This is a genomic window from Streptomyces iakyrus, assembly GCF_000717055.1.
Lineage (GTDB): Bacteria > Actinomycetota > Actinomycetes > Streptomycetales > Streptomycetaceae > Streptomyces > Streptomyces iakyrus.
Genome location: NZ_JNXI01000030.1, coordinates 1 through 57,671 on the forward strand (window position 1 = coordinate 1; position 57,671 = coordinate 57,671).

38 protein-coding genes and 2 pseudogenes (1 of these 40 running past the window's edge) are annotated in these 57,671 nt (G+C 68.2%); 27 read left to right on the top strand and 13 right to left on the bottom strand.

The window, feature by feature from the left end:
- The first annotated feature begins 460 nt into the window (after positions 1-460).
- Entirely contained in the window at positions 461-6,796 is a 6,336-nt protein-coding gene (locus OO68_RS36045; RefSeq protein ID WP_167345939.1) for an AAA family ATPase, read from the top strand.
- A gap of 1,337 nt (positions 6,797-8,133) precedes the next feature.
- Positions 8,134-8,643, top strand: a complete 510-nt coding sequence (locus tag OO68_RS36050; protein WP_245237302.1) for a hypothetical protein — start codon at positions 8,134-8,136, stop codon at positions 8,641-8,643.
- 343 nt (positions 8,644-8,986) lie between these two features.
- On the opposite strand, the gene OO68_RS36055 is transcribed toward OO68_RS36050, so the two are convergent.
- Together OO68_RS36055 and OO68_RS36065 are read right to left on the bottom strand one after the other, a co-directional pair.
- Complete coding sequence (locus OO68_RS36055; RefSeq protein WP_033313589.1) at positions 8,987-13,231, bottom strand: tetratricopeptide repeat protein; 4,245 nt, start codon at positions 13,229-13,231, stop codon at positions 8,987-8,989.
- 636 nt (positions 13,232-13,867) lie between these two features.
- Positions 13,868-18,373, bottom strand: a complete 4,506-nt coding sequence (locus OO68_RS36065; protein ID WP_157852794.1) for a hypothetical protein — start codon at positions 18,371-18,373, stop codon at positions 13,868-13,870.
- Positions 18,374-18,620: 247 nt separating this feature from the next.
- Between OO68_RS36065 and OO68_RS47980 the strand changes: the two are divergent.
- The 5 genes and pseudogenes from OO68_RS47980 to OO68_RS36085 form a co-directional block, all read left to right on the top strand.
- Positions 18,621-18,968 (top strand): annotated as a pseudogene (locus tag OO68_RS47980) (pentapeptide repeat-containing protein); the annotation flags it as partial.
- 33 nt (positions 18,969-19,001) lie between these two features.
- Complete coding sequence (locus OO68_RS45845; protein WP_245237349.1) at positions 19,002-20,645, top strand: pentapeptide repeat-containing protein; 1,644 nt, start codon at positions 19,002-19,004, stop codon at positions 20,643-20,645.
- A 261-nt stretch (positions 20,646-20,906) separates the two neighbouring features.
- Positions 20,907-21,494: a hypothetical protein gene (locus tag OO68_RS36075; RefSeq protein ID WP_033313594.1), complete on the top strand. Its 588-nt coding sequence runs from the start codon at positions 20,907-20,909 to the stop codon at positions 21,492-21,494.
- 17 nt (positions 21,495-21,511) lie between these two features.
- The gene (locus tag OO68_RS36080; RefSeq protein ID WP_033313595.1) at positions 21,512-22,039 is read left to right on the top strand and encodes a DUF6907 domain-containing protein; all 528 of its coding nucleotides are present in this window, start codon (positions 21,512-21,514) and stop codon (positions 22,037-22,039) included.
- Between the two features lie 1,134 nt (positions 22,040-23,173).
- Positions 23,174-24,472, top strand: a complete 1,299-nt coding sequence (locus OO68_RS36085) for a hypothetical protein (protein ID WP_157852795.1) — start codon at positions 23,174-23,176, stop codon at positions 24,470-24,472.
- A gap of 508 nt (positions 24,473-24,980) precedes the next feature.
- Here OO68_RS36085 and OO68_RS47025 read toward each other — a convergent pair.
- From OO68_RS47025 to OO68_RS36125, 11 genes and pseudogenes are all read right to left on the bottom strand, one after another.
- On the bottom strand, positions 24,981-27,743 hold the full coding sequence (locus OO68_RS47025; protein WP_051814930.1) for a ThiF family adenylyltransferase: 2,763 nt from the start codon (positions 27,741-27,743) through the stop codon (positions 24,981-24,983).
- Positions 27,744-28,722: 979 nt separating this feature from the next.
- Positions 28,723-29,919: a tyrosine-type recombinase/integrase gene (locus OO68_RS36095; protein WP_157852796.1), complete on the bottom strand. Its 1,197-nt coding sequence runs from the start codon at positions 29,917-29,919 to the stop codon at positions 28,723-28,725.
- A gap of 133 nt (positions 29,920-30,052) precedes the next feature.
- A complete protein-coding gene (locus tag OO68_RS44760; protein ID WP_078625685.1) occupies positions 30,053-30,250 on the bottom strand; it encodes a helix-turn-helix domain-containing protein in 198 nt (65 codons plus the stop codon).
- 776 nt (positions 30,251-31,026) lie between these two features.
- Positions 31,027-31,691 (bottom strand): annotated as a pseudogene (locus OO68_RS46480) (FadR/GntR family transcriptional regulator); the annotation flags it as partial.
- A 45-nt stretch (positions 31,692-31,736) separates the two neighbouring features.
- Positions 31,737-32,123, bottom strand: coding sequence for an ABC transporter permease subunit (locus OO68_RS47985; protein ID WP_078625671.1), 387 nt, complete (start codon positions 32,121-32,123; stop codon positions 31,737-31,739).
- A gap of 129 nt (positions 32,124-32,252) precedes the next feature.
- Positions 32,253-32,651 carry an ABC transporter permease gene (locus OO68_RS47990; RefSeq protein ID WP_078625672.1) on the bottom strand — a complete coding sequence of 133 codons (399 nt, stop codon included), beginning with the start codon at positions 32,649-32,651 and terminating at the stop codon, positions 32,253-32,255.
- Positions 32,645-32,776 carry a hypothetical protein gene (locus OO68_RS48380; protein ID WP_280922558.1) on the bottom strand — a complete coding sequence of 44 codons (132 nt, stop codon included), beginning with the start codon at positions 32,774-32,776 and terminating at the stop codon, positions 32,645-32,647. The genes OO68_RS47990 and OO68_RS48380 overlap by 7 nt, the downstream gene beginning before the upstream one ends.
- 114 nt (positions 32,777-32,890) lie before the next feature.
- Complete coding sequence (locus OO68_RS36110) at positions 32,891-33,604, bottom strand: 5-formyltetrahydrofolate cyclo-ligase (protein WP_033313598.1); 714 nt, start codon at positions 33,602-33,604, stop codon at positions 32,891-32,893.
- 26 nt (positions 33,605-33,630) lie between these two features.
- Positions 33,631-34,797 (bottom strand): helix-turn-helix transcriptional regulator, encoded by a 1,167-nt coding sequence (locus OO68_RS36115; RefSeq protein ID WP_033313600.1) that lies wholly within the window; start codon positions 34,795-34,797, stop codon positions 33,631-33,633.
- A 209-nt stretch (positions 34,798-35,006) separates the two neighbouring features.
- The gene (locus tag OO68_RS45865) at positions 35,007-36,200 is read right to left on the bottom strand and encodes a helix-turn-helix domain-containing protein (protein WP_106974506.1); all 1,194 of its coding nucleotides are present in this window, start codon (positions 36,198-36,200) and stop codon (positions 35,007-35,009) included.
- A gap of 6 nt (positions 36,201-36,206) precedes the next feature.
- Complete coding sequence (locus tag OO68_RS36125; RefSeq protein ID WP_033313602.1) at positions 36,207-36,674, bottom strand: NUDIX hydrolase; 468 nt, start codon at positions 36,672-36,674, stop codon at positions 36,207-36,209.
- A 168-nt stretch (positions 36,675-36,842) separates the two neighbouring features.
- Here OO68_RS36125 and OO68_RS36130 point away from each other — a divergent pair, with 168 nt between their 5' ends.
- From OO68_RS36130 to OO68_RS36225, 20 genes are all read left to right on the top strand, one after another.
- Complete coding sequence (locus OO68_RS36130) at positions 36,843-37,643, top strand: TauD/TfdA family dioxygenase (RefSeq protein WP_051814931.1); 801 nt, start codon at positions 36,843-36,845, stop codon at positions 37,641-37,643.
- 477 nt (positions 37,644-38,120) lie between these two features.
- A complete protein-coding gene (locus OO68_RS36135; RefSeq protein WP_078625674.1) occupies positions 38,121-40,061 on the top strand; it encodes a glycoside hydrolase family 15 protein in 1,941 nt (646 codons plus the stop codon).
- Positions 40,062-40,281: 220 nt separating this feature from the next.
- A complete protein-coding gene (locus OO68_RS46485; protein ID WP_157852797.1) occupies positions 40,282-40,953 on the top strand; it encodes a zinc-dependent metalloprotease in 672 nt (223 codons plus the stop codon).
- 153 nt (positions 40,954-41,106) lie between these two features.
- Entirely contained in the window at positions 41,107-42,627 is a 1,521-nt protein-coding gene (locus OO68_RS36145) for a sensor histidine kinase (protein WP_106974508.1), read from the top strand.
- Positions 42,628-42,653: 26 nt separating this feature from the next.
- Positions 42,654-43,169, top strand: coding sequence for a roadblock/LC7 domain-containing protein (locus OO68_RS36150; RefSeq protein ID WP_033313606.1), 516 nt, complete (start codon positions 42,654-42,656; stop codon positions 43,167-43,169).
- On the top strand, positions 43,166-43,579 hold the full coding sequence (locus tag OO68_RS36155) for a DUF742 domain-containing protein (protein WP_033313608.1): 414 nt from the start codon (positions 43,166-43,168) through the stop codon (positions 43,577-43,579). The genes OO68_RS36150 and OO68_RS36155 overlap by 4 nt, the downstream gene beginning before the upstream one ends.
- A gap of 52 nt (positions 43,580-43,631) precedes the next feature.
- Positions 43,632-44,219, top strand: coding sequence for a GTP-binding protein (locus tag OO68_RS36160; RefSeq protein WP_033313724.1), 588 nt, complete (start codon positions 43,632-43,634; stop codon positions 44,217-44,219).
- Positions 44,219-44,860, top strand: a complete 642-nt coding sequence (locus OO68_RS36165) for a GAF domain-containing protein (RefSeq protein WP_033313610.1) — start codon at positions 44,219-44,221, stop codon at positions 44,858-44,860. Before OO68_RS36160 ends, OO68_RS36165 begins: the two co-directional genes overlap by 1 nt.
- A gap of 87 nt (positions 44,861-44,947) precedes the next feature.
- Positions 44,948-46,201: an acyl-CoA dehydrogenase family protein gene (locus OO68_RS36170; protein WP_033313612.1), complete on the top strand. Its 1,254-nt coding sequence runs from the start codon at positions 44,948-44,950 to the stop codon at positions 46,199-46,201.
- Positions 46,202-46,341: 140 nt separating this feature from the next.
- Positions 46,342-46,821, top strand: a complete 480-nt coding sequence (locus OO68_RS36175; RefSeq protein WP_245237306.1) for a LuxR C-terminal-related transcriptional regulator — start codon at positions 46,342-46,344, stop codon at positions 46,819-46,821.
- Between the two features lie 74 nt (positions 46,822-46,895).
- Positions 46,896-47,468 carry a hypothetical protein gene (locus tag OO68_RS36180; RefSeq protein WP_033313726.1) on the top strand — a complete coding sequence of 191 codons (573 nt, stop codon included), beginning with the start codon at positions 46,896-46,898 and terminating at the stop codon, positions 47,466-47,468.
- Positions 47,465-48,040, top strand: a complete 576-nt coding sequence (locus OO68_RS36185) for a DUF6624 domain-containing protein (protein WP_033313614.1) — start codon at positions 47,465-47,467, stop codon at positions 48,038-48,040. Before OO68_RS36180 ends, OO68_RS36185 begins: the two co-directional genes overlap by 4 nt.
- A 70-nt stretch (positions 48,041-48,110) precedes the next feature.
- Positions 48,111-48,578 (top strand): DUF6082 family protein, encoded by a 468-nt coding sequence (locus OO68_RS36190; protein ID WP_033313615.1) that lies wholly within the window; start codon positions 48,111-48,113, stop codon positions 48,576-48,578.
- 129 nt (positions 48,579-48,707) lie between these two features.
- Positions 48,708-48,893, top strand: a complete 186-nt coding sequence (locus tag OO68_RS36195) for an FxLD family lanthipeptide (protein WP_033313617.1) — start codon at positions 48,708-48,710, stop codon at positions 48,891-48,893.
- A 90-nt stretch (positions 48,894-48,983) separates the two neighbouring features.
- A complete protein-coding gene (locus OO68_RS36200; RefSeq protein ID WP_245237308.1) occupies positions 48,984-51,023 on the top strand; it encodes a lantibiotic dehydratase family protein in 2,040 nt (679 codons plus the stop codon).
- A complete protein-coding gene (locus OO68_RS36205; protein WP_033313618.1) occupies positions 51,020-52,087 on the top strand; it encodes a lanthionine synthetase C family protein in 1,068 nt (355 codons plus the stop codon). The genes OO68_RS36200 and OO68_RS36205 overlap by 4 nt, the downstream gene beginning before the upstream one ends.
- A gap of 28 nt (positions 52,088-52,115) precedes the next feature.
- Complete coding sequence (gene fxlM, locus OO68_RS36210; RefSeq protein WP_033313619.1) at positions 52,116-54,161, top strand: methyltransferase, FxLD system; 2,046 nt, start codon at positions 52,116-52,118, stop codon at positions 54,159-54,161.
- A 4-nt stretch (positions 54,162-54,165) separates the two neighbouring features.
- Positions 54,166-55,278 (top strand): hypothetical protein, encoded by a 1,113-nt coding sequence (locus OO68_RS36215; RefSeq protein WP_033313621.1) that lies wholly within the window; start codon positions 54,166-54,168, stop codon positions 55,276-55,278.
- A gap of 233 nt (positions 55,279-55,511) precedes the next feature.
- Positions 55,512-57,452, top strand: a complete 1,941-nt coding sequence (locus OO68_RS36220; RefSeq protein WP_033313623.1) for an ATP-binding cassette domain-containing protein — start codon at positions 55,512-55,514, stop codon at positions 57,450-57,452.
- Positions 57,453-57,510: 58 nt separating this feature from the next.
- Positions 57,511-57,671, top strand: the start of a protein-coding gene (locus OO68_RS36225) for an NUDIX hydrolase (RefSeq protein WP_033313624.1). 967 nt of this gene lie beyond the right edge of the window; the window shows 161 of its 1,128 coding nt (coding positions 1-161); its start codon is at positions 57,511-57,513; its stop codon lies beyond the right edge, outside the window.

The window sequence follows — 57,671 nt, forward strand, 5'->3', positions numbered from 1 at the left end:
GCCCTTCTGTCATGCCTCCGCACCGGCCAACTCACCCGATCCAGCACTCCGTTCGAATCGGGCCGACCATGCGAACGGATAGAGAACAGCCAGTTAGAGCCTCAAGTTCAGTGCCTGGATGGGGCTTTACTCTTCAAGGCACCCACAGGATGCAGCCACTATGCGTGACCGCTCAGCGTTATTTCCGGACCCATTCACCATGAATCTGTGCCCGTCCCGGACCAGCCACGGACCAGCTGGGGCGCTACGTCGCGTCGCCCTCGACGGGACGAAGCATGCGAAGAAGTGCGGACGACGTTGGGTGAAGGGCGTAGTCACACAGCGGTGGGCTCTCGGAGTTACGGCAGCGCCGCAGTCCTCAGTCGCGATGACAAAGCCGGTGGACCTGATCGGGAGCCTTCGACTCGGTTTGGTCACTTCCGCGCCAGCAGGGTGCTTGGCGGTGGAAAATACTACCGACATGAGTGATCTAACTGCCGCGCACCGCGGGTACGAGTACCAGGACCTGATGGAGGCAGGCCGCGTCGTCGACCTGCTGCTCGGCGGGATCGCCAGGGTCCTTGTCGACGAGAAGCTGGTGACGGACGACCGCTTCGACGACCTCACGGTGATCAACGCGGACGGATCCCGTGAACGGACCCAGTTTAAGCACTCGGACGAGGAAGACCCCCTCGCCTACACGACGTTCACGACCGACGACCGCGGACTGAGGTTGGACCGCCTTGTGGCGGCTGCCGTCGCCGACAGGGACGGACCGGGTGCGGGCGCCACTGCCCACCGGCTGCGCATCGTGATGCGCAATGCACCTCCGGGCGACGACGCACTCAACACGGTGATGGTGCCCGCCCGCTCCTCCGACGCGCCGTTCCTGCCGGGGATGAACACCACACTCCTGCGGTTCGACGCGGAAGCCCTCTGGCGAGGTTTCGACCTGCCCGCGCGGGGCCGACGCAAGGCGGGTAACGTCTTAGGGTTCCTGACCAGCGGTGACAAGGCCGTGTCCAAGCAGGACCTGGAATGGCTGTGCGAGCACCTGGTGGTGGAAGTCGGCGCACCGGCCATGACGACGGACCTCCTGCGGCCAGGGCCGGCCGAACAGCTTCTCCTCCAGCGGGTACGCGGCGAGCTCGGCGCGGGGATCTACCCCAACGAGGGACGCTCACCGGTGGACGTCGCCGAGGCGCTGATTCGCACGATTCGCTCCGCCCGGCAGCGCGGCGTCGAGGTGACACCCCGCGAGCTACTGCGCCAGGCCCAGTTGCGCAGCGACCTCGGCGCCGTCGTGCGCGCGAACCCTGTCGACCGCGCACTGGAAGTGGCCAGGCCCGCCACGGTCGGCGTCCTGGCGGAGGCGGTCGGGACAGCGGCGGCCGAGGGGGGAGTCCTGCTAGTCACGGGCCCACCGGGACAAGGCAAGTCTTGGGCGTGCCAGCAGTTGGTCGACCAACTCACCCGTGATGGATGGCTGGTTGCCGAGCACTACTGCTACCTCGGCGATGCCGACGGCGATCAGCTGACCCGGGTGGTCACCGAAACGGTCTTCGGCAGCCTGCTGGGCCGGCTGGCCGAGGCGGAACCCGACCTCGTCCAGGAGCAGCGCCCGCGTTTCGCCGCCGATGCGCAAGCGCTGACCACGGCGGTGGACACCGCTCTGCGCAAGGACCCCACCCGGCGCGTGGCGCTCGTCGTGGACGGACTGGACCACGTCACCCGCGTACAAGGAGGACGGACCAGGAGAGCTGATCCGTCCCTTGCCCTCGCCGCGGTCCTCGGCTCTCTGCCCCTTCCGCCCGGCAGCGTCCTCCTCGTCCTCAGCCAGCCCGGAACCCACCTCGTCCCCCTCCAGGACGCCGGGGCGGCTTCCCTCGCCGTGCCGCCACTGACCGCGCAAGAGTGCCGCGCCGTAGCGGAGCGGCTCGGACTCGTCCCGGCGGCGGACAACGATCGCACGGAGGCGCTCCTGAACGACGACCGCGACGTGACCGACTTCTTGGACGCGTTGCAGGAACGCTCGGGCGGCAACGCCCTGTACGCGACGTACCTCTGCCGCGAGGTCACTCTGCGGCCGGAGACGATCACGAAGGCCGCGGTAGTGGTGCGGGCGCTCCCTGCTTACCAGGGATCGTTGGAGGGCTACTACGCCCACCTCTACGACACGCTCGGCGCGGAAGCCGATGTCGTCGCGGACATCATCGCCCTGCTCGGCATGTCCGTTACCCGCGAGGAGCTCGGGCAGATCATCCCTGACCGGGCGCACAGGATCGATGGCGCGGTGAAGGTGCTGGCCCCGGTGCTCTCCGGGACGGCCGGACCCGGCGAAATTCGCGTTTACCATGAGTCGTTCGCCCGCTACCTGCGCTTGGGCTACGACAACGATCCCGGGGCCCTGGAATCGACGCTGGCGCTGATCGCCACCTGGCTGACCGGGAAGGGACTGTTTGACGACCCGAGGGCCTTCCGTCGCCTCCTGCAGATCCTCGCCGAGGCGGGGCGCGACACAGAGGTGCTCGACCACATCGGGCGGGACTTCGTCACCCGAGCCGTCTCCACCGCCCACCCGGCCTCGGCGATCAGGGACAACCTGGCCACCGGCCTGCGCTGCGCCGCCAGGACGGCGAACTGGCCTGTCGTCGCGCGCTGCGTCGAACTCGCCAGGGCCGCGCAGACGTACGAGTTCGAGCGCTTCGACTCGGTCCTGGTGGAATTCGCCGACGTGCCGATCGCCTTGATGGGGGCTCAGACGCTGGCGGACCGGCTCCTGCACGACGGGCGGACCGTCATGCCCGCCCGGGCAGGTCTGCAGATGTGCGCCGTCCTCGACGCGGCAGGCGCCGTGGCACCCTGGCACGCGTACATGACGGCACACGACCACGAGGCCGAATCGGACAACACCTCCTACGGGACGGAGTCCGACCGGGCCGTCGAACTTGCATACCTGCGGGGCCGGCTGCGCCTGTCTGCGACCGATCTGGGGACAGGTGTGGAGCCGCGCGAGGACGGGCTCGACCGGCCGGTGTCGCTGGACCGCATCGCCGAGTGGCTCGACGAACAAGGTGACCAGGCAGCGGCCGACACCGTCGTGAAGACGCTCCTCGACACCGTCGGAATCGAGGCCGTCACCGACCTGGTGCCGCGCCTTACCGCGGGCGGGCCGGTATGCCTCGCACTCGCCGAGCAGATCGGCGCAGGCGCGGTGCACGGAGAGGTGGGCAGCGCCGCAGACTGGTCGCAGAAGGCTGCCGACCTGGGATACCCGTCGGGAACGGCGCACCGGCTGCTCGCGCTGGGGGTCGCCGCCGCCGATCTCGCAGAAGGCCTTGCGGCAGACGAGACATCGACCGCCCGCGACGCCCTGTTCGCCCTCACCCGCGACGTACAGAACGAACAGGTCCGGTGGAGCCCCGTGGCCGTGGCCAGGTGGCTTGATGCCCTGGCGATCACGGCACAGAGCGACCCCATCGCCCTGGACGCGGTACCGGCTCTCGTCCAGGGGCCCGGCTGGTACCCCTGTTGGCTGCGGTTCGCGATCGCCCTCGCCCGCGCGGAAGTCGCCGAGGCACCCACCCGGTCTGGCCTGGTGATCGAAGCCCTCGGGCTTCTAACCGCAGACCTCAGCCGGTTCACCGGCAGCCCGCGTGCGTGCGACCTCTACCCGATCCATCCGCTCATCGAAGAGTCGGTACGCCGGGCGGTCACCCTCGTGTCCGACCAGGACTGGCCTCACGCGTGGAAGACCCTCATCCACGTCAGCCGGGAAATCAGCGTCAGCCTGCGCGGCGAGATGGGCGGACCACTGCCAGCCGACACGCTCCTGACGATCGCCGTCCAGCACACCACGCCAGCGCGGCGGGACGGCGTCGACGAAGCCGTCCGCAACGAGTTCCTCCAGCAGGCCGGCGGACGCTTCTACAGCGACCTCGCCCGTTACCTCCTCATCCACGCGCGCCTCGCCCTCACCGCCGACGACCTTGGCGAGGCAGAGGAACACTGGCTGGCGGCCTGCCGCTTCCTGGTGGCCTACGGCTGGCGCAAGGACATCACCGTCTACGAGGTCCTGGATCCGCTGCCCACCCTGGTCACCGCGGACCCGGCCCGGGGACGGGCGCGGGTGGCACGCATCCAGCCACTGTGCGAACGCCTTGTCCTTCACACTGACGGCAAGGAGACCAACGCCGCCCGCCCGCGGTGGTGGAACGTCCTGGCCCGGGCGGACCCTGCGGCCCTCGCCGATCTCGCAGCCACCGGGCTGCTCAGCGACTGCAACGGTCCGAACATCACTCTCCATGGGGCCCGAGAAGACCTCTGGCGCGCGTGGAATGACACCGCGGACCCGGTCGTTGCAACCGCCCTGCGCATCACCCTGGACACTCCGCTCCTCCAAGCCGACGCCGCACTTCTGGATCGACTCGCCCGGACAATCGGCCCCTCCACGCCCGACGGCGTTCCACAACTGCTGCGCATCGCACTGAGCAGGGCCGACGAGAGGCAAGCGAACCGCGACTCCTCCAGCGACCAGACCAGGCCGACCGACGCACAGCTGGTCGCGGAACTCAACGCCGTCGCCGAACGCATCGGCGCCCCACAGCTCACCCCCCTGCCCGAACCACCGGTCACCGACGAATCTCAGCCTCGCCACAGCGCCCCCACCTCCGCGCAGCAGGCCACGGCCCCGACCTCACCTGCCACCCCGTCGCCCGCGCCCTCCGAACCGGTCGGCCTGATCCGGATACTGCGCGCATGGCACCTGAGCCCGTACGAGGCCAGCGCACCACAACACACCCTCGAACAGATGAGTGACCTCGTCGGCGATGGCCTACTCAAGCTCGTCACCCGAGGACAGACCGACGAGGCCGCACAAGTCCTGCGTGCCATCGCCGGCCCCTTCGACTTCCGGGACGGTCCCCTCCTGCTGCGCCGACTCGCGGACAAGCTCCGCCAGAATGGCCATGACGCGCTCGCTGCCGAAGCCTACGCACTGACCTGGGTACGCACCCGCGGACAAGGCGGATGGCTGAACTTCGGAGGCGAGACAGCCGTCGACGCCCTTCGTACGGCCGCGCAACTCGATCGCACCCTCACCCACCGTGTCATCACCGAAGAGGCCGAAGCAGTGGTGAGCGCCGGTCGGTACGGGACCCACGGCATCACCCAGGCACTGATCTTCGCCTTCGCCCAGCAAGCCCTCGGCCTGCCCCCGAACGATTCCCTCGACCTGGCCTTCGCCCTCTGGGACGAAGCCGCAACGGTCATCGAGAGCAGAGCACCACGCGTCCACGACAGCGACGACCCCCAGCACCCCTACCGCGCCCCGGACAACGACAACGGAACCCCCGCACCCGGCGATCTCGACCACGCCTTCGCGACCGCTGCACTGGCCGCAGTCGCACACGCGGACCGGGAAGGCAAACGCCGAGCGATGGTTGCGACGCGATCTCTGGTCACACTGCGCCCCGAAGCCACGGCACCCGCTATGGCCCTCGCACTGGAGCAACTCTCCGATCCGGCGACCCTGATGTGGCTGTTGTGTCTCCTCCAGGAACAGGGGCCGCAAGCCCAATCTGTGGTGGACCACTGCCAGGAGGCGCTCGAGATGCTGGCCCGAGGACCGCTGCTCACCGTCCGCGCCCTCGCCCGCCGGCTGCTCACCGATGCGGCCAGCGTGCCCATGGGAGCGTCGGACCCGGCCGGGCTGAACCCGCCGAGCCGCCTGTGGACCTCCGCCGCACAGGGAGACAGCCCGAGAGACCGCGTGGTGACGGGGATGGTGGCAGAGGTGGCTGGCGCGCGGCTGAACGAAGCCGAGCAACTGCAGCCCGGGCTGATCCGAGCGGTACTCGCCAGGGTTCGCCGCGAGGTTGACGCTGAGCACACCATCGAGAGGATCAAGGCCCAGTCCCGTGCCTACCTCAGCGCCGACGAGGGCGAGCTGCCGGACGCCTACCTCGCCATCGAGGAGACCATCGAAGAGGCGATCCAAACGGTGGCAGCGGGTAGCCGCGCGCATAGGCTCTCGCAAGGCTTGGGCGTAAGCGATCCGGCAGCTTGGGAGGATCAGCTGGCCACCGTACTGACAGACGACCCCCGCATTCCGCTGGCCTTCGAAGAGGCGCGCTGGCCTCGCCCCGACCTTCCTCTGCCACCCGGCCCGGACGACCCGGCCAGCCAGGACACTCCGCTGACCGGAACAGTCACCGAGACCATCTCCACACGGCCACTGTCGCAAGCCGCCGCCCTCACCGGACAGACGCTCCCGGGCTGGCGCATCCTCGCTTCAGTGGAGGAACGCAAGTTCCTGTCACCACACACCCGGAAAACCGGCCTGACCGTCGTGAGCTTCTCAGGCCCCGAAGTGACGGATTACGGGAACCAGGACAGGGACGCCATCCCTTTCTCGGACGGAGACATCGAGGAGTGGACCCGTCCGCCGGGGCAGCGCTCCGCCGCAGACGTCCCGCCGGGGATTCCGCTCCTTGGCCTCGACCGCGCCATCACCGCCGCCGCAGACGCCGCCCAAGGCCTGGGACTACCCGGCTTCGCGCTGGCACCCACCCCGTGGCTCCGGACCGCACTACGTCTGAAGCCCGGAGCCCCACTGACACTGGAGGACGACCGAGGTCCGGCCCTGCGGGTCATCTGCTGGCGCACCGAATACGAGCGGAGTGCCTACCGCCTGCCCTGGCCACGGACGACCGGCTGCGCCATCGTGTTCCGTCCCGATCTGCTGGACATCCTGTCCGAGCGGGCATCCGCACCGATCGTCACCCGAGATGTCGTCATGCGGCTGGAAGCGGACTGAAGAAGAGCAGTCGGGCACCGAGAGGGCGGAGGTCGCCCCACGAGTCCGGAACCGTCTTGTGCATCCCAAAGAGACACAAGAGCCCGTACTCGAAGCTAAGGGCGCAGTTCAGAGTGCCAGGTATAGACATGGAAGACCGTCGGATAACACCAAGATCCGGACCAACTCGCTCCGGCAGCGGGAGATTCCAACCATTGCCGCAGGTCAGCACGCTTCAACCCGCCTCCCGCCGAAGGAGTTCAACCGCTCACGACAGCCGCTCGCACGGGGAGGACCGGGCCTGCCGGTGGACGACGGCTGAAAAGTGGTCCGGTAGCGAGGAACTCAGGCGTCGGAACTGGGTCACGATTCACGCGTCGCCGACACCTGCCGACAACCAGATCCCCGCCGGGGTGGTTCGGACCCGCACAGCCTGAACAAAGTTCGCCTCAGGACGTCTAGGAGTGAGCGCGACTATGCAGCAGGCCAGCGTCGAGCACCCGTCAAACTAGCACGGTACGGGTTACTACAGGTGATAATCGGTGCCGACAAGTGCGCCGACCAAGCGAACTCCACAGCGTCCTGCACCACCAGACAGCACCAAAGTATGGGTTCACACCACATGGGGCGACGCTGCAGCAGTTCCTAGCCTGTGCAGCACCCAAAGCACCCTCGTCCCCGCCCGGAAGTGACCGATATGACCGCACCCGCAGCGGCCGCTCCAACCCTCCGCCAGATGCGGAAAGTTGTAGCAGCGAGCTTCATCGGAACAACTATCGACTGGTACGACAACTCATTCGATCGGAGCTAGGACCTGCGGGTTTCCTGATTCTGGCCCTCGAAGTCAGCACGGAACCAGCAGGAGTTGGTGGCGTGCTGACTCAGTGCTGGCAGAGCAGCTGCACGGCGCGCTCCAACGAGCTCAGCGGCGTTTGAGCGCGGTTACACAACGTTGCGAAAGGCACCGGCCTACACGCTCCACGGTGTGGCTCCGCCGGTCGTCGTCGAGGCGGCGGATATGAGCGCGATGCTGGTACGTGCCGTACTTCTCCGGCGGGTGGACCCACTGCGTTCCAGGTTCGGAACTTGGAGGCGATCGCGTCAATCACCTTCCTGTGGTCACGCCACCGGCCACCCCGCTTCGGCGTCCAAGGCGGGAGTAACGACGCCAAGGGGCGCTGGCTCCGGTGCTCTGGGCGATCAGCGAATGAGTCAGACCGTGGACCCGCGGGGCCGTTCGAAGATGCAGCACGCGCTCCTCGCCGCGGTCTCCGCGGAAAACTCTCACAATTCCTAACGTGCACACGGGCGAGTCATGAGAGGTTGACTTGTGGCGGCGGCCGCGATTGGGAGCGAACATGCAGCTTGAAGAGCTCACGGCATTGGCAACAGAAGCCGGACGGGCAGTGGTCCGCGCCGTGGGTACCGCGTTCTGGCCCGTGACGCAGCGTCAAGTCGCGGAGTTGGTCGGCCGCGGTGACGCCGAGCGCGTGAATGCGGAGTTCGTGCGGCTCGAACGCACCGCGCAAGCCCTGACACCCCCGCCGTCAGGCGACACCGGTGCGGAGCGGGCGCGGCAGGAAGGGCTGTGGGCCGGCCGATTCGAGGCCCTGCTGGACCGCCTCGAAGGGGCCGAACACTCCAGTGCGGCAGCAGAGTTGCACGCGCTCCTTGAGTCCCTCACCGCCTCCGTCGGCGACACGGCCATCGATACCGGCAACGCGACGGCCCGCGGCGGCAGCTCCGCGATCACCGGAATCCGGAACGTCAGCAGTAGCCGTCCCGGCCCGTCCAAGGTCGCGCACACCGGAAACGCGGATGCCGCCGGACCCGGTTCCAGCGCCGTCACCGGAATCGTCAACGAATAGGCTGGCCCCGGGAAGGCCAGGCGCCTCGTGTAGAGCGTTGCATGCACCGCAGACACCAAGGACTGTCGTCTTCGGCTGGGCAAACATCCGTCGAGCCCTAGGAGTGTTCGAGAAAGTCCTGGGCGAGGACCATCGCTACACGTTGTCCTCGCCCAACAAACTTACCTACGCCCACTGTCGGTGCGTGATCTGGCGCGGGCGGTCCCGCTGTCGGAGCGGCCGCTGCGGGACAGCCAGCGCGTGCGGGACAAGGAGGGATCTGGTCACTGCGAACGTCCGCACCAGATTCGCGCAGCCGCCGATCGCAACGGCCAACAAGGTTAGTCATCGACGGGCGGTCACATCACCTCCCGTCCGCCGACACCGCCCTCCCACTGCAGCAGTGCTTGAACTTTCGCCCTCGCCGCATCATGCACGGACACGGTGCATTCCTACGTGGCCGCACCACCGCGAACGGCACGGCTGCGCCAACAGCCTGCCCGAGGAGGATGGCGCGCTCAAGGTACGTCGGGTCGTCCGCCACCATCCCCGGAAGATTCCGGCCGACAATGACGATCAGTGAGCCATGGTGGGCCCGCTCGTACCAGTGAGGCAAGAAGTTGAGCGGCAGCCCCGGCAGGAGGTCGCCGTGGGGGCCACTAAGGGTGAGTTTGTTGTCGACCAGGCGGGCCTGAAGGTCCCGGCCGGGGACGGACGGCAGGTCGCCAAGGTCAAGGGGCTCGCCGCCGTTATCGGTGTACAGGGTGCGCAAGTTGGTGAAGCCCGACTCTAGGAAGAGCCGGAGGGTGACGTCCTCGATGCGGCGGCTGCCGTTGATCGCTCCCCAGCCACCGTGGCAGTCGAGGACGATTCCGGCGCGGTTGCCGCCGAAGAGGATGCATTCGGCGTCGAAGCGATCTGGGGAGGGCTCAGGGGCCGGGCCAGTGAGTTCGATCACGTCGGAGAGGTGGCAGTCGGAGTGTGCCAGCCGGAGCATCGGGTGGTGGACGTCCGGGTGGCGGAGGTAAAGGAGTTCGGCCTGGCCGGAGTCGTCGATGATCAGATTGCACATAGTGCAGTACTGCCGTGAGGTGGCGAAACGAAGCGTGAGCGACTCCAGATCGAATGCAGCCAGCGCCTGCTGCACGGTGTCGGAGATCCGCACGCTGCGCAGCCGGGGCAGGTCGGACGACGGCACCACGGCGTCGTCGACACTGTCCCGCAGGGCGCGAGCGCGGAGTGATTCGAGCACGCGCAGGTCGACCGCGCCGCCGCCCACGAGCTCCACGGGGCTGGGCGCGGTGCCGTCCGGTTCCGTCTCTTGGTGGAGTGCCCCCAGGAAAACCAGGGTCTCACCGGCCTCCGGCCAGTTGCCGAGCGCCTGGTGGAGCGCGAAGGCCTGCCGGGCACGGGAACGCGCGGCCTCCGGCGCATGGAGGGTCTTCTCGGCGCGGGCCAGGTTGAACAGGCAAGTGGCGCGCAGGGCACCATCGTCTAGACGTTCGCTGATCTGCAGGGCCGTGCGGAAGGACGCGGCCGCGGCGGGGTGGTCGCCGGCCTTGGCGTGGCAGGCGCCCAGGTTGGTGTGCAGGGACGTCAGTACGGAGTCCATGCCGAGCCTCTCGGCGAGCGGGATGTTCTTGGTCATCAGGGCGACGGCGTCGTCCCGGTCGCCGGTATGCATCATGCACGTCGCGGCCATCGCGCGGGCGGAGAGGAGGACATGGAGATCTTTGTGGTCGGCAGCAGCTCGCGCACTCTGTTCGTACTGGTCGGCTGCTTCGCCCCACCGCCCGGCCCGTGCGTGGATGTTGCCCAGTGCCATCCGGCTGTGCAGGACGCCGTCGGCGTCGTCGTGCCGCTCGCAGTCGTTGAGTGCCCTGGTGATCGCCGACAGGGCTTCGGTGTGCTGGCCACGTCGTGAGTGGAGGACGGCCAGGGCACGCGTCGCCCGGGCCCGGGTGCTGGGGGAGGCGGCGTCGCTGAAGTCGGAGACCACGGACCGCAGCATGCGAGCACCATCCTGCCACTGCCCTGCGACGACCAGGGCTTCGCCAAGGGCCGCCCGCACCTGGGCGAGTGCCCGACTCTCGTCAGTAGCGGCGAGAGACTGCTCCGCTTCGGCCAGCAGGCGAACGGCTTCTCCGATCCTCCCCTGGTGCCACAGCAACTGGGCTCGCTTCTGCAAGACATCTGCCTGAAGAACTGGGTTGCCGGACTCTTGGGCCATCTCCGACGCGACCTTGAAATGCGACTCCGCCGTGTCGTGGTGCCCGATGCCGCCGCTGTATGAGGCGAGATAGGTCAGGGAGCGGGCCGCATGCTGGTGATCGCCGACCCCGACGGCCAGCTCTGCGCACTGCGCGAGGTAGGTCGCAGCCAGGTCCAGGTCAGCGCGCTGCGCGGCAGCGTCACCGAGCCGGAACAACGCACGGATCTGGCCCTGCACGTCACCTGTCTCCTGATGGAGGGCCAGGGCGGCCTCGAGCGGCTCAGCCGGTGCCGACTCCGGCCGGGCGCTGGCCGGGACCGCCGCGAGGTCCATCAGCGCCTGTGCCTCCCACTCCCGGCTGCCGATGGCCCGTGCCCGTCCGATGTCACGGACGGACTCCTCCGCCGCCTCCGCCTCGCGGCCCGTGGCGCGCAGCAACTTGCCGATCGACCGGGTAGCGAGCATCTCGCCGAAGCCGCTGCGCCGACTTAGGTCCCGGCTGTTGCGCAGGTAGTTCTCCGCCCGGCGGGTCTGGCCGACTGCCAGGTACGCCTGGCCCAGGTTTCCCAGGGCAAGCACGAGAGCCTGATGATGCCTGACGGTCCGCCAGTAGTGCAGTCCGCTTCGCAGGTACTCGATGGCGTCGCGGGGCCGGCCCAGGTTGATCAGCAGCGTCCCCAGGCCGAGCTGCGCCATGAACAGATGCTCGGCATCGTTGGCAGCGCGTGCCGTTTCAGCACAACGGTGGTACAGATCTGCCGCATCCTGGCTCTCGCCGAGGTGCCCGGCAACCACAGCCCGGTTGTACAGCGCGGTGGCCGTCCAGTTGACGTGTCCGGCCAGCTCCCCGGCTTCCTGTACGCACTGGTAGACGCGGTCCAGTTCCTTCCAGTGGCTGGCAACCCGCAGGTGCTCGGTAAGCGCGAAGGCGAGAAGCAGTAGGTGGTCCCATGCCTCGTACTGCCGGGCCGTCTCGACGAGGGCGACTGCGCCGGGACGGTCCGCGTTCAGCGACTGCAGCGCCTCGATACTGCTCTCGGCGGGGACCGTCGCCTCCTCGTCCAGGAAACCGATCGCGTCGGTAGACGACCGCACGCGTACGGCTGTGACGAGACAGGCGTGACGAATGACATCCGCCCGTTGCGTCCCCGACCACGGCGCGGACGTCAGCCGGGCGAAGCGGTGCTGGATTTCGTGCATCACGAATCGGTCGTCGTCGAGCTGCTCGATGAGGCTGAGCTCGACCAGCGAGTCGAGGAGCGCGGCCGTGTCCGTGAGGTTGTCGTCGTCGACCTCGTCCAGGGGAGGCTGTGTAATGGCCGCTGCGACGACATCGATGGTGAACGACATGTGTGGCAGGACGCCGAGCGCGGAGAAGACCTGTGCCTGGTCGGGTTCGAGCGCGTCGAAGCTCTGCTGGAAGACAGGCTGCAGCGCGGTCTGGCCGGCGACGAGGGCCTTGACGCTGCGGTCGGGGTTGGTGATCTCGGACAGGTAGCGGTCGGCGTTCACGCGGGGCCGGCGTGCCAGGTGCGCCGCGGCGATGTGAAGGGCGAGCGGGTGACCGGCGCACGCCTCGGACAGAGCGGTCGTCTGCTCGCCGGTCAGCCGGCCTGGGCCGGCGACCGATCGTACGAGCTCCTCGCCGGGCGCGGTCGGCAGTGGACCGAGGTCGATGAGGTGGACCAGGCCGCTGAGCCCGCTGAGCTTGACGCGGCTGGTCCCCACCAGCGCGAACGGGCCGTCGACGGAGAGGATCTCAAGGAGTGACTCCTCCGAGACGATGTCGTCGACAAGCAGCAGGACCCGCTTGTCGGCAAGCGTCGTCCGTAGCAGCGCCAGCTGCTGGTCACGGCGGTCCGGCAGAGGAGGCTCGGGCGGAAAGAGCACGTGGAGTATTGATGACACGAGGTCCGTGGGGCCGGTCGACAGCGCGAGATTGATGTGGAACTGGCCGTCCGGGTACCGCTCCGCGGCCAGCCGGGACATGCGCAGGGCGACGTCGCTCTTCCCGATGCCGGGAGCCCCGGTCACCACAACCGCCGCCCGGCCGCCGTCCGCGCGCCGCAGCACGTCGAGGCCGGCGGAGATCTCCGCCTCGCGCCCGAACAGGCGCGGGCGCCGTTCGCCGGGCAGGACGGAGTCCTGCACCGAGCGGGACTGTAGGGACGGCAGCGTCACACGGACGTCGCCCGCCACGTACCCACTGATTGCCACCCCACCGTGTGAGGCGTACGCCGCCCCCGTCGCCTTGACCGAGACGGAGCCGGGCGCGCCGGCCGCCGTCGCCGCGCTGACTCCAGTGATCGCGGTGCCGCCGTCCGTCGCGCGGGCGTCGCCGCTGTCCCGCACCTCGGCGCCCGGTCGTGCGTCGCCGGACTCGTTCTCGTCCTCCATCAAGCCGCTCCCGAGATCAGCTGTAGTCGATCCCGGTACCGGCACTACTGCCGGACCCGTCAGACGCCGCGTCACCAGTCCGATCCACCCGCGCCGATCCCGTGCCCGCCCCACCGGGCCTGCGGATCCCGGTGTGCGCTGACCCACCACCGGACGCATTCGCCCGGCCGGTATCCGTGGCCGAGTCCGCCTGCCGGGGCTGCAACCACGCCCACGCCAGCGCTGCGACCCCGGTACCGACCTGCAACGACGCCCCGACCAGCTCCCCGGTCCCCGCGCCGCTCAGCAACCACACCATCGGTGTCGCCGCGATGCAGGCCACTCCGACCACGATCAGCACGATCTTCCACGGCCGTGTCACGCCGTCCCGCCTTTCTCCTGGCCAGCCTTTCCGCAGATATAGCAAGGACGTTCACGCCGTTGCCACTGGTTCCGGCAATCCGGGTTATCCGATGTCGTACCTCGAGGGGTCCGCGCGACGGTGGACAGGGGAAGGCGGGATCGCTCACCCGTGGCTCACTGTGCAGCGCGCTTACGTGAGCGCAGCCCGGATGCACCAGAGGTGCCGAAACTCCTACCCTGCCTGCGGCTTCGACCGCTCCCCAGCCGCTGTTACGGGAGCCCTGCCGACCACGCCTACTGCCTGTTTGGTCGCGGAACGTTGATCACCATGGGTCGTACGTGAAATGGGCCCGCCTGGGAGAGGCTCGTCGCTTGGTCTCGCAGATCGTTCAAGAGAGTGTCAGGCTGGAGCTTCTTCGCCTGGGTCTTGCGGCCGTCTCCCGTGGCATTCCAAAGTTCGATCGGATACCAGCCAACGATGTAGATGCCTGCATCGGTTCCGGCTTCGGGAAGATACCGACGCGCCAACTGCTCCTCTTGCGCCGTCGGCACTTCGTCGTTCCAGGCACCCTTGACCTCGATGACCAGTTTTACGGACCCGCTTGAAGCGATATTCAGGTTGTCACCTGGTGCGGGCAACGCCTCGACGAGAAGGTCAGTGCGGTCACCTGCGCCGTATGGATCGGTGGGGTGGATCAGCACTTCCCGGTTGACTGCGACGCGATGACCAGCCAGTCTCAAGGTCAGCTCGTGTGTGAGGTAGGCGCATAGGGCTGCTTCGGGTTTGGGGCGCCAGACATCAGGGATGACCGGGTTGTCTGCGGACGGCTTTCGAGGACTCTTGCCCGGGGTACGGTCCCACAGCAATTCGCAGTGCGAGGGAAGCTCCTGGCTCATATCCTCTAGGGCTTCTTGCGCCAGGTCCAAGAGATCTGTACTGGTGCGGATGACGCGCCGCGCTGGGTCCTGCAGGAGCCGTATCACGTCCTCTGTTCGCACTTGGCTCCAGCTCACAGCGGCATGCTGCTTGATCGCCGCGACAAGTGCTGCGGCGATAGAAAGTCGATCGGGATACACGCGGGCAAGTTGGCGTAGTTGATGAACTGCCTCCGCCGTGGCTCGCCGGCTCAGCTCAGGGAGTAGGCGATCTCTCCATTCTCGGGCTTGCTCATCATCGCTGATCCAGCGTGCACCACGAAGAGGCTGGTCCTCCTCGGGGTCATACAAACCGACGAGCCATAGGTACAAATCAGCAACGCGGGCCTCACTGAGGGAGCTTTGGATTCGCTCCGTTCCGGTCCTGGCGCATGCCTCCGCCAGCCTACGGCCGAGATCGCGGTCGGTTGCCGTGAAGGTCTTGACACGCGGCCAGTGCACCTCGGCGTCCGCGGTCAGCAGAGCCTGGGCGGCAAGGACAGCAGCTTGTGCGGCAACCGGAGTTCCCGGGAGGCTGTCGAGACTGCTGTCTATGACGGCGTGCACGATCCTGCTGTCGGTGGTGAGGAGCGCGACCAGGATGCTCTGCCAGGTCCGCAGGGCAGCCGCGCGTGCCTCATCACTATCGGGCAGGAGCATGGGGTGGTCTTCGCTTGCTGGCGATCCTGCCTCGGCCTTGGCCGCCGCTTTCGGACCCAGCCCGAGGCAGGCGGAAAGTTCAGTGGCGAGGTGCTCCATGGACATACGCAGTTCCGCAGCCCAGCGCGGGTCGACCGGGTTGAGCTCGATGGGCTGTCGGGCCTCCGTGAGTTCCGCTCGGACCACTTGTGTGAGGCGGTGGGCCAAGGAACTAGGGGCGTACCGGGCCGCCAGGCGCAGCAGGTCCACCCGGACGGGTTCTGTGTAGCTCGTCCCAAGGCCCAAGTACTCGGTGAGAATCGCGGCAGTCCACGAGCCCCACTCCGACGCGGGCAGTTCGAGCAGGCGGTCGGTTCGATGGAGCTCAGTCAGGAGGGCATACCCGGCCCACGAGCACTTATTGCGACTGGAGTGCGGGAGCCAGGAATCCGCGCGGTCATGTTCGATGGTGAGAAATCGGAGAGCGAGCTCAGGCAGGTCCGACAGATCGTCGCCGAGTGCTAAGGCACCAGGCCAGGTTGAGACGGCGCCCGACACATCCTGCATCAGCCTCCCTGTCCGCGGGTCCACGCGCAGACCCCACAGGAACTGCCACAAACTGGCATTGTCCCCCTTCCTGGCCTCAGCGAGGAGCCGCACCTGCTCGGCCATGAACTCCGCTGCTTCCGGCCAACGCCTATTCCCAGTGCTGTGGTTGCGGCGCAACGCCCGAGCGAGCGGACTGTCGATAGCTATCGGCGCGTAGAGGGAACGCAGATACGGCCAGGCCGGGTGCTTGTCGTCATAGGCCAGCTCGAACGCATGGGGGTCGTCCGAAGGGAATGTGCAGGAGGCCAGCTCGCCGTAGACCTGGATGTGCGCCTCATCGCCAGACGCCGCCGCGTCGACGGTCTGCTGCAGGATCCACGGGAAGTCCTTCCGATCGACTAGCTGATGACGGATCGCTGGCTCGGGCGCCGAGGATGCGTCGAGCCGCAGCGATGGGCGCCGTTCCCAGTCGTACGCGATCTGGCAGGCCGCTACGCGCGGATCGAGCTTCGTCTGGACGGCCTCCCTCACGAGCGCTCGAGTCAGAAGCCTGCGATGTGACTGAGTCACTGAGGTCTCCTGCCCGTGCTCGTCGAGTTGCAGGCAATCCGGCAGCTGCACCTTGTGGTGGTCGCGGAGAAGACGCAGGATGATCTTCGCCACGGTATGCGCGTGCCGATCCACTTCTGAACTCTCGAGCGCGCGGTCGATCACCCCGTTGATCAGCGAGATCTCGAAGCGGTCCTGAGAGAAGACAAAGTCACTGTCCGGCCGGAGGACCACTGAATGCGCCCAAGCGAGAAGAGCCTGCAGATCCTCCTCCCTGCACTGCCTGGGCATGTTCCTCAAGAAGTGGGCATAGTTGCCGTACAGGTCGGGGGACGGAGGGCGAAGGGCGGCCAGCACCGTCGCTATGTCCAGATGGCGCGGCCACAGCAGGCTCAGCAGGGTGCCTCGGAGCTCGTGGTCGGGATCCACGCGCTCGGCGTAGGCGAGATCGGATAGCGAGTCCAGAACACCGGCGAGGACAGGCACAGCACGACCTGAGTCACAGGTGAAAGCAGCGCGCGCCGCCAGGCGACGCTCCGTCTGATGCCACGCGTCGTTTTTCACCAGCCTCAGCAGCGCATCGGCCAACCTGGTATGAGGGGTGCCGGCCTCCTGCGCAAGTTGGATGGCCAGGCGCAATCGCGCCGTGGACTGCCAGCTTGCCGCGCCTTCGCCAGGGTTGGTCTCCAGCACGTCGGCGAGCTGGTCAGCGAGCTCAGGATGGCGCAGATCCCAGTGAGAGAGCTGCCATCTCGTGTCGCCCAGTTCGACCTGCGCCGCACGTTCCAGCAGCCGACTCACGGTCATCCGGCGGACCTCGTCGGAACGCACGAGTGCGCTGTGCACCGCCAGACTTTCGGGATCGGCGGTTGCCAGCCAGCCGCTGGCGGAGGGGTTCATGGCCACCAGCCAGGCCGCAGTCTCCCGCAGGGGTGCTGGGATGGTCGCCGTCTCTCCGCCCGGTGCGCTGATCAGGAAGAGATTCTCCAGCTGCCGTGGCGTGGTCTTCCGATCGGTCAGGTACCGGGCAGCGAGGTAGGCCGCAACGGAGGAGTGTCGGAACGCCACCCTGTCGTCGTCCGGCGCTGTGAACATCGCGGTGGTTAGGCATTCCTCGACCACTTGAAGCGTGACCTCGAACGGACCAGCGGCGGTCCGCTCCGTTCCACCCGCCAATACGTCGCCCGGCAGATCGTAAGTGCCGGCCTCGAACGTGGCGCCGCGCCATACGGTCCGGTGGCCGGACAACAGCATCCACGCGGCGATGCGTCCCGCCACCGTTATGCGCTGCACGGCCGTGGTGATCAAGCCTTTTTTGAGTCGGTGACGATCGGGGTCTTCAGCAAGACGCTCCACACCGCGGGCGAACAACTCTTCTGGCAGCCCGTGCAGCTGACCGTCGGAACGATAGGTCAGGACCAACAGTTCCAAGGTCAGCGGTACGCCGGCCAGCACAGCGGCGCCGGCCGCCTCCGCCGCCGCCACCAGCTCTTCTCCCGGCACGTCGGCGCTGTCAGCCAGCGTCACAGCTTCCGCCCGGCTCAGCGGAGCCAGATCTACGCATCGGGACGCACCGAAAGCCTCGGACAGCACAGGCGTCAGCGCCGCTGGATAGTCGGCCGTGCGGCAGGCCATGAGAAAACGAACCCTGCTGGTATCCCGGCCGTTCAGCGACCTCCTCAACCACCTCGACAGATACGGCAGAAGTGGGCTCTCGTCAGCCTGGTCCAGGACTATCGTCAGCACTCCGCCACCCTCTGCAGCGTCTCCTTCCGAAGGCAGGGAGACGAGATGGCGTCCAAGCTCCTCTTGATAGGAGTGCTCGGTAAGGTCCCCACCCGTCACCCAAAGGCACGCGCTGGAGTCTCCACTCCAGGTATCGAAGATACGGGGCACTTCCTGGGTGAGCTGCTTCAACACTGAGGTCTTGCCAGCGCCCGGTTCTCCCAACACAACCATGGCCCCTGCCGCCGCGACTACAGAGGGAAGCGCCAAGGCTCCGTGACGGAATCCCCCTGCATCCATGACCACGTCGTCGTCCGCTCGGAACGCTTCGCCGGGCTGCACGATCAGATCTGCAGCGGCGGCACGCTCACCCCGCACCCTGCACACCCGAGGGACATGAAAGCCGAACACATAACCTGCCACTCCCTCATGCTCTCAGGTCACACTGACAGGCACCCCATTCGCCCCTTCGCTCACCAAGTGCGAACCCGCGACCAAGCTGGGCGGCGACGCCGGAGGGAGCGCATGAGATCATCGTGGCAGCGGCCGGTACGCATGGCGACTGGCTCCGATCATCCCCGCCCCCGTTGCGTACCCCTCTGCTGCGCACGTGCCGCGGGTCTGGTGAGACAGTCTGGGCACCTTTCAGGTGCATCGAAAGAAAGCTGCGATGACTGTCACCCCCGAGGAACCCTGGGCACAGTGCGGGCAGGGCGCGGACCCCGCGACGGCCCCAGAAGGTTGCCCCGGGGTTCGAATCCCCAGTCACGATGCCTGCCTTGCCCATGTCACGGACGCCGAGCGATCCGCCTACTTCACAACTCTCGGGCCCGGCTCGGACATCGATCACCGGGGAACTCCCTTCAGCGACGCCCTTCTCGGAGAACTCCTCGACGCCCTGCGCGATCCCGACACCGACAGGGTCAGCATCGGCGACGCGCACTTCGAGACGGCGCAGTTCGACGGGACAGCAGACTTCGACGGCACGGAGTTCAGCAGTGACGCCCGCTTCGAGGGCACCCAGTTCCGTGGTGCGGCCCGCTTCAACGGGGTGCGATTCGGCGGCTACACCGCGTTCATCGCGGCGAGTTTCAACGACGGTGGCTGGTTCTTCCAAGCACAGTTCGAGGATGCCGCGCACTTTGAGTTGGCGCAGTTCAGGGACTCCTCGTTCCTCGCGACCCGATTCGCCGAGGATGCGGGATTCAACGGCACGCGCTTCGGCGGAGACGCCATCTTTCGTGCTGTGCGCTGCGGCCGTGAGGCTCAGTTCGTCGGCACGCAGTTCGGCGGAGAGGCTCAGTTCGACGAAGTCGAAGTCGTCGGCGAGGCCGCCTTCGTGGAAGCGAAGTTCGCAGGCCGTGCCCGGTCCATGGCGGCTCGGTTCGACGGTGGCGCGAGGTTCGACAGAACACGATTCGCCGAGGACGCGCTGTTCCAGGGAGCGCAGTTCAACGGTCGCGCGTGGTTTCATGGGGCTCACATCGGCACGGGAGTCTCGTTCGCGAACGCCCAATTCCCCGGCATCCCCGATCTGGGGCCTCTGGTCTGCGGGGGCTGGGTGGACCTGTCCACGGCCCTGTTCACCGTCCCGTTCACACTCCGCGTCGTCGCACGCAGCCTGACCTGTGCCCGCACGCAGTGGGAGCAGACGGCAACCCTGCGAGTGCGCTATGCGACCGTCGATCTCACCAGCGCGGTACTGAACGCCCCGCTGGCGGTCATCGCCGACCCCAGCTCCGTCGAGCCGGACGACAGCCCACTCGCCGACCTTCCGCCCACGGTTGCGGTGACGTCGGTGCAGGGACTGGACGCCGCCCACCTGGTCCTCACCGACGTAGACCTGAGCGACTGCGTGTTCTCCGGGGCCTTCCACTTGGACCAGCTACGGTTGGAGGGCCGCTGCACTTTCGCCTCCACCCCGACGGGTCTCCACCGTCGCTTCCTAGGGCCTCACTGGTGGACACGACGTCGCACCCTGGCGGAGGAACACCACTGGCGTGCGCAATCCTCCGTCCAGTCGGCCCCGCCGGCCTCGCCCCGGCACTGGCGTACCAGCCCTCACCACCACGACCCCGGCCTCACCCCCACCCCGGAGACCGTCGCCGCCCTCTACCGCCAACTTCGCAAGGCCCTCGAGGACGGCAAGAACGAACCCGGCGCCGCCGACTTCTACTACGGCGAGATGGAGATGCGCCGCCACCACCGCACCTACACCCTGCACGGCGAGCGCGGGCTGCTGTGGGCGTACTGGCTGCTGTCCGGATACGGCATGCGCGCTTCACGAGCCCTCGGCTGGCTGGCCCTCGCCATGATGACGACCATCGTCCTGATGATGGGCTTCGGCCTGCCCCAAAACTCGCCCAAGCAGCGGGCGACCGGTGTGGTCCCGGCCGGCGGAGGAACCGTCACCTTCGCGATCGACAAAGAGGATCCGAAGAACCCCACCGGCGACCGGTACACGAGCGAACGGTTCGAGAAGGCCCTCAAACTGACCCTCAACTCCGTCGTATTTCACCACGGCCGGCGACTACATCGAGATGACGTCCCGGTTCACCGAACCCGTCCTGCTCGGTCTCGCCGCCCTCGCAATCCGAGGACGCGTCAAACGCGGCAACTAGTGTGCGTCCGCCGCACTGTGCAGGCTCTTCCCAGTCAGAGCCAGCTCCGTTCCGTTGCGCGAAGTTCCTCATAAAGCGGAACGCCGTGTCTCCTGCTCGTGATCAGCCGTACTTCGTGATTAGACATCGTCGTCCTAACGGGCCGCAAAAGGCGCGCAGTTTACCGCCAAACGGCAGCCCTGAGGACAGATGTTGCTAGGACGGAGAACGTGTGCGCGGGCTGAGCGAGGCTGAGCAACGAGGAGCCAGGCAACAGAAGGCAGGAAGCCAGCGATCACACCCGCGCCCTGCCCCAGGCATCCGAATCCGACCCGTCTACGACAAGGGACGAGAACGTGAGCATCGCCGTATCAACGACGGACAGCAGCAGCACCAAGGACTTCACCGCCCTCAAGAATGACGGGCAGCTCTGCGCCGTCCACCCGGACTGGTGCACTGAGACCGGTGTCCACGACGACCACTTCGGAGCCAGGCATGTCGTCATGGGCAATGACGACCACGAGCTTCTGGACGCGCGTTTGCTGGACTTCTCGGGTTCCGACCCGGTCATAGGGCTGGGTGAGAAGGACACGGACGCGATCGAGGCCCGCGCGAAGGCGAAGGAGCTCCGCATGTTCGCCGATGCCCTTGAGGCCCTCGCGGACACGATGGATGCCTCCACCAATAGCGAGCCGCCAAATGGTTCGGACGCGATCTCCTGCCCCGACGGCGTCTCTTTCTGTACGGGAGACCCGGCGGACCACGAGGACCCGAACGGGCACTTTCACCACGGCCCGTTCACCGCCATGGGCGCCCACCGCCCGTACGCTGGACGGCACAGGGACGGCATCATGGCGTTCCACCTGTCCCAGGTCAACGACGAAGCGCCCGGACTGGACTTCGTGGCCGGCGGCGACTGGCCGACGCTCAGCCTCGGGGGGTAGACGAACTGATCAGCGACATGAGCGTGCACCTGGCGAAGCTCCGGGCAGCACGTACGCAGTTCGCTGGCCTGATGTCCGGGCAGACCATCGAGACCGCGGCAACGGCCGGCCGCACTTGGACGTACGACGACAGGTACGGTACCCGGCACACCGTCACGTGTCCGTCCTGGTGCACGGTGGATCACTCCGACGACATGGATGGAACGCGCCACCCGGCCGACGTCCACCACCAGCTGTACGGCACTGTGGCCCACGCCGAATACACCGAGGGCTACGAGGACTACAAGTCCTGGCAGCTGCTCTGCGCGCACCTCGCCGTGAGTCCGGACTCAACAGTCAGCCCGGCCTACCGCGTCCCGCACGTTCTGGTGGAAGTGGCTGCCGACATGTACACCCGTCCGATGGATCCCGACCAGCTGGCCGAGTTCATCGAGACGGTGGCCGGGCAGCTGGAAGAGCTTCGCGCGATGCACCCCCGGCTCGCCGCAGCGCGCGCCGAATGGGCCGCACGGCCCCACACGACCACCAACGCCGAGGCCGCGTAATCGCCGGTCCAAGGCCACCCCGAGGACTGCGATCCGCTCCCTACGTCATGGTCCGACGGCTGACGCGAATGCCCAGCCCAGAGGCATCGCCCGCCCCTCCGCTCCAGGGACTTTCAGGGTTGTCCGAGGGACTTCCGAGGGTCTTTCCGCCGCGTAACGCGGCAAGCCCCCGAAAGACCGGAAAGGGCCCTCCGTTCCAGATCAGAGGCCCTTTCCAAGGCAAAGCCGCAGGTAGCGGCAGACGAGTCGGGCTGTACGCCGGGTTCTGCATTCGAGGCAGGATGGCAGAACAGGTGACGAGCTGGACGGCGGGCACGATGCAAATTTCGCCACAGCATCCGGACGGGCGGCTTCTCCGGCCGGCAGCCTCGGCGAACGGGCTCCCGCTCGTCAAACAGCAGCACCTTGTCCCGAACAGTTCAGCAGCACACGAACCACCCAACCAGCACGGTACAGGTCACCACAGATGACAACGCGTGCTGACAGGTGTTCCAACGGGCGAACTCCACAGCGTTTCGCACCACCAGACGGCATCAAAGTATGGGTTGACACCACATGGGGCGACGCTGCAGCAGTTCCTAGCCTGTGCAGCACCCAAAGCACCCTCGTCCGCGCCCGGAAGTGACCGATATGACCGCACCCGCAGCGCCCGCTCCAACCCTCCGTCAGATGCGGAAAGTTGTAGCAGCGAGCTTCATAGGAACAACAATCGACTGGTACGACAACTCATTCGATCGGGGCTAGGACCTGCGGTTTTCCATGATTCCGGCCCTCGGAGTCAGCACGGAACCAGCACGGGGTTGGCGGCGTGCTGACTCGGTGCTGGCGGCGCCTGCGTCGCGGCGCGCTCCATTGGCCCGGTCGGCATCCGCGCATGGTTGCTCAGTGTCACCAACGGCTTGAGCTGACAGTGAGATACCGACACGGTGCCTTCGTCCTCTTGACCTGCCAAGCGGACCGATGATCGTGTGCCCGCCCTGCTGAGGCAACGCAAGCGCCCATGCGCACTTGCGTGCGCCCATACCTGCGCTCGTACGGTGCCGAGCCATGTCAGCATCTGTGGAAGAGGTACTCGACCGGCTCAGCACAGAGATCTCCGTGCGTACCAATTCGACCGCCGCTCTGGTTACGGACATGGACAAGGCGGCCACCTCCATCGATCGACATCGCGCACGAAAGCAGGACGAGAAGGAGCCGAGTTCCCGCAAGCCCGAACTCGGGCCGTTACAAGGCGCCGACCGGCAGGATCTCGTCTCGACCCCCTGGAATCTGCTGAGCGTTTTCGCGCGAGCGACCACCCTCGCCCGTCATGGACGCGGTAGAGGGCTGGCCGAACACTGGCAAGGACTGAAGTATTGCCAGGCCATGGCCGCCGGTCCCAGCGGCCACCTGGCCCTCACCGACGACGGCCAGAGCCCGGAACTCTCCTACAGGGCCATGCAGGCACGGGAACTGGGGCGGGCTTTCGGACTCGCGGTCGCCGAACGCACTGTGCGGAACCGCTTCCCCGACCACATGGTCTCCACGCTGGACGCGGAAGCCATACTCCTGGCGGGCTTCGCACGCTCCGGCCCTCGACCGTCCTTGGGCGCCAGGCCGCGGCCCGACTTCTTCATCGAAGCATGGCGCCCGGGCAGGCGGTCTCGTGTCTTCGTAGTGACGGTCAACGGCAACCACCAGAAGGCCACCAAGCGCACCGCCAAGGCCGACCGCTCAGCATTCCAGCAGCTGGCCAGGGGCAGCGAGCGCGCCGAGCACTTCCACCTTGCCGAGTGGAACACCACGCCGTGCCTCTTGATGTCCACGGAACTACTCGCGCTGGACGGAATCACCGTCAACGCTCTGCAGGCACCAGGCGAAGGACTGCTGCCCGCGAGGCCGGCCACAGGGCGAGGGAGCGCGGACGCAGTGCTGTCGGAGCGGAACCTCGCGTATGCCGGTGCGGTGAAGGTACCTGCCGACGGCGGCCAGGGACGGATCCAGGACGGGTTCCTCGTCCCCCGCAAGGAGCTCGGCTGGTATGGCCAGTTGCTCGCGCGCACTGGAGCGGCCGGCCAGCTGGCCTTCGCCGGCGCGGGCACCGAGATCGCCCAGTACCTGACCGAGAAGCAGGGCCACAAGCACTACAAGCAGCAGACGTTCGCCGGTTCGTCCAGCGTCCGGGACGCGCGGCACAAGATAGGGCCGACCGTGTACGTCGGAACCGATCAAGTCTTCCGACTCAACCGGATCCGTGTCGAGGCTTTCTCCGGGATATCCGAGGAACTGTACGAGCTCCTCATCAAGGGGCAGGTCGAGGAGTACCGGAGCCGGGCGTACGAGTTGCGCGACACCTACCCGACCAGCACCACAGCCTCGCTCTGGGGTCCCGTTTCCTTCGGCACCGACGGTACGGTGATGGCCCTGCGCGTGCTGCCGATGAACGAGACGTAGTTCCATGGGATCCAAGGAGCGCGCCATAGTCCGTGTTTTACGGCAGCCGAGCTCGAGGAGCAGTCGCGACGGTCCTTCGCCATCGCGGGACTACGGGCAGGTTCTGGAGCTGTCTTGAACGTCCATGGCCTAGGGGCGGCCCATGACGGCCGCCCCACAGCGGCGGCTACTGCTGACGTCTGCTCACGTGCGACGCAGCAGTCATGCCAGCGCCGTAAGTGAAGGCAAGGACGGCGCCGCCAGAAGCTGCGGCGGTGAGGGGGGTCTGGCCAAGAGCAACGAAGCCGATCCCCACAACCAGCCCAGTGATGACAGATACCAGAGCGACGACAACAACGTGATACACGCGGTGGTCGCAGGTAGAAGAGGTGGCAGACAAGTAGGGCCCTCCCATACTCCGTCGGAGCGCCGTCACCTGAGTCCGGGCAGGGTTCAGCCTGCGCTGGATTCACGTCACAGCGTCGCCGCCCAGCGGGCGTCGCAACAGGAGAGCGCCGGCCAGGCGCGCCTATTGCTCCTCAGCTGGAGCACTGTGGCGGTTGGCCATCATCACCGATGCACCGTGCCTTTCAAGGATCTCGTTAACCACGGCCATCATAGCCAACGCCACTGACAACCATGCGAGTTGGTGCGCTCTCCTTGGTAGGCCAAGTTCTGACCAGCATCGGCCCTCGCTACCGCCTCCCCGCGTTCCCTCCCGCCCTTCCTGGGTCCGCGCCCGCTGCACGAGCAATGGTCGCGTGCTGGGAGGTGGACAGGCACATCGGCAGACGGTGCGCATGAGTTGTTCGCCGCGGGTGGTGATGGCGTGAAAGTGGGTGCGGCTCATGGCAGCGAAGTTGGTGGGGTACGTGGCGACGGTGCTGCGGGGGACGAGGGCGGCGGGCGGTGCTGGGCGGCGGTCGTCTTTCATGCCGAGGTAGGCCAAGGCGAAGCCGTCGATGCGTCCGCTCGCGGCCCATTCGTGCAGGCGGGAGCGGGCGGAGTCCTGGGCTTTGCGGGGGACGGCGGCGAAGGATCGGTTGAGGCGTCCGGCCATGAAGTGTGGTGCCTTCAGGGTGAGGTCGCCCAGGCCGGCGTCGCAGGCGCTGATGAAGGGCACGTCGTAGACGTGTGGGGTGTGGTGGGGTGAGCGGCCTGGTTCGCGGACGGACAGGCCAAGGTTGTCGTAGACGCCGCCGTCCGTGAGCAGCACGGTGTGCTGCTCGTGGTGTCCGTCGCGGTGCTGGAAGGTGAAGGTGCGTTCCAGAGCCGGCAGGAGGGCGGGGTAGGCGGCGGAGGCGGCCACGGCGGTGGCGACGCGGATGGGTTCGGTGATGGTGCCGTAGCGGGAGCAGCCGCTGCGGGCGCTGCCGAAGCGGACGGCGTTGGTGGTGGCCAGGTCGGTGGCGGTGAGGACGACGTCGAGGCCTGGATGGGTGACGTCGGCCATGGTCTTGGCGCCGAAGGCCTTGTCCGTGAGGAGGCCGGCCAGGGCGTCGGTACGGTTGGCGGGTCGGGCGACGCTGATGTCAGTGCCACGGGTGAAGAGTTGGCGGGGGCCTGCGCAGGCGGCCGTGGTTAGGTTGCGGGCAACTGCAGAGGGCTTGAACGCCCGGCGTGCGATATCCAGTTGCATGCCGGAGCGCAGGAGGTCGGTGGTGTGGGCGTCGAAGTCGTTGAAATCTTGGGGGCCGTAGGCCCACAGGGCGGCGAGGAGGGAGCCGCCAGAGATGCCGGAGACGACGCGGATGCGGTCGAGGAGGTCGCAGTCGTGCAGGGCGCGCAGGCAGCCGAGGTGGAAGGCGGCCGGTGGGGTGGTGGCTGCGGTGGTGCGGGTGGCGAGGCGGGCGTAGAGGTTGGGCGCGTCTGCGGTGGTGAGCCATTTGTGCCAGACGGGTTGGGGTCCTCCGGCGATCAGGACGAGGGCGCGGGCGGGGGCGTCGTCGAGGGGCAGGGTGAGCTGTTCAATGGCCGTGCGGTCGGTGGCGCTGGGCAGGGCTGCGGAGTGGGGGTGGGTGTGCCACAGGCCGAGGAAGCGGCTGGTGTTGCCGGTCGCCTGCCGACGGGCGGCGAGGTGGCGGGCGACGCCGTCCAAGCCGTGCTGGAAATAGGACTCGGTCAGCAGGGAGTCCGGGGGCGGGCCGGTGGCCTCGTCGACGTAGATGATGCCGGTGGAGTCGTCGATGGCACCCAGGAGCATGCCGCCGGTTTCGACGCGGGGGCCGCGGACGCGGGCGCCGCGGCGGGCTTCGGCGCGCATCTCGGCGAGGGCGGCGGGGGCGATTCGGACGTCGTAGCCGGTGGCGTCGTCGGTGACGGTCGTGTCGTTGGGCCAGGTCAGCCAGCGCGGTCCGGCGGGCTGGGTGTCGGTGGGGCCACCCGGTGTGCGGACGGCCAGGGCGGCCATGGTGTACCGGTCTCCGGGGGTGTTCAGGGCGTGGAGGATGCCGGTCATGAGCTGTCCGCCCAGGGCGGTGACATCGGCGGCCGAGCCGGTGAAGGTGGCGTCCGAGCAGCCGGGTTCGGGTTGGAAGAGCTCGGTGCGGGGTTCGGTGGGGAAGAAGTCCTCGGCCAGATCTGCCAGGGCACCGGTGGGGTCGGTGCGGGCGGCCAGGGCGGTGCGGCGCAGCACGCCGGTGCCGCCGCCGGTGGCACCTCGAAGCGAGAGCACGGCGATGCCGCGGGTGGCCTGGTGGCCGATCATCACGGTGGCGAGGTGGGGCCAGGGTGCGGGGTCGGTGCGGCGGGCACGCTCGAGGTAGGCCCGCACGACGCGGTTGGCGGTGCAGTCCAGGATCAGATCGAAGGAGTGCACGTCGAGGCCGGGAAGGGCGCGGGTGATGTCGACGCTGACGGGTTCGATGCGGGTGGTGTGCGGGGCGATCTGGTTGAGGCGGTCGGCGAGAACGGCGGCCTTGGGGTGGCCGATATCGGCATCGGTGTAGGGCTGGCGGGCCTGGATGCCGGGGTTCACGTTGGCGGAGTCGACGAGGGTGATATGGGTGGCACCGCCGCGGGCGCAGATGTCGGCGGTGGGGGCGCCGAGGGCGCCGGCGCCCAGGACGAGGATGCGTTTGCCGTGCAGCCAGGCTGCCGGGGTGTGGTCGCGGCGGACGGTGACTTCGGGGCGGGCCTCGTCGAGGCGGAGCCACTCGGTGGTCAGGGTGTCGAGCCACTCTTCGCCGATCTGCATGAGTTCGTCGCCAAGTTCGGGCAGTCCGCGGTCGACGTAGGCCGTGTTGGCGTAGCGGGTGAGCTGGTCGGCGAAGTCGGGCAGGTGCCAGGCCACCAGGTGGGTGCGGCGTGGCCCGAGATACCCCTGGAGGGGGTGCCGAGCAGCAGGTGGACCGGGGCGAGCAGATGCGGTTCGCCGTCCGGGACGCTCTCGTCGGCCGGGGTGTGCAGGCGGCGGTTGTGGCTGGCGGTCAGGCCGATTAGGCCAAGGAGCATGCATGCCGTGATGTGGCCGGGGGCCAGGGCCTTGATAAGCGCCCGGGCGGTGGCCGGGTATTCGAAGGTCAGATGCTCGGCGGTGATCACGGCCGGGGCGAGGAACACTGCGGCGCCGTCAGGGAGCCGGGCAGCTGCACGGGCCTCGGCGGGGGTGGTGGGCCACGGCTCTTCGAAGGGCAGCCAGCCGACCACGTCGCTTCGGCTGGCTGAGACGCGGTGCAGGAGTGCCGCGCCCAGCCACGGCCCGTCGCCGCCGGCGACGGGCGCGTTACGGCGGAGAGAAGAACGGATGCGATGCTGCCTCATCCGCTTCGTGCGATCGGTGCTTGCGGAGCCCGAACCCCGCCACGACGACACCGAAAATGACAGCAGGTGCGCTCGCGACGGCAGAACCCCACAGTCTTTTCGCTTTGCCTGCTTGCATTTCTTGCTGCAGTATGGCTGAAGAAAACGGCAGGCGAACTGCTGGCCAGCGCTGCAGTCAACGCGTGCCATCCGCTGGGTGACAGGCAGCCAGGCGCTCTTGCCTCCTCACGCACAACGCCTCCCGAAGATCAGCCCCCCCCAGAACAGCATCGCGACACTGAACTCCCAAAGTGAGCGATTCTGTCGGCAATCTTGAGGTTCAATGATCATGTGCCTTGGCCAGAGGCGCCGGGGGAGGCAGCGGTCATCGAGGTATCGCTGGATCCTCGTCGCGGAGGCGGGGCCAGTAGATGGTCCGGATGACCAGCATCCGGACCGTACCGGGCCAACACTCACGTGCAGTATTGAGGCCACCAACAGGTGGTTGGCGACCTCAAGGCCGTGCTTTTCTATGCCGCGTCGACCATCGCTTCGAACTCGAGCGGCAGACTGAGCTCCGTCTCCAGGTTGAAGACGGCGTCCATGACAGATCGCAGACGGTCCGGGGCGTCTGGCATGACGTGAGCGTAGGTTTGAAGGGTGATCTTCGGGTCCCGATGCCCAAGCCATTCAGCCATATCCGTCACGGGCACTCCTCTGGCGAGCCCAGCAGACGCAAAGAAGTGGCGCAGCCAGTGCGTTGTGATCTCCCTTGTGATCCCCGCGGCTTTCCTGGCGTTGCGCCACAGTCGATCCACGAGCGAGTACATGAGGATGTTGGTGCGCCCGACATTGGCGAAGAGGTAATCGCCCTCCATGCGGTTCAGTCCCTTCTCTACACGGAAGGTGCCGTACAACCGCAGGTGCTCCTTCACCTTCGCCTCGATCGTTCGTGGAAGCGGCACAGCACGCCCTTCATCGTGGTCGCGCCACTTGAGGTGGCGGATAGTGTGGGCGCGGCCGCGGCCCTTGGTGATGGCCTTCTGTCGCTTGGTCTTCGGGTCCTCGTTCGCTCCGTCCTGCGTGATCTGACGATCCACGTACAGAATGCCGGCCTCGAAGTCGAACTGCTGTAGGGTCACCGCCGTGGCCTCGCCGATCCGTAGACCGCAACCCGCCATGAGCCAAACGAGCAGCTGATACGGGCCGGGCAGGTGAGTCGCTATCGCTTCGATCTCGGCCAATGTCGGAAGCCGGATAGTCTTCTTCGCCCTACGCTTGACGCGCTGGCGGCCAGCCCGTACGTGGTGGCACGGGTTCTTGGTTATGTACTCGTTGGCGATGGCGAAGCTGAAGACACCCGCGAGAGTCTCATAGCGATTGATCGCCGTACTCTCCTCATAACCACGTTCTTCCACCATCCACTTCAGCCACGAGTTGAGATGCTTGGGCTTGACGGCACCGATGGCAGTGGCCCCAAAGTAGGGCTCCACGTGGAGGCGAAGGCTCGTCTCGTACTGGTACCGCGTTCCATTGACCCGGCTTCCTGAGTCGATGAACTCGCGGTAAACCGTCACGAGAGGAACAAGCAGACCCGTGGGGGCGATATAGGTTCCGAGGTCCTTTTCCCGCTCTACCTTGACGGCAAAAGAATCAGCGGCCCCCTTCTTCTCAAACGACTTCTCTCTCTGCCGTCCGCCCCGCCCACCCGGCTCCCGATAGCGCACTGTCCAAGGGTGGCCACAGCGAGAAGCAGTACAGGGATAGCTACCACTCTTCGCGTCTTCCTTGCATTTTTGGAAAACCCGAGCCAACTATCGGACCGCCCACCAGTCCACTGACCTAATATGTTGCATCAAATTACCCATATCTCCTTTCCAGATACGCGACGATGTCGCGCTCACGAAATCTAAGAAGTCGGCCGACCTTTTGGGGTCGCAGACCCCAAGATCGATACTTGTTTTTGATCGTCGACTCGCTGACCTTCAACCAATCAGCCACTTCAGCCGGTGTAAGAAGCCGATAACTTCCACCTTGCGTCAAGATCGCTCCTACCATCACCACTGTAAAGATCAGCCGGACAAGGGGTTCCGTCTTTCTCGCTGAAGGATGCGGGACGGCAGCGCCAGCGATCGTCCCGTCGCAACGTCCATTAGGGAAGCAGCAGAAGGTGCTCTTCCTATGCGTGGACTGCGCCGCTCTAGTGCGCCCGTAACGACTCCCTTGTCAAGGACGACTAATCCGGACTCCCTCAATGGTCGTCACGATCGCCGGTTTGGCCAACCGGCGATCGTGGTCTATGTTGCGATCGCGCTACGCTGGGCGCTCCGCCCCCAGTTGCTAGTCACACCCCGCAGGGACTAGGTGTTGGCAGTGCGCGTGTTTTGTTTCGGGACTGAATAGGGTGGAGGCAACCAGCGGAACGGATCGGAGGCGTGCGTCGACATGAGGCAGCTCCTCATCGGGTCACGCCGTGGGCCGCTTATCGACCTCGCGGTTCGGGGGTGTTGTACGTTGACATAGCCCCAGGAGAGGGTTCCAGTCTTTCGGGACTCTTTCTCGTCTGCCGTGGGCGAATGCCAGTGAGCCTGGCGCTACCCGGGGAGCGCCTGAACAGCCGTGCGCCGCCGTGGGTCTCGGCCCCGGCGGAGCCGGGCCAGCGCGGCTGCGGAGAACCAGGACATCGCGGGGGTCCGGCGTGAGCTATCTTCCACGAGTCCCGATGAGTACGCCCGATGGTCGATTCAAGCTGAGGCCCGATCCCGGGGAGGACCTCCCGGGAATCGGCCGGCGTGGACCGTCAGCCGTCGATCGGGGCGGAGGCAGTCGTCAACGCAGCTTGTCGCCAGCCACTGCTCGACGACGGAGATGTGAACGGTCGCGCAGAGACGACGAGCAGCGCGTCGCGGGCCTGGAGTGCGCGGAGGATCTCCTCGTGGTCCTGGTGGCACTGTTCAGCGCATCACGGGTGCGGCTGCCTCGGACGATGCGAACCCGTTGGGTGCGGGTGGAGAGCACCTGCAGGAGCATGGAGAGCACCGGGTTGCCGACGGCTTCGACGATGCGCAGGTGGAAGGCGATGTCGTGGGCGACGAAGTCCTCGACGCTGACGGCAGAGCGGCACCGGTCGAGGATGTCACGGAGTTCCTGCAGGCCATGCGGTTGCAGCACGGCCGCGGCCAGTCCGGTCGCCTGGGTTCGAGCAGTCTGCGTACCTGGAGCAGTTGCAGGCGGCGCGGCCCTGGGAGACGTCTTCGGCAATGGACAGTGTCTCGAGGAGGAGGGGGGTTCCAGGCTCGAGAAGGTTGGTGCCGTCGCCCGGCCTGCTGACCAGGATCCGCATGGCGGTCAGGGCGCGGACGGCTGCGCGCAACGAGTTGCGGGACAGGCCGAGTTGTCGGTCCAGGACGTCCTCCTTGGGCAGGCGGGTGCCGGGCGCGAGTTCGCCGGCGACGATCATCGCCTTGATCTTGTCCATCGCCTCGTCCGTCAGTGCCACGAGGGTGCCTCTTGTGTGTGGGGCGGAGCCGCCGCGAACCGGCCTCTACTCCTGCTTCTCGCCGGAGGCGAAGAGGGAGATGATCAGGGCGACGATGATGATCGCACCGTTGAGGAACTGGTTCCACAGGGGCGGTACACCCACCAGAGTCATGACGTTGACGACCAGTTGGAGCGTGAGCAGACCGGTGAGGGCGCCCGAAGACGGAGCCCTTGCCGCCGTTGAGGCTGGCGCCGCCGATGACGGTCGCGGCGAAGACCGGAAGATCCAGCCGCTGCCCTGGGTGGCGGAGATGGAGCCGTAGTGTCCGCTGTAGAGGATGCCGGCGAACGCGGCGAGCAGACTGCCGATGATCAGCACCACCCAGGCGATGCGGTCGATGCGGATGCCCGCCGTGCGGGCGACCTCCGCGTTGCCTCCGATCGCGTACAGCGCGCCCGTGCCGAAGCCACGCCAACGCGCTGCCGCCCACCGCGAACAGTAACGCGCAGCTCCAGATCGCGGCCGGGACGCCCAGTCAGGATGCCTTGCCCAGGTAGGTGAACGAAGAGGGCAACTCCACTATGGACTGGCCGTCGGAGAGAGCCACCTGGAGGCCTTCAGCATGGTCAGGGCGCCGAGGGTGACGATGAAGCCGTTGAGGCGCAGTTTGAGGATGAGGAAGCCGTTGATGGCGCCGCTCACCGCGCCGACCAGGAGGCAAAGCGGGACCGCCGTCCATTCGGGGAACAGCCCGAGGCCCATGAACCGCCCGTCGCTGGAGGGCAGCATGAGCCCCACGGCGATGACTGGAGCCACACCGATGGTCGACTCCAGGTACAGGCCCATCCGTCCGCAGATGAGGATGAAGGTGGTGGCGAGGACGAGCAGGCTCAGCTCGGCGGACTGCTGGGCGACGCCGATGAGGTTGTCGGCGGTGAGGAAGGCCGGCGAGACGATGAACCCGATCAGCTTCAGCACGAGGATGGCCGGGCCAGGGACCGTTCACGGAAGCGGCCGAGGTCGACCCAGCGGCGAGCGGTGTCCGCGGCGGCCGGCTCCGCCGCGCTCGCGGTGGGCGCGGTGAGATCTGTGGTGGCGGACATGACCCGCGACCGCCGTTGGCCGCCGCGTCAGCATACAAGAACAGAGTCGGCGCGCTTATCTTCGGCGCTGCCGACGCGCCTGCCCAGCTCGGCTGCAATGATTCCGACGAATTGCTACCGCTTCGCCCGCGCTTGCAGCGCGGGGATCTCAGCGATCTTGCTTTCATCGAGGTGATCCCAGAAGATTCCTCCTGGCCTTCGCGGCGAAGTGCAGGAAATGACCTCTTCCGGTGTGATGACCAGGTCGACGTTCACATCATGATCCGTAATCGGGATGGGGACGTCGATCACCTGTAGCGAGTGAACGGTGGTGACCACCAGCGTTTCTGCCCCGACGAGCCCGGCCTCCGTGAGGAGCGCGAACTCGAGGTCCGAGTAGCCGGCCCCCTTACCGATACGGGCACCGTCCCGATTGACGGCCACACTACCCAGGACCACAACGTCCACCGGCCGCAGGCCGTCGACCTCGACAGTGGGTGCGATCCTGGCCGCTACCTTGCTGGTCGCAGCCTCGATCGCCGGCACCTGCAAGGCGGCGGGGTCGAGCAGGTAGAACGGCTTGGCGGAGGCCAGCTTCGGCACGGCCATGTAGACGAGCTTGCCCTCCTCCAAGGCGCGCGCACGTACCGCCAGCTGGGCCTTGTCCGGCACGGCCTTGACGACTCCGGCCTGCTTCCAGTGCTCCAGCTCAGCCAGCCTGGCGGCGGCTTCCTCTGAGCCCCGGAAGTTCGGGATGCGGCCATGGGCGGTGTCGTCGTACACCGCGCCGGCCGCGTCGAGCGCGTTCCACACCTGGGTCCGTACGAGTTGCTTGGCATCGTCTTGCATTGCAGGCACCCAGGTTCTCCTCACTCCTACGCCGTCGTCATGAGAGCGAACAGCCGGTCGTGGACGTCGGCGACGATTCGCTCGTGCCGCCAGGGCCCCAGCTCACGAGCAGCGCCGAAGACCACGTTCAGTCCTCCGCCGCCCCGTGTCTTCTCCAACTCGGTGATGGCTTCGGACAGCGTAGTCACAGCACCGTCGATTTCGCCCTGGCGGATGTAGGCGAGCGTAAGGTTTCCCAGAACGATCGCGCGTGACTTCCGACGATCTTGCAGTTCTGTAGCGGTCGCCTCAAGGAACTTCTGTGCGCGCCGGTGCTGTCCCAGTGAGAGGTAGCACGACCCGGCCAAGCGGCCGAACTGAGTCGAGGACACGAGATCGGCGGCCGCGTCCATCCCGTCCGTCTGTTCCAGCTGCTGCTGGGCCTGGGCAAGGGCCCTCTCGCAGTCGCTCGCCTCGCCGAGCATGGCGTGCGCCTCGCCGGCATGGAGGTATGCCAGCCCGGTGACGGCTGGGCTGGTAGTCCGAGCCGTGTCGGCTGCCCGGAGGGCCAGGTCCAGGCCGCTCCGCGGGTCCTGGGCGCCGTAGAGCTCGACGTAACACCTCCGCAGGAGCGCACGTCCTTCGAGGGTGTGATCTCGCAGGCGCCGCGCGACCACGACGCTCTCATCGTAGAAGCCACGTGCTGTGGCGTGGTCTCGCCTCTGTGAGGCGTCCCAGACGAGTTGTCCCATGAGTGTGAGCGCGTCCGCTTGGAGGGCGAGAAGCTCTCTCTCCGCTCGCCCACGCGTGCCCTTCCGCGCCATGAGGGTGATCAGGCTGAGCTGCTCTCCCCCCTTCGCCAGCAGGCTCGCCGACGGGGCCTGATCGTACGAGGCTGCGAGCTCGTCGTACTCTCGCCGGAGCTCCGCCACAGACGTGAGGTCGACCTGGGCAGGGCCGGAAGGCATCGGCTCGCGAAGCATGGCGCGCTCATGCGCCCGGTCGGTCTCCTGCTCCAACAATTCGACGAGTTCGGTGACCGACACCCCGAGCATCTCAGCGAGGCGTGGACGCATCCAGGGCTGTGGGGACGCCGTGCCCGCCTCCCAGCGCACGACAGTGGAGCGATCCACGCCGAGGTGTTCGGCCAGGCCCTCCTGCGTCAGACCCATCGCTTGGCGCCGCTGGGCAAGCCTCTGCCGTCTGCGTGCCATGTCATAGACCCCCGAATTCCTTCATCGTCCAGGACCGGGCAGACACCCAGGTCATGCCCGTCGATGCAACATGGATGCATCACCAGCGCATCAAATCTGCTCTGGCAAGGCAGGAGTTGGCCCGGTTCTCTGGAGTTCCACATTCCATCCGACGAAGGACCGTGACGGTGTTGGGCCCACGTGCTGATGCCAGCGAGCGCGCCATCAGGTCAGGCCGCCATCTCGCAGCGCAGGCGATCCAGAGCCCGTGCGGCGGTGTCGTGTATCTCGGGCAGATGGCCCGTGGCCGTGCGCATGATGCGCTGAAGCTGATGCGGAAGTCTCTGCACCACCGCCTCCCGTACCGCCATGTCCAGGGACTCCACCGCGCCGCTGCGGTCGTCGGCAAGCAGCTGCACGTGCCCGACTGTCACCAGTTCGATCACTCGCCACTGGGGCGCAACCGTCGTTGTGAGCACCGGGGTCTGCTCGACCAGCCGTATGGCCGTATCGACCCGCCCAGTGGCGATCAGTCCACGGAGCCAGATCTCATGCAGCGAGAACGGGTTGAACAGGCTGGTGTGATCCACCGAGGAAAGCAAGTCTTCCGTCTCACGCATCACTCTGTCGAACAGCTCGGCGTTGCCCAACGCGCCAGCCGCCCGGGCCAACAGCGGCAGGACGGCGGCGCGGGCGTCGTTGTCCGGCGCGAGGGCAGCGGCGCGGCACAGTCGTTCCACTGCGGCGCCCGCGAGGCGTGCCTTGCGCAGTTCGTTCCCGTGCATCCGCAGGGCGTACGACGTCAGCGCCGGCTCCTCGAAGTACTCGACGAGATCCAGGCACTTGGCCGTCCAACGGGCCGCCGTACTCAGTCTCTCTTCCGGGAGGACGTTGCCCAGCGCGACACCGAGCCCTACTCGGGCACGGGCGAGCAGGTGGAGGACGTCTCGCTCGGTATGCCCGTCCTCAACACGGGCTTCGAGCCGGGCGACCAACGGCCAGAGTTCGGAGACGGCCTCCGCTGCATGCCCAGACTGCCTGGCGATCTCGGCGAGCCGAACGGTGGACTCGCCAAACTGCAGCATGGCCCGGTGGTCTGTGTCGGCTACGTCCGTGACACCGAGAATGTGCGGCGGCAGGCGCAGGTACTCGCAGACGCAGCGCCGGGACCCTACGTCGTCCAGGCTGCGCTTCCCGAGTTCAAGCGCGGAGATATAGGTCTTGTCGTAGCCAAGGAGTTCGCCGAGCTCGGTCTGGTTCAGTCCGTGCACCCGCCTGTAGAAGCGCAGGACGGAGGCCAGGTCCCCTTTCGCCAGTACGAGTTCGGCCTGCGGTGTCGCCCAGTGCCACTGGGCGTGCTGGGCCGATGGGCGGGATCCTTTGCCGTTACGGCTTGGGCCCGCGGCGAGCTCTCCACCGACCATGGCTGGCTACATCCGCTCGTAGTCGTCAAGGCCGACGGCGTCGCGCCGGTACCACGTGGTCACGGCCTGCTTGTAGCCCTCCGGCATGTTGAGAGTCGGTACCTCCTCCGCGGTGAACATGCCGAGTTGCTTGTGTTCATGGCTGACGACGGGCGCTTGCTCGGGTGTGAGCACCGTGCAGCCATAGGTGACGATCAGAACCTTCCGGCCGGGGACGGGCTCGTAGATCCACACCCCACCGTCGATCAGAGGTCCGGCTTTCACCACCCAGCCGGTCTCCTCGTGAATCTCTCGTTCCACCGCCGCCTCCGGGCTGTCATCGGTGGGCACAGCGCCGTCGGGGTTCCCGATTTCCAGGCGCCCGCCGGGCAGTTCCCACTCCTCGCGCTCGTTCTTGAGCAACAGCACGCGATTCTGCGCGTCGAGGGCAACGCCCTTCACGGAGACAGGCCAGAGGGGCGGCGTGTACGTCATTGCGGTCCTCGTCCTGGGGTGTGTGATCCCGGCTCTCGGAACGTAGCACGGTGCGCACAAGATGCACCTGAGCTGGGCGATTTGCCCGGGTCGACAATCAGTCGCTTTACCCATACCCCGGTGACTTCCCAGTCTGTCCGCACCGAAGCCGATCTAAGGAGCACGTCGATGCGCGTTGCCCCCGCTCGCTACGGGACGCTCTTCGCGTCCCACCACGTTGACATCCGAGCGCCGCACGCTGTCGAAGCGTGCGCTGCCCGGCTCCAGGACACCGGCCTCGTGACCGTCGACGGGCTCTTGTCCCGCAAGGAGGTGCTCGCCGTCGCCGAGCGGCTGATGCGGATCGTGCCGCATCCCCACAGTGGCTCCGACGGGCTCACCGCCATCTACGACACGGGCACCCATGCGCACCGCATCGGCTTCGCCGGGCTCGGTCATGGCGAACTGGAGGCACACACGGAACGCGCCGGCGTGCCCCATCCGCCGCGGCTGATGCTGCTCGTCTGCCTGCACCCGGCCGACGAGGGCGGTGAAGTGCTGCTGGCCGACGGGCACGATGTCCTCGCCAGCCTGTGCGCCGAGGGGCGGGACGCGGCCATCGTGCTCTCCAAGCCCAGGACCGCCTACTTCGGCGCCGGCGCCGGACACCCGTCGCAGGTCTTCACCGTCCACGTCGACGGGCGTGTATCCGTCCGTCTGCGGCAGGACGGCCTGGCTCGGTGGAGCCCGATAATCCACCCCTATCTGCCGTTCGTCCGGCGCGCGATCACGGGATGCCAGCGGCGCCTGCGCCTCGAGCCAGGCCAGGGGTACCTCCTGGACAACCACCGCTGGCTGCACGCCCGTGCCGGGTTCTCCGGCGACCGTCTGTGCCTGCGTGCCCTTGGTGACCCGCTCTTCCCCATGCAGGAGGGCTTCACGCCGGACTCCATCGGAATCTCGCTGCCCAAGACCAACGACGTTGTCTGACGGTTTTTGATCGCAATACTTCCCGCGCCACACGCAGGAGTCGCATGTCCCGCCCCGCGCCATCCACGCTCCTCATGCCGCCTGAGCCTCAGCCTCCGCCGATTGTCAGTGATGTGTCGGCCGCCCCGCCTCCGCTGGCAGACCTGCGGCGAGAGACTGATCACCTGGGCCGCCGAGGACGCACACCTCGAGCGCGAAGCGGCCTGCGCCCGTTTGGTTCTGGTCGCGTCGGTTCCTCGGACCTGACCGTCGCTGGGGCAGTTCTGATTGCCCTGATTGGCGGCCCCATGGCCTGGTTGGAGCTGCACGGTGGTCGAGCAACCGGCCGTGCCTGTCCACAAGGCGAGGATGCCGCGCCGAGGCAGAACAGGTGTCCCCCGCTCCAGTAGTCACCGAGCGCTCTTACCAACTGTCCCCGGCCGCTACGGCGACCCCGAAGCCATCCCCGGATACGCGGGGCCTACGGAGGTCCACACGATGAAGCGTCTTCCACGTATCGAGCAGTACGGTCTGATCGGCGACATGCAGACCAGTGCCCACGTCTGCGACGACGGTTCCATCGACTGGCTGTGCCTGCCCCGCTTCGACTCGCCGGCCGTCTTCGCCAGCCTGCTCGGCACGCAGAAACACGGGACCTGGCGGATCGCTCCGGCTGCGCATGCTGCTGACCGGTCCGGCTCCGAAGTGGTCGCCGAGCGCCGGTACTGCGGTGATTCGCTCGTTCTCGAATCGGTGTGGCGCACACCGGTCGGTTCGGTCCGCGTCCTGGACTTCATGCCGCCGCGTGACGGGGCGCCGCAGGTGATTCGGATCGTCGAGGGTCTGGCCGGCGAGGTGGTGATGGTCTCGGCCATGCGTCCCCGGCCGGGGTACGGCAGCGTCAGCCCGTGGATCCACGAGGTCGGTGGGCGGATGGTCGCGGAGGCCGGCGCGGACGCTCTGTGGCTCGACAGCTGCGTCCCGCAGGTGGAGAAGGACGGCGTCGTCGTCAGTGCCTTTGCCGTCGCCGCCGGGCAGAACGTGGCGTTCGTGCTCACTTGGTGTCCGTCCCATGCGGCTGCGCCTGACGTTCCCGACCCGGAGGCCGCGCTGGCCGAGACGCTCACGTTCTGGCAGGACTGGACGCAGGAGTGCACCTACCACGGGCCCTACCGCGAGCCCGTGGTCCGTTCCTCGATCGCGCTGAAGGCAATGACGTACGGGCCGAGCGGAGGGATCGTCGCGGCGCCGACTACGTCGCTGCCCGAGGAGATCGGCGGCAGCCGGAACTGGGACTACCGCTTCACCTGGTTACGTGACGCCTCCACGACGCTCGCCGCGCTGCTGGGGACCGGATACCGGCAGGAGGCGCAGGCATGGCGGCGGTGGCTCCTGCGTGCGGTGGCCGGCGACCCGGAGAACCTGCAGATCATGTACGGGATCACCGGGGAGCGTGATCTGCGGGAACGGGAGCTGCCCTGGCTGCCCGGATACGAGGGCTCAACGCCGGTGCGGATCGGAAACGGAGCGGCGGACCAGCTCCAGCTCGACGTGTACGGCGAAGTGATCGAGACCCTGTACCTCGCGCACGAGAGCGGTGTCGCCCACTGCGCCGACACCGCCATGCTGCACCAGCGACTCATCGAGCACCTGGCGCAGCGCTGGCAGGAGCCCGACGAGGGGATCTGGGAGATCCGCGGGGCACGCCGGCACTTCGTCCACTCCAAGGTGATGGCCTGGGTGGCAGTCGACCGCACCATCCGCCTTGCCCAGGCCGGCGCCCTCGACATCGACATGGCCCCTCTGATCGAGCTGCGGGCGACGATCCACCACGAGGTCTGCGCCAAGGGCTTCGACCCGGTGCGCAACACCTTCACCCAGTCCTACGGCTCGCAGGAACTGGATGCCGCCACGTTGCTGATTCCCCGGGTTGGCTTCCTGCCACCCGACGACCCTCGTGTCGTCGGCACCGTGGATGCGGTGCGCCGTGAACTCTCCACGCCTGATGGGCTCGTGCGCCGGTATCCGACCATCGGCGAGCGCACCGGCGTGGACGGCCTCACCGGGGATGAGGGGACGTTCATCCTCTGCTCCTTTTGGCTGGTTGACGCCTTGGCCCTGACTGGCCGTCTCGACGAGGCTCACGCCCTGTTCGAGCGACTTCTCGCGCTGCGCAACGATGTCGGGCTCCTGGCCGAGGAGCACGACCCCGTTCAGCAGCGTCAACTGGGGAACTTCCCGCAGGCGTTCAGCCACATGGGCCTGATCCAGAGCGCCCGGCTCCTTGACCTGCTGTCCACGCCTTGCGCCTCCCGCAGCAGCGCGGCGGGCCGTCCGGTGCCTCCCGCACGCGCTCAGCCCTCGGTTCAGCCTTCCAGCAGGGCTGTCCACCTCGGCCAGCAGGCCGCGGACAGCACTTACGCCTATGCGAGTAGCTGATCCGCTCCATACGCGATGGCCCGATATGCGCCGCCCAGTCACTTGTTCACCGGTTCTGCGACAAAGGATTTTTCAGACCATGCGAGTCGTCATCCGCCAGGAAGCGGGCCCTGCCTTCGCAGCCCTCGGGGCACGCCTCGAACAGATCAGTACAGAGACCGCTCCGTTGGTTTCGGCAGTCACTGGGCTGCCCCTGCCTGACACCGTGACCATCCGAACCATGGCGGTCGACGACTGGACGCAGGCTCACCGGCGTAGTTCGAAACAGCACCTGGTCGCAGAGGCCCTGCAGTTGAGCGTCACCTTCCGCAGCAAAGCCTTACTGATGCGGCGCGCCAGACTCCTCGCCAGGCACATGTTCTGGCCGACGATGCTCGGCGAGGCCGTGGCTCTTGAGCCCGGACGTCCGGAACTGGTCATCGTGCCTGAGGCGCTGCACCATGCTGGGCGGCTGGACGACATCCCAGTTCTGCACAAGCTGCTCGGGCACGAGATGACGCACCTGGCCCAGTACGCGGCCAGCGACGGTGCGGTGTGGGCAGCGCAGGACAGCTATTTCCCGGCCCAGCGCGGCATTGCGGACCGGGACTATCCGTTCCTGGTCGAAGGCCACGCCTACTGGGCAGATCGGCAGATCACCACCAAGCTCTTCGGGCAGCCGGTGTCGACCGACGAGGCCAGTGCCCATGCCTCCGACCGCTACCTGAAACTCCATTCGAGCCCGATGCGTGCCAAGGCCGTCGAGCAGCAGCGCCGGGCCACCGACACTGTGGCCCGCCTGATCGAAACACAGGGCCTCGACACCTTCAACCGGGTGTGGACCGACCCCACTCTGGTGCCGACGAAGACTGAGACAGGCACGCCGGACCTCTGGCAACGACGCTTCAGATGAGGGGCTGCGAGCCCCGCAGTTGTGCCTGTGCACCTCGCTGTGGAGGGCGTGGAACCCACGCCCTTACCGGCATCGCGAAGACCGCAACAGATGTGTGAAGACCCAGGGTCGCAGCTCGTTCGAGCCGCCCCTCCCCCACTGACGAGGTTCCCCATGCCTGACAGTGCGTTCCCGCTCCGACCGGTCCCAGCCGGCCACCGCAGACGCCGACCTCCACGGATCGACGCGCTGACCCTGCATCATGTCCGCCGGACCGTGGCACTGCCCCTGCTGCTGCTTGCCGCGCTGCTGGGAGCCGCCTTCACCGTCTGGTCGATGTCCGGTATGGGTTCCGGCTGGCTCCTGCTCGGCCTCGCCTGCGGGCTGGCCGGAATCGCGCTGGTGGCGGACCGTGGAGCGCGAACGGCCGCAGGAGCCGTGCAGGCAGTCGTGGAGGAAGCCCGGGCAGCGACGCTGACAGCGGTCACCGGGGCAGCGGCGGCCGTCGAGAAGTCGGTGCAGTGGTCGGCGGACGAGCTCTGCCGCGGGGGACGCCCGGCACTGCCGGACACGCAGACGCCGCAGCCGGCCGGTCCGAACTCCGAGATCAACAGGGCGTTGAGTGCACTCCAGGTGCAGGCCGTCGCGTCGCTGATACGCGTGCACGACGAGTCCCAGTCCGTCGTCCTTCTGGAAGTGCTGCGCCGTCTGGCCATGCGCGAACATGCTCTGGTCGGCAAGGCACTTCAGGCACTGAGCCAGCTGGAGATGCTGACCGACGACCCGGAGCTCCTGGCCAAGATCTTCGAGATCGATCACCTTGTGACCCGGATGCGCCGCCAAGTCGAGAGCACGGCGGTGCTGGGCGGGCAGTCCCTGCGCAGCGTGCGCCGGCCGGTTCCGGTCACGACCGCGCTGCGCGGCGCGATCTCCGAGGTCGTGCAGTATCCGCGTGTGGCCGTGGCGGCCGGGTCGGTGGGCGCCGAGCTGGGTCTCCCAGGCCATGTGGGTCCGGACCTGACGCACCTGCTGGCCGAGCTGATCGAGAACGCCTGTGAGTGCTCCGATCCGGCGACGAAGGTGATGGTGCGTGCCCAGCGGGTGGCAAACGGGCTGGCGATCGAGGTCGAGGACCGGGCCATCCCCATGCATCCGCAGACGCGAGCACAGATGAACCGGCTCCTCAAAGCCCCCGACGAGGTCGACGTCAGCGGGCAGGTCCGCGCCGGCCAGCTCGGCTTGCTGGTCGCCGCGAAGATCGCCCAGTCGCATGGACTGTCCGTTCTCCTGCAGGAGAACGTGACGGGAGGCACCACCGCCCTGGTCGTCATCCCGGCACGGCTCCTGGTAGCGATTCCCTCGGTGGACGACGCGGGCGCGTTGCGCGAGGAAGCCCGCACCTCCGCATCGACGGCGCGGCAGGATGCCGCGCCTCCCACCATCCCGACGGCAGGCCAGGTCACACACTCCGGCACCGCAGGGGCGCCGGGAGCCGCTGAGGCTGGTCACGCTGCTGATGCGCCTGCTCTTCCCACGCGTAGACGCCAGGCTGGCTCGTTCCGTCCACCGCGCGAGCGGGAGCAAGCCCCTGTGACCGGGGCGACGCCAGGGCTCGCAGCTGCCTTCCGCAACGGCATCCAGGCCGGCGGAACCGCCGGATCTTCTCCGTCCGCGACAGAGCAGCCCAATCTCTGACCCTCCCCCCTTCTGGAGCGATCTCTATGAGCACCCACCCTGAGATGAACAACGCGACCAGTGCCACGTCCGCACCCGGTACGACAGCAAGCGGACAGCGGGACAACATGGCCTGGCTGCTGCGGCAGTTCGCCTCCGACGTCACGGGCGTCACGCACGCAGTCCTGCTGTCGCGCGACGGACTGCGGCTGGTGGACAGCGACGTCGACAAGGACTGGGCTGACGAACTGTCGGCCGCCCTCAGCGGAGTTGCCTCCCTCGCGGCGAACATCACCGGCCCCACCCACAAGAAGAGGCCGGCCCGACAGGTCATCATCGAGCGAGACGACTGCCTGATCTTCGTCCAGAGCGCCGGGCGCAGCGCGGCCTTCGACAACCACCCCGGCAACGAACGCGGTGAGGTGGACACGATCCTCGCTGTCATCGCCACCACGGACGCCGACGCGGGCACCGTCGGGTTCGAGATGGGCCGCCTCGTCCAGAAATTCGCCCCCTACATGCTGATCCCCGTTCGCGTCGGCACGGGCGGAGAGGTCCGGTGAGCGCACACGGCCGTGCGGCCGACGAGTCGACGTTCGTTCGGACCTACACCTTGACGCGCGGGCGCACCAAGCCGCGGCATCTGCTCGCTCTGGACACCGTGCTGGACGCCGGGCCGGGGCGGCCCGGCCCGGCGCAGGCCGAGGAATGCGAGGAGATCCTTGCCCTGTGCCGAGAGCACCGGCGTTCGGTGACCGAGCTGGCGGGCCGACTCCGTCGCCCCGTCACCGCCGTCAAGATCCTCATCTCGGATCTCCTGGATGCCGACGCCCTGGTCGTCCCCGTCACCTCCCCCTACGCCGCATTCGCCCCGGACGCGGATGACGGCCCCACCCCACAGCTGCTGGCAGCCCTCTCAGCGGGCCTGAAGAGGAAGTGGCCCGATGCCATCGCCTACCCCCAGGCAGGATGACCCGGCCGTGGTGCTGCAGACTCCGCCGCGCCCGCAGGCCGGTGCACCGACCGTGCTGAAGATCGTGATCGCCGGGGGCTTCGGCGCGGGCAAGACGACCGCCGTGGGTGCTGTCAGCGAGATCACGCCGCTGAGCACGGAGGAGTACCTGACCGAGGCGAGCGCGGACGTGGACAGCCTGGCGGGCATCGAGGCGAAGAAGACCACCACGGTCGCCTTCGACTTCGGCCGGCTCAGCCTGCCCGACGCGCCCGTGCCCCTGGAGCTGTTTCTGTTCGGCACGCCCGGCCAGGACAGGTTCGTCGACCTCTGGTACGACCTCTCCCGGGGAGCTGTCGGCGCGGTCGTCCTGGTCGACACCCGCCGTCTGGAAAGCAGCTTCACTCCCGTCAGCTTCTGCGAAGACATCGGCCTGCCCTTCGTCGTTGCCATCAACCAGTTCGACGGAGCGCACCGCTACCTGCCCGAACAGGTCCGTACCGCCCTCGAACTCCCCACCTCGGTACCCGTGGTCACCTGTGACGCCCGCGACCCGAACCACGTCGCAGGCGTCCTGCTGACCCTCGTCGACCACGCCGTAAAGAACGCATCCGCAAGCCGCGTTCGCCACGCGCCCCCTACCACTCTCCAGGACGCCTGATGTCACAGCACCCCAGCGACCCCTACCTCGCACCGTCGACCACCCCACCCGCACTGTCCTTGCCGCGCCGCAACCTGCGGGACGCCGCCCGCGGGCCGTCCGTCCCGGCCAGCGCCGCCGTCACCGGGCCGCAGGCCCAGCAAGCGACCGAGCTGGCGCAGCGATACGAGCTGCTGGAACGCCTCGGCGTTTCCACCGTGGCGAGCGAGGACTTCGACAAGCTGGCCCGCGACATGGCCACGCAGGCCGGGTTCCTGTACGGGTTCGTCAATCTCTTCCTTGAGGAGCAGACCTTCGTCGGGCTGCATCAGCCGCCCGCGGACAGCGGGTACGTCATCGTCGGCCGCACCATGAGCCGCGACCACGGCTGGTGCCCGGAGGTCATGGCCCGCAAGAAGGCCCTCCCGCTGCACGACGTGCACGCCAGCCCGCGCTTCAGCGGCAACCACGTGGTCGACGCGGTCGGGATCCGCTCCTATTTCGGCGCACCGCTCATCCACGACAGCGGCACCGTGCTGGGCACGGTGTGCGTCATCGACCCCGAGAAGCGACCCCTGAGCCAGGCCCGACGGCTCAGGGACATCGTCATCGACGCCGGCGCCCAGGTTATGGAGCACATCGCCCGCGCGCCCGTCCGCTAGGCCGTTCCACCACCCCCCGCCCGGAAGCCGCAGGCAATCCCCGGCCGCTCCACCGTGCGACCTTCACCCAGGCAGAGGGAGACGACCATGCCCGCCACACCCACCACACCACCACCGGCGCTGCGCCCCTACCTCACCACCCGCCACAACCTGCTGTGGGACGAGGCGGACACCTTCGCGACCGAGCACATCGCGCCACGCGCCGCACGCATGGAGACCGCACCAGGCAGGGTGGAACGCAAGGTCGCCGACCTGATGGCCGCACGGGGCTGGTTCGCCGTCACCGTCCCATCCGCCTTCGGCGGGCTGGGCGCCGGACACGTGGCCAAGACCATCCTCATCCATCGCATCGCCTGCGTCTCAGCGGCTGCCGCGGCCATCCTCCAGGCCACCCTGATCCCCGTCGGTGCCCTGCTGCACTTCGCCACCTACGAGCAGAAGGGCCGCTGGCTGCCCCGTGTCGCGGACGGTTCACTGCTGCTGTCGATCGCCGTGACCGAACCGCGAGCAGGCGGACACATCGGCGGCATCGAAACCACCGCCGAACGCGCCGGCAACCAGTGGGTGATCACCGGCAGCAAGATCCACATCGGCAACAGCCACCTCGCAGGAGCCCACCTCGTCGTCGCCCGAACCGATCAGGCGGGAATGAGCACCTCCCATGCACTCACCGCGTTCATGGTCGAAGCCGACCGCCCCGGGCTCTCCGTCTCCGACCATCGCCCCGGCCTCGGCCTGCACGGCTTCTCCGCCGGCCGCCTCGACCTCGACCACGTCCGCGTCCCCGAGGACAACGTGATCGGAGAGATCGGCCAGGGGCTGAGCGTGGCCCAAAGCAGCAGCATCCTGTACGGCCGCCCCAACCTGGCCGCAGTCAGCCTCGGCATCCACGAAGCGGTCGTGGCCACCACGACTGCTCGTCTCAAGACCCGTCCCCGCTACCGAGGCACCCTGTCCGAGCTGCCGGTCCTGCGGGACCGCATCGGTGACATGGAGGCCCGCCTGCGCGCCGGACGAATCCTGGCCTATCAGTCCGTGCACCTCCTGGACCAGGGCCTGCCCTGCGACGCCGACCTGATCAACGCCAAATACCTCGGCCACCAGTGGGCCGTGCAGTCCACCCAAGACGCCATGGAACTGCACGGCGCCCACGCCCTCGACCGCGACTACGTCCTACAACGCCTGTGGCGCGACATCCAGCACACCTACCCACCGGCCGGAACCGGCGAAGTCCAGCGCATACGCCTCGCCGATGCCGCCTTCGACGAAGGCCACATCCAGTGGTCCGAACGCCTCGCCGCCGAAGCCGCCTGGGCACGCCCCGACCCCACCGCCGCATGAGCCCCCGTGCGCGGCACCCCGTGAATCCAGATTGCCGCGCACGGGCCCGTGCCGCCGGCCCCCTTCCCCCGCGGGGGCCGGCGGCATCTCCCCCGGTGACTGTCCATCCCAGTCGAGAAAGAGACACCGTGACTCCGCCCGTGACGACCAGCGCACCGATCACACCCCTGACGCCGACCCTGAAGCGCGTCGCCCAGCACCTCGCGCACGGCCTCACAGCTCAAGAGATCGCAACGGAGACCGAACTGTCGGCCGTTACCGTCCGCCAGTACGTCCGCGACATCCGCGAGAACCTCCACTGCCCGCCCCGCTGCAAGCCCCCGGTGATCGTGCACCGCCTGTTCACCGCCCAGCAGGTGGCCTCTCCCACGGCAGACAGGCCAGCACCGGAGCTCAGCCCGGAGCAGCTGCTGCTGCTCCGAGCCGTCGCTGAACACAGCGATGCCCGCGACATCGCCGTCGCCGCCAAGATCGCCCCGGCCGACCTGCGCGCCGCGCTCGACCAACTCCTCGCCGATACAGGCGCACAAGACGCCACCCAGCTGGTGATTCTGGCCCACGGCTGGAAGCTGCTGACGGCCGAACAGGCCCACGCGACACGGACCGGAGCGAGCCAATGAGTAGGCCCCCGACTCCCACGGACCGCGCGGAGCGACCGGCTGCGGCATCATTCGCACCGGCGCCCCTGGTCGCCATATACGAGGTGCGCACGCTACACACGGACGCCGAGCGCGAGGAAGCTGCCGCCCTCGTGCAGGACCGCCAGCACTGGCTCACCATGCGCAGCCTCCCGGTGCCCGCCCAAGCCGACATCCCGGCTCTCTTCCTCGACGCGCAGACGAGGCCAGCCGGCCTCTTCGAGGACGGGAAGCTGCTGGCCTGCATGATCCCCGAGCGCGACCCCGGCCTCGGATGGGGCGAGGGCCCGTGCCTCTTCCTGGGCTGCGTCCACACCCTGCCCGGCCAGCCCGACGACATCCTCCGGCTGATCACCCTCTGGGCATCCGACTTCGCCGCCCGGCTCGACCTCCCGCTCGTACGGACCGAGACCTTGGCCCGACACGCCCTGGAAGCCGAGCCCATCGCCGCGCTCCTGCGTCGGCTCACCGACATGGGCTGGGATGTACAAGGATCCGGCCCAGGACGAGGGGGTGACCGAGTCGCCCGTCTCGAACTGGCCGCCGAGTCCCGGTCCGGTTTGAGCGCGCTGATCGGCTGCCGCGTCCACGAGCCACAGGCCGCCCCGGATGATCGGGGCAGCGCATGACGACCGCCGGACCACAGCGGCCCGACCTCGCCCGCGAGCTGATCGCCCGCGCGACGGAGTCGGCCGCGCACCGGGCCAAACGACTGCGCAACCAGCTCGATGCCGTCCAACTTGGCCAGGGACGTCACGCCGATCACGCCAACACCAAGGTCCTGCGCCGCATTCTGGCCGAGCACGACTGGCCCGGTCACCGCCTCGTCGGCCCTGCCGCCGCCCGCGCCGCGTGGAGCATCGCCCTTCACAGCGACGACGATCCCGACTTCCAGCGCGCCGCCACCACCCTGCTGGAGCGTGCGGTCAGGGCCGACGATGCGCTCATCCAGCACTGGGCTCACCTGTACGACCGCGCTCTGATCAACAAGGGGCAGGACCAGGAGTACGGAACCCAACTCCTCCTCCGAGCCGATGGCATCGAACTTTGCCCGCTGCGCGCGCCGGAATCGTTGGACGAGCGAAGGGCCACCGTCGGGCTGCCGCCCATCGCCGTTGCCCTGGAAACGGTGCGTCGCCGATACGCCCCAGGTCACCGCGCCGAAGACGCCCTGGCCGTCGTGCTCACGGAGGCCGCTTGAACGGAGCCCTGGCCTCATCACCAGACGGACGCTCGTACACAACCCCGCCCTATGAAAGGACCGTTCACCCATGAAGCTCACCACCGCCGTCCTCGCCGCCGGTGCTGCCCTCTCCCTCACCACCGCCGTGGTTGGAGCCGCCCGGTACAGGCAGGAGGCGCGGCACCAGGCCGAGCGGAGCGATGCAGTCCTCGCTCGGAACCAGCTCGACTGGCTGGCGCAGGTGTCCACCAACCCCGACCTCGCGAAGCTCTGGACGCCGGAGGACATGGACGTCGAGGAGTACATGCAGCTGCTGAACGCCAACCAGCTCGTCTGCATGCTCAGCCTGCGCGATCGTCTCGGCTTCGTTCTTGCTGGGCATCTGCCGTGGTACGCGTCGAAGCTGATGGAAAGCGACGTCTGCCGCCGGTACTGGAACCGGTTCGGCGACCTCCGCGCCGAAGAGGCCGAGGGCGACGAGCGCGCCGAGCACTTCACCAGGGTGCTGGACCAGGCCGCGAAGAACCATCCGCAGGCCCAGCCCACGGCAGCCTGACGGACCACACACGGACTCCCAGACATCACGGCGCAGGCGGCTTCGCCGGCCCTCCCCGTCTGGCAGCAAACTCCGGGGTCCGACCGGGCCTCGGTATTCCGCACCATCCACCACTCCTAGGAGGCATGCATGACCGCCATCCAGGCCGAGAGGCCGGCCGCTCCCGCGCAGGCGGACCTCGTGAAGACCGATGACGACCCGTTCGGGCTCGACATCACCTTCATCGAGGGCACGCCGGCGACCGAGACGGTCCTGATGTGCAGCACGGGCGACACCTGCGGCAGTTCCTGCCCCAGCGCCTGCACCACCTCGTAAGCCGGGCCATGCCGGCAGCGCGGGCCGGACGGGGGCTCTCCCCGTTCGGCCTGCCCCCGCCCGTCACGCCAGAAGATGAGGAGAGCGCTGATGACACGGCAACGGCCTAGCCTGTACGAGGGCGCGGGACAGGCCATGCTGCGTGCCGCGGTGCACGTGACCGAGCCCGCCATGCCGCCCTGGCCGGCGTCCACAGGGCCCGTGAAGCAGTGGCGCGCGTGGCTGAGCGCGGTGTGGTCCGATACCGACTTTCGCCGGACCGTGTCGGAGGCGAGCCCTCACCTGGCCGAGCAGGTGCAGGCCATCATCGACGGCCGGACGCCGAAGGTGCGTCGGATGCGCCGGGCTGCGCTGGCCACGGCCCGTTACGCGATCCGCTATGCGCGCCGCTCCACCCCCTATGGCCTGTTCGCCGGCGTCGCCCCGCTCAGCTTCGCCCAGGCAACAGCCGTGCGCTTCGGCGAGGAGCATCAGGCCGTCGCTCGCCCCGACCCGGTCGGTCTCGACGAGATGCTCGGTGTCTGGGAAGAGGACGCCGCGCGCATGGCCGATACGGAGGTGTGCGTCAACACGCTGATCCGGCAGCGCGACCAGCACATCCACGTGCCGTCCGAGGGCGACGCCGAATTCCGCCTCGCCCTCAGCCCCGCGCTGCGTCTCGTGATTGACCTGGCCCGATCTCCCATCGCTTATCGCCAGTTGGCCGACAAGCTGGCCGCGGAGTTCCCCGCCGTGAGCGACACGGCATGCCACCGGCTCCTGGGCGAACTGCTGCGGGTGCGGCTGCTGCGCTCCTCGCTGCGTGCGCCCGCCACCATCGCCGACCCCACCGACGTCTTACCGCCTGCGGCGCGCACCAAGGCAGTCGGCCTGCGGGCAGCGTACGACCTGCGGCTGGACGCCGACGTGCGGCTGCCCGAGCAGGTGCTGACCGAGGCGGAGACCGCGGCGACCATCCTTGCGCGCCTGGCCACTCATCCGAACGGAACGCCGACGTGGCTCCGGTGGATCGAGCAGTTCACCGAGCACTACGGCGAGAACACCACCGTGCCGGTGGAGGTGGCCACGGACCCCGACCGAGGCGTGGGTTTCCCGGCAGGGTTCGTCACGGCGAGCGAACCGCCCCGGCCGATGTCCCGGCGCGACCGCCTGCTGCTGGAGCTGGCCGGCACCGCAGCCGCGGAGGGCGACCGCACCGTCGCGCTGACCGGCGTGGTGATCGAGGAACTCGAAGCAGCGGCCGGAGACAAGCCTCGTGACTTGGCGCCCCACCTTGAACTGGCCGCACAGGTCCACGCGTCCTCCATTCAGGCCCTGGACCGAGGACACTTCCGGCTGCGCGTTCTGACCATTTCCCGCTCGGCCGGATCGATGACTGGACGGTTCTGGCACCTCCTCCCCGGCACCGAGGCGACGTACGCCCACCTGCCCACCGTCGATCCGGAGGCGGAGCTCGCGCAGCTCTCGTTCCACGCCGGGCGTGTGTCGGCCGACCTGCTCACTCGCGCGCCGCAGGCGCTGCCCCGCGTCGTCAGCGTCGGCGAATTCCGCCACCCCGGCCCAAATGTCCTGTTCCCCCGCGATCTTTCGGTCACAGTCGCCGACGGCCGCCCCCAGCTGGTGGAATCCTCCACAGGAAAGCGGTTGGAGCTGCTGGCCCCCACCGCGATCAACTTCCTGTGGAACAACTACACCCCGCCGATGGCCCGCTTCCTCGGCGAGATCAGCCGGGCCGCGTCCCCGCAGGTGACCTGGTTCGACTGGGGCGCCGCCTGGGCCCTGCCCTTCACCCCGGCCCTCACCTACCGGCGCACCATTCTCACCGCCGCTCGATGGAAGATCCGCAGCCGTACCCTGCCTGCCCGCACCGATACACTCCAGCGCTGGGCGGACCAACTCCACGCCTGGCGGGCCCGGTTCCGGGTGCCGGAGCGGGTACTGCTCGCCGAGGACGACCAGCAGTTGCCCCTCGACCTCACCCGCGACGTCGACCTGGACCTTCTGCGCGCGCACCTGGACGCCAGCCCCTTCGGCATCGCCACACTGCACGACGCGCCCCCTCCGGACGCCGACGGGTGGATCGACGGCCGGGCCCACAGCATCGTCCTTCCCCTGGCCAGGCGCCGATGACCACCACCGTGCCCCGCACGCAGGACCTGTCCGAGGGCGCCCTGGGGATGGCCCTGCTCGACATCGAGCGCGGTGACCTGCCCACCGCCCGGCGCCACCTCACCCAGGCCACGGCCCAGGGCGTGAGCACGGGCAGCAACGCCAGCCTGTTCCACGGCGCCCCCGCCCTGGAGTTCGTCCTGGCCCGCGCCCACGGAGCTGACGACCACGTCCGCGCGGCCGTCGACCGCGTCGTGGACGCCCGGCTCACCGCAGCCCACCGCCGTCAGACGACCGGCGGGCTGCCCCACCTCGCCGAATGGGACCTCATCCGGGGGCTGACCGGGCTCGCCGCCCTGCTGCTGTCCCGGCGCCCGCTCGCGGCCCGCCTGCCCGACGTGCTCGCCTGTCTCATTGCGCTCGCGCTCCCCGCCCGCGGTGAAGGCCGGGTCGTGCCCGGGTGGTGGTCGCCGGTCGGCCCCGACGGAAAGGAGATGGCCGGCGGACACGGCAACAACGGCATAGCTCACGGCATCGCGGGTCCCCTGGCTGTGCTCTCCCTCGCCCTGCGCGCCGGAGTCAGCGTCCCCGGACAAGTGGAGGCGGTCGGCACGTTCGCGACCTGGCTCGACCGGCACGGCACCCACTACTGGTCCACCGCAACGCATCTGGACGCTGACCAGCCTCCCAAGGCGGAACCGGCCCGCCCGTCCTGGTGTTACGGCCAACCCGGCATCGCCCGCGCCCAACAACTCGCCGCGCTCGCCCTCGGCGCCCCTGCGCGGCGCCAAGCGGCCGAAGACACCGTCGAGGCCATCCTGACCGACCCAGTGCGGCTCGCCCAAATCACCGACTCGACCCTGTGCCACGGCTGGGCCGGCCTGCTGACTCTGACCCGCGCGGTCGCCTCCGACAGCACGAGTCCCGAACGCTTCGCCCCCATCATCCAGGACCTACACCGACGCCTGGCCGCCGACTGGGAGCACCTTCCCAAGCCCGGATTCATGGAAGGCCGAGCCGGAGCCCAACTCGCCCTGAACGCCACCGACACCACCGGCTGGACTCGCGCCCTCCTCCTCACCTGACCCCGCCCCGCATCGCAAGGAGTTCCCCATGACTTTCGACGACGAGAACCTGCCGATCCCCGCGGACACATCATGGTGGCACGCTTCCGTGGCCTTCCCCGCTCAGAGCCACGACGCCGCCCGCGCCCTGGCGACCGCTCTGGTCGGACGCCGCTTCCACTTCCTCCGCAAGGACGCCGGCGTGCGCCTGCGAACCGAACAGCCCGTTACCGACCGGCTCGAGCAGCTCGTCGCCGAGAAGGTCATCACCGGTTGGGTCGGCGGGATCTACGAGCCGGAGACGCACGCCTTCGGCGGGCCCGAGGCCATGGACGTCGCGCACGACGTGTTCTGCGCCGACAGCCCGGCCGCGCTCGCCGAGACCGGCGACCCCCACGCCCGCGAGCGCAGCGTGATGCTGCTGTCCGCCATGATCCGCGGGGCCGGACTGGACCCGTTCGAAGCCGGAGACGTGTGGGCCCGGTGGGCTGCCCTGCGGCCCCCCGTCACCCCGCCCCAAGGGCCTGCGCTGGAGAGGGCTGTCTCCGCGATGCGGCGGCTGATGAACGCCGACGCCGCTCTGCGCCCGGGAGCAGAAGCGGGCTGGGTCGAGCGCGTCGCCGCGTTCGAGGACGCTGGCCACCGCCTGCGCCGGCTCGCCGCCGACGGCCGACTGATACGCGGAATCCGGGGCGTCATCGCCCATCACGCGATCTTCGCGTTCAACCGCGCGGGCGTGCCTGCCCAGACGCAGGCCGCCACCGCGTGGCTCGGCCGTCACGTCGCCTTCTCCACCGGAGAAGGAGCTGACGTGTCTACCCGCAAGTCCGCCTCCGCGGACCCTAGCCTCCCTCGAATGGAGACCACCGTGACACCCGTAACCGACCCCAACGAGCTGCGCGAATCCCTCGCCCAGCGACTCGTCGACAGCGGCCACCTGCGCAGCAAGGCGGCCATCGACGCCTTCCGCTCCACCGACCGGCACGCCTTCCTGCCCGGCGTCGACCTGGAAGCCGCGTACAAGGAGGACGCGGTCCCGATCAAGCACGACGAGCACGGGGAGATGATCTCCTGCATCTCCGCACCGTCCATCGTCGCCACCCAGCTCGAACAGCTCGGCGCCCAGCCCGGTCACAAGGTCCTGGAAGCCGGAGCCGCCACCGGCTACAACGCCGCTCTCCTCGGCAAGATCGTCTCTCCCGGCGGGCAGGTGTGGACCCTGGACGTCGACCAGGACCTCGTCGCCGGCGCGAGCAAGCACCTCGCCGAGGCTGGCGTCGGCAACGCCACCGCGGTGATGGCCGATGGCGCGGCCGGGCTGCCCGAGCACGCCCCCTACGACCGGATCATCTTCACCGTCGGTGCCGGCGACGTGCCCGTGAAGATCCTCGACCAGCTCGCCCCCGGCGGGCGCCTGGTCCTGCCGATGCGCATCCGCGGCAGCATCTCCCGCAGCTTCGCCTTCGAACGCGACGGGGACACGTGGAAGACCGTCTCCTGCGAGATGGCCACCTTCATCCCGCTGCGCAAGGGCGTCTGCGACGACGTGTACACCCTCGTTCCGATGGCCGGCGAGGGCAATGTCCGCCTGGAGACGTTCAGTGAGCAGGACGTCGACCGCGACGCGCTCCGCTGCGTCCTCGACCAGCGGCAAACCAAGATCTACACCGGGGTGAAGTTCCGGCAGGGATCGGCATGGGAGTGGCTGTACCTGTACCTGGCCTGCGTGCTGCCCAACGGCCTCTCCCGCCTGCCGGGCCAGCGCCCCGGGTTCACCCCGCACTTCGGGTGGGGCTCCATGGCCGCCCTCGACGCCGGGTCGCTCGCGTACCTGACCATCCGTGAGGGCGAGGACGAGCAGGGCCGGTACTGGGAGGTCGGCGTGATCGGCCACGGTGAGGGCGGCGCCGGCCTCGCCGAGCGCGTCGTGAGCGAGATCCGCGCCTGGGACGCGACCGGCGGCAACGACGCCCCCGAACCGGGCTTCCGGATGGCCGTCGCCGACTCCCGTGACCGGCTGACGGCAGACGACGCCCGCTTCGTCGTCGACAAGCCCTACAGCCGACTCGTCGTCGACTGGGCGCGCACAGGCTGAGCCGGTGATCCCCGCGATAGCCAGCCGCATCCCCCTGGTCCGCCGCACCAAGGCGCCCGCGCTCCCCTTGGAGGAGCGCATCAACCACCTCACCGGGCTGACCGTCGCGCCCGCAGGTGCGAGCCACCACGACCTGGTGGCCCGCGCCTGCGGGGTCCTCAATTACGCCGCGCTCATCGCCTCCGACGTCGGCCTGCCCGACTTGGCCGCCGACCTGTGCTGGCGCCAGCATCAGGTCTTCGCCGACGCCGGACGCCTCAGCGGACCGATCACCGTCATGTCGTTGATGCCCCTGGTCAACCTCTCCCGGCTGCTGACCCGCGACGGCCAGGGTAAGGCCGCCTACGACCTGCTGGTCCGCCTCAACCACGCCGCGCGGCAGCGGAAGAAGACCGAGATCGACGGCCGCACCGTCGACCTCTCGACCCTGACCGGAACGGACGAGGACCACCGCACGGTGTGCCAGGAGCTGTACGTCACCCTGCTCGTGGACGGCGCCCGCGCGCTCGCCCGGATCGGCCGGTGGACCGAGGCCGCCAACGCCATGGCCCAGCACCGCGGCATCGGCAACCGCCTTCTCGACGGCCGCCAGATCAAGATCATGGCCCTGATGGAGCAGGGCCTGGACCAGCAGGCCCGCGACCTGATCGACACCACCCAGCCCACGGAGCCTTGGGAGAGAGCCATCGCCCTCCTCCTGCACGCCCACTGCCGGCCCGAAGACACCCCCGTCCCTGAACCCGACCTCGACCGCACCCTTGATGAAGCCGTCCAGCTCCTCGCCCACCCCGATCCGCCGACCGCCGCCTTCCAGACCCGGACGGCCCTGTCAGCCCTGGAACTGGACCGCACAGGACGACACGCCGCCCGCGTACTCGACTCCCTCGTCAGCGTCGCCCGACTCGACGCCTACGCCGCACGAGACGCACTGCACCACCCCGTCGCCGCGGCCGCCCTGGACGACCGGGCGACAGACGCGCTCAACGCGGTGATTGCCGCAGCCGGACTGGGATCCGGCGTCCTATCCGCCCACCACCATGAGGCTCTGACAGGCGCGGTCGCCCACGCCGAGACAGAGCTGGAAAGGCTGCTGCAAGCCGAACCAGATCCCAGCTAGGAGGGGACGACCGGGATAACCCGCCGTACTGCCCAGGCTGTTTGGCGGTGTCGGCGTTTCGGCCATCCCCTGCCCGCAGCCGCTCCAAGCCAGACCAGGGATCCCGCAACCGCGGCGTTCCCTCACGCAGGAAATTGCGGGCTCCCCAGCACGACCGAATGACGTGTGTTCGATATCGCAGCCGTGTCGTTAGACCTCACGACTCTGCCGCAGCGACCGTCCTAGGGGGAACGATGACCTCGGCCATTACACAGGACCAGCCGCCGCAACCACCAAAGGGGACCGCGCCGGACGACGAACCACAGGAGACCAGTGTTCGAGAGGAGGAATACCTCTACCGCGACGAGTCAAGGCTCCAGGCCGGATCCCTGCTGACCTCCCGCACCATGGCGCGGCGCCTGCCCTCGCTCGTGCGGCGCTCGGTGCAGATGGCCTGGCGCGTGGACCGCGGCGCGACCATCGGCCTGCTGGTGTGCCAGATCACGACCGGCGTCCTCGCGGCCCTCGGCCTCCTGGCCGTCACGGGCACGATCACCGCGCTGATCTCCTCGGGCGACATCACCGAGCGGCTGTGGGACGCCGCCCCGCAACTGGCCGTGATCACCGCCGCCACCGGCCTGCGCGCGCTGCTGGGCATCACCGTCGTCTGGCTGACCGGCCGTCTGCGCCCGGTGCTCGGCCGGGCAGCGGAGCTGACGATGATCGAGGCCGCGCTCGGCGCGGAACTGGCCGCCAACAACAAGCCCGGCTACAACGACGCCTACGACATCGCCGACCGCGGCGCCCAGGTCACCCCCGACCTCGTCGAAGAAGCGCAAGACGTCCTCGCGGCGACCGCCACACTCGCGGCCGGCGCCACCGTCCTGACCGTCCTGCACCCCCTACTCCTTCCCCTCCTCTTCCTCGCCTGCCTACCGCAAGCCGCCGCCTATGTCCGTTCTGCCCGCGTGCTCTACCTCGCCGGCCTGGAGACCTCCGGGCGGCGCAGGATGCTGGGCAAACTGCGCTGGCACATGGCCTATCAGGAGTCCAGTGAGGAGATGCGCGCCTGCCTGGCCGGCCCCTTCCTGATCCGCCGGTACCGAAAGCTGGCCGACTCGGTCAACGCGGCCGAACGCAAGGCCGCGAACACCGGTGCCTGGATGGGGCTGGCCGGAGCAGTGGCCGGCGGGATCGCCTCGACCGCGGTGTGGGCGGCGCTGCTGTGGCTCCTGGCCTCCGGGCGGATCAGCCTGGCCGCAGGCGGCGGCGCCGTCTTCGCCCTCCAGACCGCCACCGGCTCGGTGCGCGGCATCATCAACGGCGGGGCACGCCTGGTGCGCACCGGCTGGTACGTGCAGGACTGGCAGAACTTCCTCGACAACGCCCACGGCCAGGCCATGACCGACTCCCGCGGCACCGCGCCCGTGACCGCGGCCCCGGAGCGCTTCGAGGTCCGCGACGTCACCTACCGCTACGACGGCGCCCCGAAGGACAGCCTGAGCAACGTCTCCCTGCACGTGCGGCGCGGGGAGATCGTGGCGCTGGTCGGGGAGAACGGCTCCGGCAAGACGACCCTCTCCCGCCTGCTGTGCGGGCTGCTGCTGCCCACCAAAGGCGACGTGGCCTGGGACCACGCCTCCACCGCGGACCTGGACCCATGGGGTTCGTGGGAGCACGTCGCGCTGGTGCCGCAGAAGTTCACGTACCTTCCGCTGACCATGCGCGACAACATCACCTTCGGGCAGGGCGACACGAGCGACGCAGCACTGCTCGCCGCATGCGAGGCGTCCGGCGCCGCCGAGATGCTGCCGGGCCTCCGCTCCGGCCTGAACACCCTCCTGACCAGCGAGTGGTTCGGCGGACAGCAACTCTCCGGCGGACAGTGGCAGCGCCTGGTCCTCACACGCGCCTTCCACCGGCAGGCGGCGCTGCTAGTGATGGATGAACCCACGGCCGCCCTCGACGCCCGCGCAGAGCACCGGATCTTCGCCGGCCTGCGCGAACTGGCCAAGGACCGCGCCATCCTGCTCATCACGCACCGCCTCACCAACGTGGCCGTCGCCGACCGGATCGTGGTCCTGGACGAAGGGCAGATCGTCCAGGAAGGCACCTACACCCAGCTCACCCAGGAACCAGGTCTCTTCCGGACCCTGTGGGAGCTGCAGCGCCGGATGAGCGGCGACACCCCCTGATCACCCTCGCCGGTCTGCGCTGCACTCGCCCGTCCACTGTCGTGAAAGGCAGAGCTACGTGTCCTCTCCCGTTTCGCCTTCGGATCACGTCACACCGCGTGCCGCTCTGTCCGCGGCGCAGCGGCATGCGGCATGGCTCGGCGCCGCCGCGATCATCACCGACGAGGTCGGCCGGGTCCTGCTGGTACACCCCACCTACCGCAAGGACGACTCGTGGCT

What these genes read in the sequence shown, in the direction of transcription:
- OO68_RS36135 (WP_078625674.1), top strand. Translation starts at nt 38,121, where the DNA reads ATGAAGCGTCTTCCACGTATCGAGCAGTACGGTCTGATCGGCGACATG.
- OO68_RS36050 (WP_245237302.1), top strand. Translation starts at nt 8,134, where the DNA reads ATGCAGCTTGAAGAGCTCACGGCATTGGCAACAGAAGCCGGACGGGCA.
- OO68_RS36125 (WP_033313602.1), bottom strand. Translation starts at nt 36,674, where the DNA reads ATGACGTACACGCCGCCCCTCTGGCCTGTCTCCGTGAAGGGCGTTGCC.
- OO68_RS36165 (WP_033313610.1), top strand. Translation starts at nt 44,219, where the DNA reads ATGTCACAGCACCCCAGCGACCCCTACCTCGCACCGTCGACCACCCCA.
- OO68_RS44760 (WP_078625685.1), bottom strand. Translation starts at nt 30,250, where the DNA reads ATGGTAGGAGCGATCTTGACGCAAGGTGGAAGTTATCGGCTTCTTACA.
- OO68_RS36150 (WP_033313606.1), top strand. Translation starts at nt 42,654, where the DNA reads ATGAGCACCCACCCTGAGATGAACAACGCGACCAGTGCCACGTCCGCA.
- OO68_RS46485 (WP_157852797.1), top strand. Translation starts at nt 40,282, where the DNA reads ATGGCGGTCGACGACTGGACGCAGGCTCACCGGCGTAGTTCGAAACAG.
- OO68_RS36130 (WP_051814931.1), top strand. Translation starts at nt 36,843, where the DNA reads ATGCGCGTTGCCCCCGCTCGCTACGGGACGCTCTTCGCGTCCCACCAC.
- OO68_RS36190 (WP_033313615.1), top strand. Translation starts at nt 48,111, where the DNA reads ATGAAGCTCACCACCGCCGTCCTCGCCGCCGGTGCTGCCCTCTCCCTC.
- OO68_RS45865 (WP_106974506.1), bottom strand. Translation starts at nt 36,200, where the DNA reads ATGGTCGGTGGAGAGCTCGCCGCGGGCCCAAGCCGTAACGGCAAAGGA.
- OO68_RS36115 (WP_033313600.1), bottom strand. Translation starts at nt 34,797, where the DNA reads ATGGCACGCAGACGGCAGAGGCTTGCCCAGCGGCGCCAAGCGATGGGT.
- OO68_RS36145 (WP_106974508.1), top strand. Translation starts at nt 41,107, where the DNA reads ATGCCTGACAGTGCGTTCCCGCTCCGACCGGTCCCAGCCGGCCACCGC.
- OO68_RS48380 (WP_280922558.1), bottom strand. Translation starts at nt 32,776, where the DNA reads ATGTCCGCCACCACAGATCTCACCGCGCCCACCGCGAGCGCGGCGGAG.
- OO68_RS36185 (WP_033313614.1), top strand. Translation starts at nt 47,465, where the DNA reads ATGACGACCGCCGGACCACAGCGGCCCGACCTCGCCCGCGAGCTGATC.
- OO68_RS36220 (WP_033313623.1), top strand. Translation starts at nt 55,512, where the DNA reads ATGACCTCGGCCATTACACAGGACCAGCCGCCGCAACCACCAAAGGGG.
- OO68_RS36170 (WP_033313612.1), top strand. Translation starts at nt 44,948, where the DNA reads ATGCCCGCCACACCCACCACACCACCACCGGCGCTGCGCCCCTACCTC.
- OO68_RS36195 (WP_033313617.1), top strand. Translation starts at nt 48,708, where the DNA reads ATGACCGCCATCCAGGCCGAGAGGCCGGCCGCTCCCGCGCAGGCGGAC.
- OO68_RS36045 (WP_167345939.1), top strand. Translation starts at nt 461, where the DNA reads ATGAGTGATCTAACTGCCGCGCACCGCGGGTACGAGTACCAGGACCTG.
- OO68_RS36205 (WP_033313618.1), top strand. Translation starts at nt 51,020, where the DNA reads ATGACCACCACCGTGCCCCGCACGCAGGACCTGTCCGAGGGCGCCCTG.
- fxlM (WP_033313619.1), top strand. Translation starts at nt 52,116, where the DNA reads ATGACTTTCGACGACGAGAACCTGCCGATCCCCGCGGACACATCATGG.
- OO68_RS36200 (WP_245237308.1), top strand. Translation starts at nt 48,984, where the DNA reads ATGACACGGCAACGGCCTAGCCTGTACGAGGGCGCGGGACAGGCCATG.
- OO68_RS36110 (WP_033313598.1), bottom strand. Translation starts at nt 33,604, where the DNA reads ATGCAAGACGATGCCAAGCAACTCGTACGGACCCAGGTGTGGAACGCG.
- OO68_RS36055 (WP_033313589.1), bottom strand. Translation starts at nt 13,231, where the DNA reads ATGGAGGACGAGAACGAGTCCGGCGACGCACGACCGGGCGCCGAGGTG.
- OO68_RS36085 (WP_157852795.1), top strand. Translation starts at nt 23,174, where the DNA reads ATGGACAAGGCGGCCACCTCCATCGATCGACATCGCGCACGAAAGCAG.
- OO68_RS36080 (WP_033313595.1), top strand. Translation starts at nt 21,512, where the DNA reads ATGAGCGTGCACCTGGCGAAGCTCCGGGCAGCACGTACGCAGTTCGCT.